This is a genomic window from Microbispora corallina (genome assembly GCF_016863035.1).
GTDB classification, from domain to species: Bacteria; Actinomycetota; Actinomycetes; order Streptosporangiales; family Streptosporangiaceae; genus Microbispora; species Microbispora corallina.
This window is the reverse complement of sequence record NZ_BOOC01000011.1, coordinates 283549-338454: the sequence shown is the minus strand read 5'-3', so window position 1 is coordinate 338454 and position 54906 is coordinate 283549. Positions and strand designations below refer to the sequence as shown.

60 protein-coding genes (2 of these 60 cut by a window edge) are annotated in these 54906 nt (G+C 73.7%); 32 read left to right on the top strand and 28 right to left on the bottom strand.

The features are described 5' to 3' along the window. The 6 genes from Mco01_RS15200 to Mco01_RS15175 all read right to left on the bottom strand — a co-directional run. Nucleotides 1-1069, bottom strand: the 5' portion of a protein-coding gene (locus tag Mco01_RS15200; RefSeq protein ID WP_204057536.1) for an NtaA/DmoA family FMN-dependent monooxygenase. Its footprint begins 263 nt before the window's first position; 1069 of the gene's 1332 nt are visible here — the first part of the coding sequence; it begins with the start codon at nt 1067-1069; its stop codon lies off the left edge, out of view. Then, nucleotides 1066-2877, bottom strand: a complete 1812-nt coding sequence (locus tag Mco01_RS15195) for a dipeptide ABC transporter ATP-binding protein (RefSeq protein ID WP_204057535.1) — start codon at nt 2875-2877, stop codon at nt 1066-1068. Before Mco01_RS15195 ends, Mco01_RS15200 begins: the two co-directional genes overlap by 4 nt. Next, entirely contained in the window at nt 2874-3707 is an 834-nt protein-coding gene (locus Mco01_RS15190; RefSeq protein WP_204057534.1) for an ABC transporter permease, read from the bottom strand. Before Mco01_RS15190 ends, Mco01_RS15195 begins: the two co-directional genes overlap by 4 nt. Beyond that, nucleotides 3704-4630: an ABC transporter permease gene (locus Mco01_RS15185; RefSeq protein WP_204057533.1), complete on the bottom strand. Its 927-nt coding sequence runs from the start codon at nt 4628-4630 to the stop codon at nt 3704-3706. The genes Mco01_RS15190 and Mco01_RS15185 overlap by 4 nt, the downstream gene beginning before the upstream one ends. Further along, nucleotides 4627-6270, bottom strand: a complete 1644-nt coding sequence (locus Mco01_RS15180; protein WP_239103615.1) for an ABC transporter substrate-binding protein — start codon at nt 6268-6270, stop codon at nt 4627-4629. The genes Mco01_RS15185 and Mco01_RS15180 overlap by 4 nt, the downstream gene beginning before the upstream one ends. A 170-nt stretch (nt 6271-6440) precedes the next feature. Then, nucleotides 6441-6755, bottom strand: a complete 315-nt coding sequence (locus Mco01_RS15175; protein WP_204057532.1) for a polysaccharide deacetylase family protein — start codon at nt 6753-6755, stop codon at nt 6441-6443. 1051 nt (nt 6756-7806) lie between these two features. Between Mco01_RS15175 and Mco01_RS15170 the strand changes: the two genes are divergently transcribed. Continuing rightward, nucleotides 7807-8334, top strand: a complete 528-nt coding sequence (locus Mco01_RS15170) for an HAD domain-containing protein (protein ID WP_239103614.1) — start codon at nt 7807-7809, stop codon at nt 8332-8334. 232 nt (nt 8335-8566) lie between these two features. Here Mco01_RS15170 and Mco01_RS15165 read toward each other — a convergent pair whose 3' ends face one another. The 5 genes from Mco01_RS15165 to Mco01_RS15150 all read right to left on the bottom strand — a co-directional run bounded on the left by Mco01_RS15165 (nt 8567) and on the right by Mco01_RS15150 (nt 11244). Then, nucleotides 8567-9181, bottom strand: a complete 615-nt coding sequence (locus tag Mco01_RS15165) for an XdhC family protein (RefSeq protein ID WP_204057531.1) — start codon at nt 9179-9181, stop codon at nt 8567-8569. A gap of 71 nt (nt 9182-9252) precedes the next feature. After that, complete coding sequence (locus Mco01_RS15160) at nt 9253-10008, bottom strand: peptidoglycan-binding protein (protein WP_204057530.1); 756 nt, start codon at nt 10006-10008, stop codon at nt 9253-9255. Then, nucleotides 9992-10123 (bottom strand): hypothetical protein, encoded by a 132-nt coding sequence (locus tag Mco01_RS39785; RefSeq protein WP_269750545.1) that lies wholly within the window; start codon nt 10121-10123, stop codon nt 9992-9994. Before Mco01_RS39785 ends, Mco01_RS15160 begins: the two co-directional genes overlap by 17 nt. A 112-nt stretch (nt 10124-10235) precedes the next feature. Continuing rightward, a complete protein-coding gene (locus Mco01_RS15155) occupies nt 10236-10451 on the bottom strand; it encodes a hypothetical protein (protein WP_036320219.1) in 216 nt (71 codons plus the stop codon). A gap of 118 nt (nt 10452-10569) precedes the next feature. Next, nucleotides 10570-11244 (bottom strand): hypothetical protein, encoded by a 675-nt coding sequence (locus tag Mco01_RS15150; RefSeq protein WP_239103613.1) that lies wholly within the window; start codon nt 11242-11244, stop codon nt 10570-10572. Between the two features lie 17 nt (nt 11245-11261). Here Mco01_RS15150 and Mco01_RS15145 point away from each other — a divergent pair, with 17 nt between their 5' ends. Then, nucleotides 11262-11444 carry a hypothetical protein gene (locus tag Mco01_RS15145; protein ID WP_204057529.1) on the top strand — a complete coding sequence of 61 codons (183 nt, stop codon included), beginning with the start codon at nt 11262-11264 and terminating at the stop codon, nt 11442-11444. Nucleotides 11445-11541: 97 nt separating this feature from the next. Here Mco01_RS15145 and Mco01_RS15140 read toward each other — a convergent pair whose 3' ends face one another. Beyond that, nucleotides 11542-12288 (bottom strand): sulfite exporter TauE/SafE family protein, encoded by a 747-nt coding sequence (locus Mco01_RS15140; RefSeq protein ID WP_239103612.1) that lies wholly within the window; start codon nt 12286-12288, stop codon nt 11542-11544. A 157-nt stretch (nt 12289-12445) separates the two neighbouring features. Here Mco01_RS15140 and Mco01_RS15135 point away from each other — a divergent pair, with 157 nt between their 5' ends. The 3 genes from Mco01_RS15135 to Mco01_RS15125 all read left to right on the top strand — a co-directional run bounded on the left by Mco01_RS15135 (nt 12446) and on the right by Mco01_RS15125 (nt 17404). Continuing rightward, nucleotides 12446-13480 (top strand): LacI family DNA-binding transcriptional regulator, encoded by a 1035-nt coding sequence (locus Mco01_RS15135; protein ID WP_204057528.1) that lies wholly within the window; start codon nt 12446-12448, stop codon nt 13478-13480. Between the two features lie 120 nt (nt 13481-13600). After that, nucleotides 13601-16195, top strand: coding sequence for a glycoside hydrolase family 3 C-terminal domain-containing protein (locus Mco01_RS15130; protein WP_204057527.1), 2595 nt, complete (start codon nt 13601-13603; stop codon nt 16193-16195). A 159-nt stretch (nt 16196-16354) separates the two neighbouring features. Continuing rightward, nucleotides 16355-17404 carry a LacI family DNA-binding transcriptional regulator gene (locus Mco01_RS15125; RefSeq protein ID WP_204057526.1) on the top strand — a complete coding sequence of 350 codons (1050 nt, stop codon included), beginning with the start codon at nt 16355-16357 and terminating at the stop codon, nt 17402-17404. A 20-nt stretch (nt 17405-17424) separates the two neighbouring features. On the opposite strand, the gene Mco01_RS15120 is transcribed toward Mco01_RS15125, so the two are convergent. The 4 genes from Mco01_RS15120 to Mco01_RS15105 all read right to left on the bottom strand — a co-directional run bounded on the left by Mco01_RS15120 (nt 17425) and on the right by Mco01_RS15105 (nt 22118). Then, nucleotides 17425-18795, bottom strand: coding sequence for a GH1 family beta-glucosidase (locus Mco01_RS15120; protein ID WP_204057525.1), 1371 nt, complete (start codon nt 18793-18795; stop codon nt 17425-17427). A gap of 83 nt (nt 18796-18878) precedes the next feature. Beyond that, entirely contained in the window at nt 18879-19718 is an 840-nt protein-coding gene (locus Mco01_RS15115) for a carbohydrate ABC transporter permease (protein WP_204057524.1), read from the bottom strand. After that, on the bottom strand, nt 19711-20721 hold the full coding sequence (locus tag Mco01_RS15110; protein WP_204057523.1) for a carbohydrate ABC transporter permease: 1011 nt from the start codon (nt 20719-20721) through the stop codon (nt 19711-19713). Before Mco01_RS15110 ends, Mco01_RS15115 begins: the two co-directional genes overlap by 8 nt. A gap of 80 nt (nt 20722-20801) precedes the next feature. After that, on the bottom strand, nt 20802-22118 hold the full coding sequence (locus Mco01_RS15105) for an extracellular solute-binding protein (protein ID WP_204057522.1): 1317 nt from the start codon (nt 22116-22118) through the stop codon (nt 20802-20804). Between the two features lie 799 nt (nt 22119-22917). Here Mco01_RS15105 and Mco01_RS15100 point away from each other — a divergent pair. From Mco01_RS15100 to Mco01_RS15065, 8 genes are all read left to right on the top strand, one after another. Continuing rightward, nucleotides 22918-23922 carry a hypothetical protein gene (locus Mco01_RS15100; protein WP_204057521.1) on the top strand — a complete coding sequence of 335 codons (1005 nt, stop codon included), beginning with the start codon at nt 22918-22920 and terminating at the stop codon, nt 23920-23922. Next, nucleotides 23919-24317 (top strand): phage holin family protein, encoded by a 399-nt coding sequence (locus Mco01_RS15095; RefSeq protein ID WP_204057520.1) that lies wholly within the window; start codon nt 23919-23921, stop codon nt 24315-24317. Before Mco01_RS15100 ends, Mco01_RS15095 begins: the two co-directional genes overlap by 4 nt. Then, nucleotides 24293-25009 carry a DUF3618 domain-containing protein gene (locus tag Mco01_RS15090; protein ID WP_204057519.1) on the top strand — a complete coding sequence of 239 codons (717 nt, stop codon included), beginning with the start codon at nt 24293-24295 and terminating at the stop codon, nt 25007-25009. Before Mco01_RS15095 ends, Mco01_RS15090 begins: the two co-directional genes overlap by 25 nt. Nucleotides 25010-25399: 390 nt before the next feature. Further along, nucleotides 25400-26470 (top strand): zinc-binding dehydrogenase, encoded by a 1071-nt coding sequence (locus Mco01_RS15085; protein ID WP_204057518.1) that lies wholly within the window; start codon nt 25400-25402, stop codon nt 26468-26470. A 61-nt stretch (nt 26471-26531) separates the two neighbouring features. Continuing rightward, nucleotides 26532-26783 carry a GntR family transcriptional regulator gene (locus Mco01_RS15080; RefSeq protein ID WP_204057517.1) on the top strand — a complete coding sequence of 84 codons (252 nt, stop codon included), beginning with the start codon at nt 26532-26534 and terminating at the stop codon, nt 26781-26783. A gap of 134 nt (nt 26784-26917) precedes the next feature. Further along, nucleotides 26918-27496 (top strand): hemerythrin domain-containing protein, encoded by a 579-nt coding sequence (locus Mco01_RS15075; protein WP_204057516.1) that lies wholly within the window; start codon nt 26918-26920, stop codon nt 27494-27496. A 132-nt stretch (nt 27497-27628) separates the two neighbouring features. Continuing rightward, a complete protein-coding gene (locus Mco01_RS15070) occupies nt 27629-28168 on the top strand; it encodes a hypothetical protein (RefSeq protein WP_204057515.1) in 540 nt (179 codons plus the stop codon). Between the two features lie 69 nt (nt 28169-28237). Beyond that, nucleotides 28238-28441, top strand: a complete 204-nt coding sequence (locus tag Mco01_RS15065; protein WP_204057514.1) for a DUF3072 domain-containing protein — start codon at nt 28238-28240, stop codon at nt 28439-28441. A 194-nt stretch (nt 28442-28635) separates the two neighbouring features. On the opposite strand, the gene Mco01_RS15060 is transcribed toward Mco01_RS15065, so the two are convergent. Both Mco01_RS15060 and Mco01_RS15055 read right to left on the bottom strand, forming a co-directional pair. After that, entirely contained in the window at nt 28636-29499 is an 864-nt protein-coding gene (locus Mco01_RS15060) for an SDR family oxidoreductase (RefSeq protein WP_204057513.1), read from the bottom strand. 195 nt (nt 29500-29694) lie between these two features. After that, a complete protein-coding gene (locus Mco01_RS15055; RefSeq protein ID WP_204057512.1) occupies nt 29695-30123 on the bottom strand; it encodes an SPW repeat protein in 429 nt (142 codons plus the stop codon). A gap of 247 nt (nt 30124-30370) precedes the next feature. Between Mco01_RS15055 and Mco01_RS15050 the strand changes: the two genes are divergently transcribed. Beyond that, entirely contained in the window at nt 30371-31267 is an 897-nt protein-coding gene (locus tag Mco01_RS15050) for a DMT family transporter (protein WP_204057511.1), read from the top strand. Here Mco01_RS15050 and Mco01_RS15045 read toward each other — a convergent pair. After that, nucleotides 31221-32384 carry an MGDG synthase family glycosyltransferase gene (locus Mco01_RS15045; RefSeq protein ID WP_204057566.1) on the bottom strand — a complete coding sequence of 388 codons (1164 nt, stop codon included), beginning with the start codon at nt 32382-32384 and terminating at the stop codon, nt 31221-31223. The two genes, Mco01_RS15050 and Mco01_RS15045, sit on opposite strands and share 47 nt — an antisense overlap. Nucleotides 32385-32531: 147 nt before the next feature. Between Mco01_RS15045 and Mco01_RS15040 the strand changes: the two genes are divergently transcribed. The 7 genes from Mco01_RS15040 (at nt 32532) to hpnH (ending at nt 40345) form a co-directional block, all read left to right on the top strand. Further along, nucleotides 32532-33242 carry a polysaccharide deacetylase family protein gene (locus tag Mco01_RS15040; RefSeq protein WP_204057510.1) on the top strand — a complete coding sequence of 237 codons (711 nt, stop codon included), beginning with the start codon at nt 32532-32534 and terminating at the stop codon, nt 33240-33242. A gap of 398 nt (nt 33243-33640) precedes the next feature. Next, nucleotides 33641-34483 carry a squalene synthase HpnC gene (gene hpnC / locus Mco01_RS15035; protein ID WP_204057509.1) on the top strand — a complete coding sequence of 281 codons (843 nt, stop codon included), beginning with the start codon at nt 33641-33643 and terminating at the stop codon, nt 34481-34483. A gap of 4 nt (nt 34484-34487) precedes the next feature. Then, nucleotides 34488-35351 carry a presqualene diphosphate synthase HpnD gene (hpnD, locus tag Mco01_RS15030; protein ID WP_204057508.1) on the top strand — a complete coding sequence of 288 codons (864 nt, stop codon included), beginning with the start codon at nt 34488-34490 and terminating at the stop codon, nt 35349-35351. Continuing rightward, entirely contained in the window at nt 35348-36724 is a 1377-nt protein-coding gene (hpnE, locus tag Mco01_RS15025) for a hydroxysqualene dehydroxylase HpnE (protein ID WP_204057507.1), read from the top strand. The genes hpnD and hpnE overlap by 4 nt, the downstream gene beginning before the upstream one ends. Further along, nucleotides 36721-38604: a squalene--hopene cyclase gene (gene shc / locus Mco01_RS15020; protein ID WP_204057506.1), complete on the top strand. Its 1884-nt coding sequence runs from the start codon at nt 36721-36723 to the stop codon at nt 38602-38604. Before hpnE ends, shc begins: the two co-directional genes overlap by 4 nt. Continuing rightward, the gene (locus Mco01_RS15015) at nt 38601-39341 is read left to right on the top strand and encodes a phosphorylase family protein (RefSeq protein WP_204057505.1); all 741 of its coding nucleotides are present in this window, start codon (nt 38601-38603) and stop codon (nt 39339-39341) included. Before shc ends, Mco01_RS15015 begins: the two co-directional genes overlap by 4 nt. Further along, nucleotides 39341-40345, top strand: coding sequence for an adenosyl-hopene transferase HpnH (gene hpnH, locus Mco01_RS15010; protein ID WP_204057504.1), 1005 nt, complete (start codon nt 39341-39343; stop codon nt 40343-40345). Before Mco01_RS15015 ends, hpnH begins: the two co-directional genes overlap by 1 nt. Nucleotides 40346-40369: 24 nt before the next feature. Here hpnH and Mco01_RS15005 read toward each other — a convergent pair whose 3' ends face one another. Both Mco01_RS15005 and Mco01_RS15000 read right to left on the bottom strand, forming a co-directional pair. Beyond that, complete coding sequence (locus Mco01_RS15005; protein WP_204057503.1) at nt 40370-41104, bottom strand: SDR family NAD(P)-dependent oxidoreductase; 735 nt, start codon at nt 41102-41104, stop codon at nt 40370-40372. A 160-nt stretch (nt 41105-41264) separates the two neighbouring features. Continuing rightward, on the bottom strand, nt 41265-42212 hold the full coding sequence (locus tag Mco01_RS15000; RefSeq protein WP_204057502.1) for an AraC family transcriptional regulator: 948 nt from the start codon (nt 42210-42212) through the stop codon (nt 41265-41267). A gap of 145 nt (nt 42213-42357) precedes the next feature. Here Mco01_RS15000 and Mco01_RS14995 point away from each other — a divergent pair, with 145 nt between their 5' ends. The 5 genes from Mco01_RS14995 to Mco01_RS14975 all read left to right on the top strand — a co-directional run bounded on the left by Mco01_RS14995 (nt 42358) and on the right by Mco01_RS14975 (nt 45883). Further along, nucleotides 42358-42843, top strand: a complete 486-nt coding sequence (locus Mco01_RS14995) for an anthrone oxygenase family protein (protein ID WP_204057501.1) — start codon at nt 42358-42360, stop codon at nt 42841-42843. A 192-nt stretch (nt 42844-43035) separates the two neighbouring features. After that, nucleotides 43036-43626, top strand: coding sequence for a hypothetical protein (locus Mco01_RS14990; RefSeq protein WP_204057500.1), 591 nt, complete (start codon nt 43036-43038; stop codon nt 43624-43626). Continuing rightward, the gene (locus Mco01_RS14985) at nt 43626-44132 is read left to right on the top strand and encodes a hypothetical protein (RefSeq protein WP_204057499.1); all 507 of its coding nucleotides are present in this window, start codon (nt 43626-43628) and stop codon (nt 44130-44132) included. Before Mco01_RS14990 ends, Mco01_RS14985 begins: the two co-directional genes overlap by 1 nt. 123 nt (nt 44133-44255) lie before the next feature. After that, nucleotides 44256-45305 carry a GDSL-type esterase/lipase family protein gene (locus Mco01_RS14980; protein WP_204057498.1) on the top strand — a complete coding sequence of 350 codons (1050 nt, stop codon included), beginning with the start codon at nt 44256-44258 and terminating at the stop codon, nt 45303-45305. A gap of 89 nt (nt 45306-45394) precedes the next feature. After that, nucleotides 45395-45883 carry an SRPBCC family protein gene (locus tag Mco01_RS14975; protein ID WP_204057497.1) on the top strand — a complete coding sequence of 163 codons (489 nt, stop codon included), beginning with the start codon at nt 45395-45397 and terminating at the stop codon, nt 45881-45883. A gap of 60 nt (nt 45884-45943) precedes the next feature. Here Mco01_RS14975 and Mco01_RS14970 read toward each other — a convergent pair whose 3' ends face one another. From Mco01_RS14970 to Mco01_RS14955, 4 genes are all read right to left on the bottom strand, one after another. Beyond that, a complete protein-coding gene (locus Mco01_RS14970) occupies nt 45944-46666 on the bottom strand; it encodes an alpha/beta fold hydrolase (RefSeq protein ID WP_204057496.1) in 723 nt (240 codons plus the stop codon). Nucleotides 46667-46810: 144 nt separating this feature from the next. Then, nucleotides 46811-47572, bottom strand: coding sequence for a 4'-phosphopantetheinyl transferase family protein (locus Mco01_RS14965; RefSeq protein WP_204057495.1), 762 nt, complete (start codon nt 47570-47572; stop codon nt 46811-46813). After that, on the bottom strand, nt 47569-47976 hold the full coding sequence (locus Mco01_RS14960; RefSeq protein WP_204057494.1) for a hypothetical protein: 408 nt from the start codon (nt 47974-47976) through the stop codon (nt 47569-47571). Before Mco01_RS14960 ends, Mco01_RS14965 begins: the two co-directional genes overlap by 4 nt. Nucleotides 47977-47994: 18 nt before the next feature. Next, complete coding sequence (locus Mco01_RS14955; protein ID WP_239103611.1) at nt 47995-48282, bottom strand: hypothetical protein; 288 nt, start codon at nt 48280-48282, stop codon at nt 47995-47997. A 421-nt stretch (nt 48283-48703) separates the two neighbouring features. Between Mco01_RS14955 and Mco01_RS14950 the strand changes: the two genes are divergently transcribed. Further along, nucleotides 48704-49249: a GNAT family N-acetyltransferase gene (locus Mco01_RS14950; RefSeq protein WP_204057492.1), complete on the top strand. Its 546-nt coding sequence runs from the start codon at nt 48704-48706 to the stop codon at nt 49247-49249. Between the two features lie 135 nt (nt 49250-49384). Beyond that, complete coding sequence (locus tag Mco01_RS14945) at nt 49385-49960, top strand: dihydrofolate reductase family protein (RefSeq protein WP_204057491.1); 576 nt, start codon at nt 49385-49387, stop codon at nt 49958-49960. A 63-nt stretch (nt 49961-50023) separates the two neighbouring features. On the opposite strand, the gene Mco01_RS14940 is transcribed toward Mco01_RS14945, so the two are convergent. Then, nucleotides 50024-51061 (bottom strand): glycosyltransferase family 39 protein, encoded by a 1038-nt coding sequence (locus Mco01_RS14940; RefSeq protein WP_344056869.1) that lies wholly within the window; start codon nt 51059-51061, stop codon nt 50024-50026. A 9-nt stretch (nt 51062-51070) separates the two neighbouring features. After that, nucleotides 51071-51478 carry a glycosyltransferase family protein gene (locus tag Mco01_RS40205; protein ID WP_204057489.1) on the bottom strand — a complete coding sequence of 136 codons (408 nt, stop codon included), beginning with the start codon at nt 51476-51478 and terminating at the stop codon, nt 51071-51073. Between the two features lie 576 nt (nt 51479-52054). Between Mco01_RS40205 and Mco01_RS14930 the strand changes: the two genes are divergently transcribed. The 4 genes from Mco01_RS14930 to Mco01_RS14915 all read left to right on the top strand — a co-directional run bounded on the left by Mco01_RS14930 (nt 52055) and on the right by Mco01_RS14915 (nt 54655). Continuing rightward, nucleotides 52055-52276 (top strand): hypothetical protein, encoded by a 222-nt coding sequence (locus tag Mco01_RS14930; protein WP_204057488.1) that lies wholly within the window; start codon nt 52055-52057, stop codon nt 52274-52276. A gap of 4 nt (nt 52277-52280) precedes the next feature. Next, nucleotides 52281-53081, top strand: a complete 801-nt coding sequence (locus Mco01_RS14925) for a hypothetical protein (protein ID WP_204057487.1) — start codon at nt 52281-52283, stop codon at nt 53079-53081. A 421-nt stretch (nt 53082-53502) separates the two neighbouring features. Continuing rightward, nucleotides 53503-53985 carry a hypothetical protein gene (locus Mco01_RS14920; RefSeq protein WP_204057486.1) on the top strand — a complete coding sequence of 161 codons (483 nt, stop codon included), beginning with the start codon at nt 53503-53505 and terminating at the stop codon, nt 53983-53985. Nucleotides 53986-54163: 178 nt separating this feature from the next. Continuing rightward, on the top strand, nt 54164-54655 hold the full coding sequence (locus Mco01_RS14915) for a GNAT family N-acetyltransferase (RefSeq protein WP_372444840.1): 492 nt from the start codon (nt 54164-54166) through the stop codon (nt 54653-54655). 138 nt (nt 54656-54793) lie between these two features. Here the strand turns inward: Mco01_RS14915 and Mco01_RS14910 are convergent, their stop codons facing one another. Next, nucleotides 54794-54906 carry the end of an acyl-CoA carboxylase subunit beta gene (locus Mco01_RS14910; protein ID WP_204057564.1) on the bottom strand. It continues 1429 nt past the right edge of the window, so the window shows 113 of its 1542 coding nt (coding positions 1430-1542); its start codon lies beyond the right edge, outside the window; the stop codon is at nt 54794-54796.

The window sequence follows — 54906 nt, the reverse complement described above, 5'->3', positions numbered from 1 at the left end:
GCCGCTTCTCCTCCGCCAGCGCACGCCACTTGGCGGCGAGGGCGGTCCGGTCGCCCAGCGGCACCCGGCCTCCCCACACGCCGTCGGACAGGTCGGGGTCCACGTCCGGCAGCGGCCCGTCGGGGTCGTAGGCCGACATGTCCCGTCCCCACACCTGCTCCAGGAACGCGATCGCGGTCTGCGGCCCGACCTGCTGCCTGCGGATCGCCGCGGCCCGCTCGGCCGCCTCCTCCTCGGTGTCGCCGAGCGCGAACGTGGCGGCCGGGAGGATCTTGAGCTGGTGCGGCAGCCTGCCGTACCGGGCGAGCCTGCCCTTGACGTCGGCGTAGAAGGCCTTGCCGTCGTCAAGGGTGCCGTGCCGGCTGAAGATGACGTCGGCGGTCCTCGCGGCGAACTCGCGTCCCTCGTCGCTGTCGCCCGCCTGGATGACGACCGGACGGCCCTGGGGGCTGCGGGGCACGGTGAAGTGGCCGGCGACGTCGAAGTGGCGGCCCTGGAAGGAGAACGGCCGGATCGCCTCAGGCCGGACGAACCCGTCGCCGGCACCGGTCAGCGCGTCCGGCTCCCACGAGTCCCACAGCTCCCGGGCCAGCCGGACGAACTCCTCGGCCCGCGTGTAGCGGTCGGCCCGGTCGAGGTACCCGCCGCGGCGGAAGTTCTCTCCCGTGAAGGCGTCCGAGGTGGTCACCACGTTCCACGCGGCCCGGCCCTCGCTGAGGTGGTCGAGCGTGGCCAGCCTCCGGGCCACCTCGTACGGCTCGTTGAAGGTGGCGTTGATGGTCGCGGCCAGGCCGAGCCGCTCGGTCACGGCCGCGAGCGCGGCGAGGACGGTCAGCGACTCGGGGCGGCCCACCACGTCGAGGTCGTGGATGCGGCCCTTCAGCTCGCGCAGCCGCAGCCCCTCGGCGAGGAAGAAGAAGTCGAACTTCCCCCGCTCCGCGGTCCGCGCCAGGTGGCGGAACGAGGAGAAGTCGATCTGGCTCTTCGACTCCGGGTCCGCCCAGACGGTGGTGTTGTTGACTCCGGGGAAGTGCGCGGCCAGGTGGACCTGCTTGCGCGGCCTGCTCATCGGGACGGCTCCTGTTCATATGCGCGATCGTGCGCGCGTGCGGGCGCACGGTGGTCGGGTGCGCGGTGGTCGGATGCGCGGTCGTCCGCGCTGTGCGGTGAGCTGCCGTGCGCGTGCTCCAGCCGCGGCACCGCGGCCAGCAGCTCCTTCGTGTACGGGTCTTGGGGGGCGGTGAACACGCGCCGGACGTCGCCCGACTCGACGATCCGGCCGTCCTTCATCACGAGGACCCGGTCGCTCACGTGGTGGATCACCCCGAGGTGGTGGGAGATGAACAGGTAGGCCACGCCCAGCGACGCCTGGAGGTCGGCCAGCAGGTCGAGCACCTGCGCCTGGATCGACACGTCGAGCGCCGAGACCGGCTCGTCGCAGACGATGACCCGGGGACGCGGGGCCAGCGCGCGGGCGACCGCCACGCGCTGCCGCTGGCCCCCGGACAGGTGCCGGGGACGGCGCTCCAGGAACCCGGCGTCCAGGCCGACCTGCTCCAGCAGCTCGACCGCCCGGTCCCGCCGGGCGGCCCGGGGCTCGCCGCCCACGGCGAGGGCCTCGTCGAGGACGCGGCGGACGGTGAAGCGGGGGTCGAACGAGCTGAGCGGGTCCTGGTAGACCACCTGGATGTGGCGGCGCAGCTCCCGGCGCTCGGCCGCCCCGAGTCCCCGCCACGGCCGCCCGTCGATCTCGACCTCGCCCGCGTCGGGCTCCAGCAGGCCGAGCACGAGCCGGGCCGTGGTCGTCTTGCCCGACCCCGACTCGCCGACGACGCCCAGGGTCTCCCCCGCTCGCAGCTCGAACGACACCCCGGCGACCGCCGGTCTGCCGCCGAACGCCTTCGCCAGGTCGCGGGCCCGGATCACCACCTCGCCGGGTAAGGCGGACGCGCCGGTCCCGGAGCCAGCGTGAGCGCGACCCGGCGTCACCCCCGGCGGCACACGCGGCGGCGACTCTGACGCGCCGTCCACGCCACCCGCCGTGCTCTCCGGACGCGCCGCCCCGTTCCCGGCAGCGGTGCGCGACAGGCGGGTGCCCTTGGCGTGCTCGGCCGGGATGGCGTCGAGCAGCGCCCGCGTGTACGGGTGGGCGGGCGCGCGGAGGACCCCGGCCACGGGCCCCTCCTCCACGACCTCGCCCTCCTTCATCACGAGCACGCGGTCGGCCAGCTCGGCCACCACGGCGAGGTCGTGGCTGATCAGCAGCACGGCCGTGCCGGCCCGTTTCCGCTCGGCCAGCAGCCGCAGGATCTGCGCCTGCACGGTGACGTCGAGCGCGGTCGTCGGCTCGTCGGCGATCAGCAGCCGCGGGCCGCAGGCGATGGCCGAGGCGATCAGGGCCCGCTGGCGCAGGCCGCCGGACAGCTCATGGGGGTACTGCGCGGCCCGCACCTCGGGCTCGGGCACGCCGACCTCGCGCAGCAGGGCGACCACGCGCTCGGCCACGGTCCCCCGGGGGACGGCCCGGTGCAGGCGCAGGGTCTCGGCGATCTCCTTGCCGACCGGGCGCAGCGGGTCGAGGGACACCAGGGCGTCCTGGAGGACGTACCCGATCCCGGTCCCCCGGATTGTGCGCCAGCGCCGCTCGCCGAACCGCGTCGCGTCCTCGCCCTCGATCGCCAGCGAGGCGGCGCGCACCTCGGCGCCGTCGCCGGTCAGGCCGATCAGCGTCCGCGCGGTGACGCTCTTGCCGGAGCCCGACTCGCCGACGAGCGCCACGCACTCCCCCGGCCGTACGGCGAGGGACACCCCCCGCACGGCGCGGACCGGGCCGAACGCCACGTGCAGGTCCGTGACCTCGACGATGGGCGCGCTCATGCGAGCCTTCCTTCCACCCGGCGCTGGAGGTGCCGCCCGACGACCGTGACCGACAGGACCGTGAGCGTGATCGCCAGGCCGGGGAAGATCGCCATCCACCAGGCCACGGAGAAGTAGTCGCGCCCCTGGGAGAGCATCGCCCCCCACTCGGGCGCGGGGGGCCGTGGGCCGAGGCCGAGGAAGCTGAGCGACGCCGCGGCCACCAGCGCGGTGCCGACCTCGATCGTGGCCACAACCAGCAGCGGCGCGAACGCGTTGGGCAGGACGTGCCGCAGGACGATCCGGCCCCGGGTCAGGCCGAGCGAGGTGGCCGCCTCGACGTACCCGGAGCGGCGGATGACCAGCGTCTGCGCGCGCACCAGGCGGGCGTAGCTCGGCAGCGTGTAGGCGGCGATGGCGAGGATCGCGTTGAACGTCCCCGGTCCGACGACCGCGATGACGAGCAGGGCCAGCAGCAGGCCGGGCAGCGCGAGCAGCACGTCGACCAGGCGCATCGTCACCTCGTCGAGCACCCGCCCGCCGAGCGCGGCCAGCAGGCCGAGAACGGTGCCCGCGGCGACGGCCAGCGCCGTCGCGCCGAGGCCGGCGAGCACCGACGGCCGGGCGCCGTACACGATCCGGGTGAGGACGTCCCGCCCGTTGGCGTCGGTGCCGAGCAGATGTGCGGCCCCCGGCGGGCGGAGCGCGGCGACCGCGTCCACGTCGCTCGGCGAGCCGTGCGCCAGCACGGCCGGGAGCAGGGCGGCGAGCGCCACCACGGCGACGAAGAGGGACGCCGCCCAGACCCCCGCCCGCGGGATCCGGCGGGGCCGGATCGCGACGGCGGTCACGACGCGCTCCTCAGCCGGGGGTCGATGACGACGTACAGGACGTCGAGCAGGATGTTGACGACCACGTAGAGGGCGGCCGACACGAGGACCACGCCCATGACGACCGGGAGGTCCTTGCCGGCGACCGCGGCCAGAGTGAGCCGTCCGATGCCCGGCCGCGAGAAGACCTGCTCGACGATGACGGCGCCGCCGAACAGCACCCCGACCAGCCAGCCGGCCAAGGTGACGGTCGGGAGCAGCGCGTGCCGCAGGGCGTGCCGCACCCGTACGGCGAGGTCGCCCATGCCGCGCGAGCGGGCCGTCAGCACGAACGGCTCGTCGAGCGCGATCTCCAGCCCCTCGCGCAGCACCTGCGTCAGCACGGCGATGACCGGGACGGCCAGGGCGACCGCCGGCAGCGCCAGCCCCCCAGTAACCGGGAAGAGCCCAAGCGTGAACGAGAACAGCGTGAGCAGCAGGATCCCCGCCCAGAACGACGGGACCGAAACCCCGACGAGTTCGAGCCCGGAGAACAGCCCGCGCACCCAGCGGCGGCGCTTGGCCGTCAGCGTGGCCACGGTCACCGACACGGTCGCCGCCAGCGCGAACGCGGTGAGCGCGAGCTGGATCGACGGGCCGATCTGCGAGCCGATGGCCTCCCCGACCGACTCGTGGAGCTGGTAGGACCTGCCGAGGTCGCCGTGCAGCACCCGGCCGAGGTAGGTGAGGTACTGGACGGGGACCGGGCGGTCGAGCCCGTACTCCCGGACGATCTGCGCCCGGACCTCCGGCGTGACGGTCGAGTCGCCGATCAGGACGTCGGCCACGTCGCCGGGCGTCAGGTGCAGCGCCGCGAACGCGACCGTCACCGCCCCCCACAGCACCAGGAGCGAGGTGCCCAGCCGGGCGGCGATCCGCCCGGCCACCGTGCGGCGTGCCGTCATCCCTGCACGACCCAGGCGTCGTAGAAGGTCGGGTACGCCTGCGGCTCCCAGCCGATCCCGTGGACCCTCTTCGACTCGCCCAGCAGGTAGTTGAACACGTACACCGGGAAGACCGCGGCCTCGTCGGTCACCTTGTGCTGCACCTTGGCGTACAGCTCGGCGCGCCGGCCGAGGTCGGTGGTGTCCAGCGCGTCGCTCAGCCAGCCGTCGACCTCCTTGTCGGAGTAGCGGGCCGCGTTCTGGCCGAACCTGGTCGGCGTGGAGATGCTCGCGCTCGAGAACAGGTTCCGCAGGGCGTCGCCGTCCGCCCGCTGCCAGCTGAAGTCGACCAGGTCGTAGTCGCCCTTCGTGAAGGCGGTGACGAAGTCGCCGATGCTGGGCGGGTTGGTGACGTCGACGTCGACGCCGATCTTCTTGGCCTCCGCCTGCACCTGTTCGGTCAGCGTGTCGCGGTTCTCCCGGGCCGCGGCCTTGTAGAACGGCCAGCGCACGGTCAGCCGCCTGCCGTCCTTGGTGCGGTAGCCCTCGGAGTCGCGTCCCGTCCAGCCGGCCTCGTCGAGCAGCCGGCCCGCCTCGGCGGGGTCGTACCTCCACTGGGTCTCGGTGCCCTTGTCGTACCCGGTCGTCGACGGCGAGACGGGACTGGAGGCGGGCTGGTAGGCCCCGAAGTACAGGTTCTTCACGATGGTGGCGAAGTCGATGCCGTCCCGGAACGCCTGCCGCACGCGCCGGTCGGTGAAGACGCCCGAGGCGGTGTTCGGGTAGTAGTTGTAGTTGCCGCCCGGGGCCTGGCGGACGTCGACGGCCAGGCCGGGGTCGGCCTTCACCTGTCTGACGTTCACCGGCGGGACGCTGGCGATGGCGTCCACCTGGCCGCTGGTGAGGGCGCCGAGCCGGACCGAGTTCTCGGTGATCACCTTGATCACCAGCTTGTCGGCGTACGCCTCGCCGTTGTGCGCCGCGTTCGCCGGAGCCCAGTTGTAGCCGCGGTTGCGGTGGAAGGTGATGCCCTGCTTGGGAGTCCAGGCGTCGATGACGAACGGCCCCGACCCGACCACCTGCTTGCACAGCGCGTCCTGCGGCTGCTTGAGCGACGCCGGCGACTCCATGCCGAAGTACGCGGTCGCGAGCGCGCTGAGGAACGGCGAGTACGGGCGGGAGAAGTTCACCCGCACGGTGTGGTCGTCGATCACGTCGCTGCCGGTGTACGGCTCGATGTACGAGGCGGCGAGCTGCGACTTCGTCGCCGGGGCGACGATGTGGTCGAGGTTCGCCTTGACGGCGGCGGCGTCGAAGGGCGTCCCGTCGCTGAACTTCACGCCCTGCCGCAGCGTGAACGTGTAGCTCTTCTGGTCGCCGGACACCTTCCAGGAGGTCGCCAGCCAGGGGTGGATGGTCCCCTTCGCGTCGAGTGCGACGAGCGAGTCGAGCGCGGGGCGGGTGAACAGGCCGGTCACGTCCTGAGGGCTCTGGTGGGGATCGAGACAGGTGGGCTCGGTGTTCACCGCGAACGTGAGGGTGCCGCCCTTCACGGGGGCGCCGCCCTGCGGCGCGCGTGCGGCCTGCGTGCCGCCGCACGCCGACAACGCCAGCAGCCCGGCCACGGGGATGACGAGGCCGAGGGGAGATCTGTTGTGCACGGGGATGCGCCCTTCCTGTGCCGCCGATCCAGAAATACCTACATTCAAAGTAGGAAAAACGGGTTATGGTGTCAATGCACGATCAGGGCGGGATCGAAAGGCATGCGGCATGGCGCCGAGGCGGCCCGGCGCGCGGGCGGGACGGTCCCCCCGGCCCGGCACCGACCGGCTCAGAGCGTGGGAGGCGGACCGCCGGCGCGTTCGTGAGTCGTGAGCCCGGGGACGGCCTCGACCTCGTTCGCGCTGTCGAAGATCCCCTCACGGCGAATCGTGTGCCGGCGCAACCGCGCCCCCAGCACGGCGGCGGCCACCGACTGGATGACGTCGAGATCGACGAACGCCGGCAGGTATCCGTCGGCGCCGAGCACCCGCATCGCCGCCAACCGCCCGTCGCCGACCGCCGCCGGCGAGGACGAGTACGGCATGCGGGCTGGGCGGGTGTGGATCCCCGTCGCTCCGGCCAGCACCCTCTGGGTGAGGGACATCTCCAGTCCCGTTCGCCAGGCCGGCGTGGCCGTCAGTCGGCGTGAGTGTAGTCCACGTACCCGTTCAGGAGCAGCGCGCCCGTCACGAGGAGCGGGCACATCGCGACGAGGAACCAGTGGCCTCAAGGGTCGGCCGGCCGCCGCTGTCGTCCCATCAGCTCGCTCCGGACGTCTTCCCCACGCGTCCGGGAGGTGTGCCGCCGTGACCGGGATTCGGCGCCGGCGTGCGCGTGGCCGTGGGTTGGGTGACCTCGGGTGACGGTTTCCCGGAAGAGGGAGAGGGCTGCCCGGTCGGATGTCCGGACGGCGAGGACGTCACGTGCGGCCTCGGCGACGGAGAGGCGGAGCTCTCCGGGCTGGGAGAGGATGTGGCGCGGCGCGTCGGGGACGCCGTCCCGCTCGGCCGCGGATGGGCGGCCGGGCTGGTCCGGCCACGGGGCGGGGTGGACGAGGGGGCGGACGGCGAGGGTGACGGCGACCGGGAGTACCCCAAGGCCGGCCGCCCCTTCGCCTCGCCCGGCCAGCCCAGCGACGGCAGTTTCGTCCCGGCCAGGACTCCGCTGACGAGTGTGAGGACGAGCGCCATGACGACGACCGCCAAGGCGATGGCCGCCATGGTCAAAAACCTTGCCCGGCGCCCGCTCTGGTCCACGAAAACGGCGGTGTTCTCCGGGCTGGCGTTTTTCACGAGCCGAAATGGTAGCGGGCCGCATGTCACAATCGAGAAGCTTGTGAGCCTTTGTGCCCCAACCGTCGAGGTTCCGCGTCGCTTCGGCAGCCCTGCTGCGCCCGAAACGCGGGTCCAGCGGAGCAACGGAAGCCCAGCCGGGTCAGGCGGCCGAGGCCGAAATCGATCCGGCCTGGGTGCAGCGCGCCGTCAGCGCCCCGGGTACCCTCCGCTCCCGCGGCCCGGCCAGTCATCGCACGGCTCTGCAGCCGGGGTGAGAACGCCTGTAGAACGATGCCGCCACTTGGCGTGACCATGGCGGCAGGACGTCCTCGTCCGCGTCGGGCTCGAGGTCGCGCGCCCGGGGTCAATTTCGAAGGAGGCGTGCTCATCGGACGTGACGAGGTCAGCGGCATGACCGATCATGCCGAACGTGCGCTGCTCTTCCTCGACGTCGACGGACCACTTCTTCCCTTCGGCGAGGACCCGCAACGCGGACCGGGGGCTGCTGCACCGGACTCGCGCTTGGCGCGGCTCACCTCCGAGATGGGAAGTCGACTGGCAGCGCTGCCCTGCCAACTCGTCTGGGCGACGACCTGGGAAGAGGAGGCGAATGGCGAGGTAGCGCCCCGGATCGGGCTGCCGCGACTGCCTGTCGTGAGCTGGCCGGAGCCAGCCGACCACCACAAACGTGAGGACCAATGGTTCGGGCTCTGCTGGAAGACCCGGACCCTGGTGAACTGGGCGGCCGGACGCCCGTTCGCCTGGGTCGACGACGAGATCACCGACGCCGACAGGGAGTGGGTCTCCGCGCACCACAGCGGTCGGGCCCTCCTTCACCACGTGGAGTCATACAGGGGACTCACCGACGAAGACTTCGTAGCCCTCGATCAATGGCTTCGAGCCTTGTGAACCACCCGCGATCCACAGAATTCGACAGTCCTCAACCGCAGGAGACGGACGGCGACGGTCGTCTCAGTCGGCACGAGGCCGGAGGGACTCCCCGGTCGGTTCAGCGACATCCCGGGATGCCGCATGGCCCCCACTCCCCGGCGGCCGCCTGCGTGGCGGCGCCCTGATGACCACGCTAGGACCGCAGGCGGGTACGCGTCGTGACCTCGGAGCCACAGGCCCCTACCGGGGTTCAGAAGGCGAAGCCGCCAGGACGGTCGTTCCGGTCGGCGATCAGACCGGCGAGCGTGGCCAGGGCGATCTCCGGAGGCGTACGGGAGCCGATGTTGAGCCCGATCGGGCGGTGCACGCGCGCGATCTCCTCGGGTGGGACGCCCAGGTCGGTGAGCGCCTGGACGTGCGGGCCGACGTGACGGGGGCTGCCCATGATGCCGACCCAGCGGGCCGGGCGGGCCAGGACGTCCCGCAGGATCGGCCCGATCTCCGGGCGGTGGTGGTCGGTCAGCACCACGTCGGCGGTGTCGTCCAGGTAGTCGCCGGGCTCGGAGACGACCGTGACCGAGCCAGGGGGCAGGCCGTCGACCGTACGGGCCCGGTCGGGCTCCAACAGGATCGGGCGGAAGCCCAGCTCCACGCCGAAGCGCAGCAGGTGGCCGGCGATCGGTGACGCGAAGACCGCTACCAGCGTGCGCCGCGTCTCCTCCCCCGCCGCGCCGCCGTGGGCCACCGCGCAGGCCGGATCCTCCACCGCCGTCTCGCCGTGGGCCACCGCGCACGCGGAATCCTTATCGGCCGCTCCACCGTGGGAGAGCTCGCGGGCGGGTTCCCCGGTGTGGCTGTGCGTCATGACCGCCAGTCTTTCAGGCGGTGTCCGGCCCCGCGCCCCCCGCTCTCCCCAGGCACCTCCGCCCCCGCCCGTCAGGGCGTGAGGGGGGCCTCCCATAGGGCCCGCCAGGTCTCCTCGTCGACGACTCCGGTGGCGTCCAGCCCGTTGCGCGCCTGGAAGGCGGTGACCGCGACCGCGGTGGCCGGGCCGAAGTCGCCGTCCACGCCGGACGGGCCGAGGCCGAACATACGGCGGCGCAGCTTCTCCTGCACCCGCTGGACGTCCGCGCCCCTCTGGCCGGAGCGTACGGCGCCGGGGAAGCGCGGCGCGTCCCCGAGCTCGGCCAGGGCGGACACGAGCGCGAGATCCGGGACGGACGGGGAGTCGTCGTAGGCAGGTCGTCCGTACCCGGCGATCAGGGAGCTCCTGCGGCGGCGGCGCCCGCACATGTCGCCGACGTTGCCGTCGATCGTCTGGATGTCGTCCGGGGAGTGGACCTTCTCGACGGTGGCGACGTGGTCGATGGAGTCGCCGCCCGGCCAGTTGAAGAAGACGATGTCGCCGGGCCGGATCCCGTCCGTGCCCCGGTGCCACCGGCCCTGGCGGCGGAACCAGTCCGCATGGCTCGTCGTCAGGGCGAAGTCGCCGACGACGCCCAGCATGTCCTTCCCGCCCGCGGCGAGCGAGCACTGGGCGATGAACATGTCGCACCACGGGGCCGCGTCGAAGGCCCGCTCCAGGTTCTTGCGCTCGCGGTAGGAGACGCCGAAGACCGTCCTCCCACTGGAGGACTCCCGGTAGTCGAGGTACCGGGTCATCTCCTTCAGGAGCTCACTGGCCTTCGGCATCGCGTGCCACCTCCCGATCGACCTCGTCGTAATCGGGCTCGTCGAACACCTGAGGCGGATCGCCCGCGGTGAGCTCGGGCTCCGGCCTCGGCTGAGGGGGGATCTGCTCGGTCATGCCTCGATGGGACCGCACGTCCGCCGGCCCGGGCATGAGTAGTCCCCTACTCACTTTTGGGGCGGATCCCCCGCTCACGCCGGGGGCGTCGGGCCGGTGAGGTGGGGCCGGGTCAGCGAGACTGGCGGAGACGGGCCAGGTCGCTCTCCATCTTGGCCATCACCCGCTGGTAGCCCTCCCAGCCGTACAGCCGGACGAACTCGGCCTTCATGCGGAGCGTCTCCTCCTGCACCGCCTCGGGGCCCTGGCGGCGTAAGGCGTCGAGCGCCCGGCGCGCGCGCTCACTCGTGCCCAGGAGACCTTCGTTTCCGATCTCAGGAGTAGGCATGCAACCCTGCCCTCCGCGTCTCGACGAATGGTGCCTACACCTGACGCGCCACCTCGACGGCCGGTTGACGGGTGCCGCGAAATCGTCTCCGCGGCGTTACCGTACGCGGGTGGTCCGGTCATCCACCTGCGGATTCACCGGTTCGAGGGGTCAGCTCGCCCTCCGGGATCTCCACGAAGATCTCCCCGCCCAGGCGGGCGCCGCCGTTCAGGATCAGGTTGTCGCCGCTCCAGAAGCGGCCCGGGTCGTACCAGTTCGGACGGCGGCGCGGCGGCAGCAGGCCCATGGCCTCGTACGTGACGGCCATGACCTCGGCGCAGTACGCCGTCTCCAGGGCCGTGTCCCGCGCCCCGCGCCGCAGGGCCGGGAGGCGCCCGCGCAGCCAGCGTCCGGCGAGCCTGGCCGTGGACGGGAACGGCGTGCCGTCGAGACGGGCGATCGTGCGCAGGACCGCGTCCTCCATCGCGCGCGTCGCGGACGGCTCCAGCTGGCGCAGCCAGGCCCGCTGACCGTACTTGCGGGCCCACACGCGCACGGCGTCGCGCAGGTCGTGGAGCTGGACGCCGCGCTGGTGGGTGCCGGACCACATGTCCGGCAGCGACCGGCCCAGCTCGGCGTGCCACATCAGCGGCGGCAGGTCGTCGAGCACGACCGCCATCCCCACGTGGTTGACCGGGCTGTTGGTGGTCATCTGGATGGCCCGGTCCGGGACTGAGCGTCCGCGGAACACCCAGACGTCACCGGTCCGGCTGACTTCGAGAGCCGTGTCGAGACTTATCCGCGTATCGGGCACGGCAGTAGCCTAGGCACATGCGCTGGTGGAAGGTACTCGGTCTGGCGGCCTTCGCGGGCGTCGCGGCGACCGGGGTGGTCATCGCCCGGGCCGAGCGCCGGAGGCGGGGGTACGGCCCGGAGGAGATCAGGGCGCGCCTGCGCGCCCGGCACGCCGAGGCCGTGCGATCGGCCGAGACCACCCGGGGCCCCGGCCGGTAGGCGTCTCTCATCGCACCCGGCCGGCCCCACCGGTCAGCCGGCCCGGTACGGTCCCGCGCCCGGCCCACGCCCTCCTCGCGTGGCCGCCCCCCGCCGGTCAGCCGCCCCGGTAGGCGTCCACGCCGAGCTTGACGGCGACCGCGAGCCCGCAGACCGCCGCGACGATCCGCAGCGACTGGCCGGGGAGGCGACGGGCGACGCCCGGCCCGAGCCAGCCCCCCACGAGGAACCCGGCGGCGAGCGGCAGCGCGGCCGACCACCGCACCGGGCCGAACAGCGCGAAGCCGAGCGCGGCCACGCCGTTCGCGAGCGCGGACACCATGTTCTTGACCGCGTTGACCCGGGCCGGCGCCTGGTCGAGCGCCGTCGCCAGGACGGCGAACATGAGGATGCCGCCGGCGGCGCCGAAGTACCCGACGTAGACGGCCACGCAGAACAGGGCCGCTCGCAGGGCCCTGCCGTCCGGGCCGCCGAGACCGACGTGCCCCGGACGGGGCGGGCGCAGCAGGAGCAGCGAGGCCCCGCCGATGAGCCAGGGGGCGACGGTCTCGAACGTGTGCGGCGGCGTGGCCAGCAGCAGCGCGGCTCCGGCGGCGCCACCCAGGGCCGTGACCAGCCCGAGCCGCCCGACCAGCCGGGTCTGGCCCGCCAGTTCCGGCCGGGAGCCCGCGGCCGCGCCCATGCCGGTGAACAGCAGCGCGACGGTGTTGGTGACGTTCGCGCTCAGCGGGGGCAGCCCGAACGCCAGCAGCGCCGGATAGGACACGACCGAGGCCAGGCTCACGACGGTGCTGACCACCCCCGCCACGACTCCGACCACGACCAGGCCGAGCAGCTCACCCACCACCCGACGACCCAACCACACCGGCCCGGGTCTTCCCCGGCCGGGGTCCCCCGCCCCGGGCGGATCGCCACGGGACGACCTGTTGACAAGAAGGCGGCCGACGCCCAAGGTTCCTTAGTGGAGAGCGCTCTCCAACGATCGCGAACGGGGAGGTCCCATGAGCGCGTCGCCGACCGGAAGCCGCAGGGACGGGCGGGGGAGGCGGCCGACGCTGGACGCGGTCGCGACCCGCGCCGGCGTGTCGAGGGCCACCGCGTCCCGTGTGGTGAACGGCGACGGGAGCGTGACGCCCGGCCTGCGCGAGGCCGTGCTGCGGGCGGTCGGCGAGCTGGGGTACGTGCCGAACGCGGCGGCCCGCCGGCTCGTCACGCGGCGCACCGACGCGGTCGGCCTCGTCTTCTCCGCGCCGCCCGAGGGGCTGATCACCGACGACCCGATGCTGTCGACCGTGCTGCGGGCGGCCAGCCACGAGCTCGATCTGGCGGGCAGGCAGGTGGTGCTGCTGCTCGCGCACGCGCCGCAGAGCCGCCTGCGGGTGGAGGCCTACGTCGCGGCCGGACGGGTGGACGCCGTCATCACGGTGCCGATCCGCGCCTCCGACCCGTTGCCCGGACGACTGCAGGCCCTCGGCGTTCCCGTCGTGTCGCTGGGCAGGCCTGCCGCGCGCCCCGGCCTGCCGTACGTGGACAACGACAACGTGGGCGGCGCCGCGATGGCGGTCCGCCACCTGCTGGAGCGGGGACGCCGCAGGATCGGCACCATCTGCGGCCCGCTCGACCTGCCGGCCGCGCAGGACCGGCTGGCCGGATACCGCGACACGCTGCGTGAGGCGGGACGCCGGACGATGGTCGCGCTGGGCGACTTCACCCGCGACTCGGGCGCCACGGCCATGCGGCAGCTTCTCCAGGACGACCCCGGCCTCGACGCCGTGTTCGCGGCGAGCGACCTGATGGCGGTCGGCGCGCTCCAGGCGCTGCGCCAGGCGGGCCGCCGGGTGCCCGAAGACGTGGCGGTGGTCGGCTTCGACGACATCGAGGCCGCCCAGTACGCCGACCCGCCGCTCACCACCGTCCGCAACCCCATGGGCGAGCAGGCGGCGGCCGGGGTGCGGCTGCTGCTGCGCCTGCTGGAGAACGGCCCGGCGGGTCCGGTCGTCCTGCCGGCCGAGCTCGTCGTCCGCCGGTCGGCCTGAGCATCCGGCCGTGCCCGCCGTCCCCGTACGACGGGCGCCACCATTGACAGGACGACGACGGGACGCCGAGGCTGTGTGATCAGAGAGCGCTCTCCACCTGACCTTCGAGAGGACGCCCACGTGAACGACGACGAGCTCGACCACCTCGTGGAGAAGCTGGACCTGGACCGGAAGGTGCGCCTGCTCGACGGCGCGACCGTGTGGCGCCTCCATGCCGAGCCCGCCGTCGGACTGCGGCCCATCGTGACGTCGGACGGGCCCGCGGGCGTGCGCGGCGAGGGCTGGGACGAGCGCAGGACGTCGGTGCTGCTGCCCTCCCCCACGGCGCTCGCCGCGACCTGGGACGAGGATCTCCTGACCCGTCTCGGCGGCCTGCTCGCCGCCGAGGCGCGGCGCAAGGGCGTCGACGTCGTGCTCGCTCCCGCGCTCAATCTGCAGCGCTCCGCGTTCGGCGGACGGCACTTCGAGTGCTATTCGGAGGACCCCGTCCTGACCGCCCGCGTCGGCGCCGCCCTCATCCGCGGCGTGCAGGCCGGAGGCGTCGCCGCGACCGCCAAGCACTACGTGGCCAACGACTCCGAGACCGAGCGGCTCACGCTCGACGCCCGGGTGGACGAGCGGACCCTGCGCGAGCTGTACCTGGTGCCGTTCGAGGCCGCCGTCGAGGCCGGGGTGTGGGTGGTGATGTCGGCCTACAACCAGGTGAACGGTCACACGATGAGCGAGAGCCCGCTGCTCGCCCAGCCGCTGAAGGGCGAGTGGGGCTTCGACGGTGTGGTCGTCTCCGACTGGGGGGCCGTGCGGTCGACCGCCGCCTCGGGCCGCGCCGCCCAGGATCTCGCCATGCCCGGCCCCAACGAGCACTGGGGCGAGGCCCTGGCCCGGGCCGTCCGCGCGGGCGAGGTGCCCGAGGCCGCGGTCGACGACAAGGTCAGGCGTCTGCTCCGGCTGGCCGCCCGGGTCGGCGCCCTGTCCGCTGCCCCCGCTGCCCCCGCCGGCACCGCCCAGGACGCCGACTCCGCCGACTCCGCTGACTCGGCCGACTCGGCGACGGGCGGCGGGCACGGAGACGAGGACGCGCGGGCCCTGGTGCGGCGCACGGCGGCGGCGGGCAGTGTGCTGCTGCGCAACGAGGGCGGCCTGCTGCCGCTCGACCCGGCGCGGCTGCGCCGCGTCGCGGTGCTCGGCCCGAACGCCGCGACGGCGCGCGCGCAGGGCGGCGGCAGCGCCGGGGTCTATCCCGAGGTGGTCGTCTCCCCGCTGGAGGGAGTCCGGGCGGCGCTCGCCGGACGGGCCGAGGTGGTCCACACCCCCGGTGCGCACATCGACGACCGTCCGACGCCGCTCGGGCTCACCGACGTGTGCGACCCGCGCGACGGCCGTCCCGGCGTGCTGGTCCGCCTGCTCGACGGGCACGGCGAGGAGATCCACGCCGAGCACCGGCTGAGCGGCCGCATCCTGGAGCCCGCCCTGGTCCGCGGGGCCCGCGCGGTCGAGATCGCGGCCCGGCTGCGGCCGGCGACGGGCGGGACGTGGCGGCTCTCCGTGGCCGGATGGGGGCACGTCCGCCTCACGGTCGACGGCCGTACGGTCCTCGACGAGGAGGTGGTGCGGGACACCGACGACCCGGCGACGGTGCACCTCCACCCGCCGTACCGCACGGCGGAGGTGGACCTGGAGGCGGGCCGCGAGGTCGAGGTGGTCGCCTGGCGGCGGCTCGACCGCGACTCCGGACGGGCGTCGGCGCTCGCCGCCGACCCGCCGCGCGGACGCGACGAGGACGCGGAGACGGCGGCGGCCGTGGCGCTGGCCCGCGAGTGCGACGCGGCGATCGTGGTCGTGGGCACCACCGAGGAGATCGAGAGCGAGGGCGTCGACCGCGACTCGCTGGCGCTGCCCGGCCGGCAGGACGACCTCGTCCGCGCCGTCGCGGCGGCCAACCCGTCCACCGTCGTCGTCGTGAACGCCGGCGGGCCCGTCGCGCTGCCCTGGCGGGACGAGGTGGCGGCGATCCTGCTCGGGTGGTTCCCCGGTCAGGAGGCCGGGCACGCGCTGGCCGACGTGCTGTTCGGCCGGGCCGAGCCCGGCGGCCGGCTGCCCACCACGTGGGCCGGCACCGCGATCGCGGGGACGACCCCCGTGGACGGCGTGCTGGAGTACGCGGAGGGCCTGCACATCGGCTACCGCGCGTGGCTGCGGCGCGACGACGCCCCGGCCTACTGGTTCGGCCACGGCCTCGGCTACACCGAATGGGCGTACGAGTCGGTGGACGTGCCCGGCCACGCCGAGCCGGGCCGCCCGTTCACGGCCACCGTACGGGTGCGGAACGCGGGCGCCCGCCGCGGCGGGGAGGTCGTGCAGGTGTATCTGTCCCGGCCGGAGTCGGCCCTCGACCGCCCGGAGCGCTGGCTGGCCGGATTCGCCAGGATCGAGGCGGATCCGGGCGAGACCGTGGAGGTGGCCGTGACCGTCCCGGCCCGGGCGACGCGGCACTGGTCAGTCGAGGAGCGGGGGTGGCGGACCGAGCCGGGGACGTTCGAGGTGCACGCCGGCCGGTCGGCCGCCGACCTCCCCCTCCGCGCCGCCGTCCTCGTCACGCCCGGAGCGCCGGGAGCGCCGGGAGCGCCGGGAGCGCCCGCAACGTCCGGCACCACCCCCGGCGCCACACCCAGAACCACCCCCGGCACCGCGCCCGGCGCGCCCGGCAGGGGGTGACGGCGACGCCACTCCTGTCTTGCACGGCCCGGCGCCCGAACCCGTGCGCGCCGCCGTCCGCGACACGCCGATTCCCGCGGGTACGCGAGGAGGCCAAAACAGAAGAACGGCCAGCTCATGGCCGGAGAGCGCTCTCCTTGCCATGCTATAAATGGCTGCATGAGCACTGATCTCCCGCCATCGTCGGGAGTCCCCACGCTGGAGGACGTGGCCCGGGTGGCGGGGGTCTCCCGGGCCACCGTCTCCCGGGTGATCAACGGCATCCGCAACGTCGCCCCCGAGATCCAGGAGGCGGTGAACAGGGCCATCGCGACCACCGGTTACGTCCCCAACCGGGCCGCCCGGTCGCTCGTCACGCGCCGGACCGGCGCCATCGCCCTGGTCGTGTCGGGCGCGGGCGACTACTCGGGTGACGAGCCGTTCGAGTCGCGGGTGTTCGCCGACCCGTTCTTCGGCCGCGTCGCGGGCGGCGTGGTCGGGTTCCTCCGCCCCCGCGGGGTGCATCCAGTCCTGATGCTGGCCGAGACCCCCGAGGCCCGCAACGAGGTCATCGCGTACCTGCGGCAGGGCAGCGCGGACGGCGCGCTCATCGTCTCCACGCACGGCGAGGACCCGCTGCCGCGGCTGCTGGTGGACGCCGGGCTGCCCGCGGTGCTGTGGGCCCGGCCCGCCCGGCCGACCCCGATCAGCTACGTCGACCTGGCCCACCGGGCGGGGGCGGCGCTGGCGGCCGACCGCCTCGTGGAGCGCGGCTGCCGCCGGGTGGCGACGATCTCCGGGCCGTTCGACGTGCCCGCCAGCCAGGACCGGCTGTCGGGCTTCCAGGAGGCCATGGCCGGGCACGGGCACCCGTACGTCCCGGGTGTGGAGGGGGACTTCAGGCAGAACAGCGGCGAGGCGGGCATGCACCGCCTGATCAAGGAGCACCCCGACATCGACGGCGTGTTCGTGGCGAACGACCTGATGGCGCAGGGAGCCGTGCTCGCGCTGCGCGACCACGGCCGGCGGGTGCCGGAGGACGTGGCGGTCATCGGGTTCGACGACAGCACGGCGGCCGCCTGCCGTCCGCCGCTGACGACCGTGCGCCAGCCGATGGAGGACATGGCGGCCGAGATGGCGCGGCTGCTGCTCGCCCACATCGAGGACCCGAGCCTGCCGGTGACCTCGCGCATCTTCCAGCCGGCGCTCGTGGTCCGCCAGTCGGCCTGACGGACCACGAGGTCGCCGGGTCACGCGACGCGCAGCCGCCTGCTGGCGTCGATCAGCTCGGCGTAGCGGCGGCCGCTGGCCTTGACGGTCCTGGCCTGCGTCTCGTAGTCCACGTGGACGAGGCCGAACCGCTTGTCGTAGCCGTACGCCCACTCGAAGTTGTCGAGCAGCGACCAGGCGAAGTATCCGGCCACGGGCGCGCCCTGCCGCATGGCGGCGGCGCAGGCGGCGATGTGGTCCTCCAGGTACGCCGACCGCTCCCGATCGTCGACGGTCCCGTCGGGGCCCACCGTGTCCTGCCAGGCGGAGCCGCTCTCGGTGACGTAGATGCGCTCCGCGCCGTAGTCGCGGGTGAGGCGGAGCAGGAGGCGCTCCAGGCCGTTCGCGTCGACCTCCCACCCCATCGCGGTCGTGGTGGCGCCGGGGACCTCGACCTGCCGCGCGTACGGCACGGGCCCGTCGGGGTCGGCGGTCACGACCTGCTTGAAGTAGTAGTTCAGCCCGAGGTAGTCGAGCGGCTGCGCGATGGTCTCCAGGTCGCCGTCCTGGATGGGCAGGTCGACGCCGTACAGCCTGACCATGTCCTCGGGGTAGCCGCGGCCGGTGACGGGGTCGAGCCACCAGCGGTTGACGTGGCCGTCGAGGCGCAGCGCGGCCGCGCGGTCCTCGTCGCTGTCGGTCGCCGGGTCGCACGGGCTGAGGTTGTTGACGATGCCCACCGACGGCGTGATCCGGGCGGCGGCGCGGATGGCCTGCGCGCTCAGGCCGTGGGCGAGGTGCAGGTGGTACGACGTCCGGACGGCGGCCTCCAGGTCCTTCCAGCCCGGCGCCATGGTGCCTTCGAGGTGGCCGATCCACGAGGAGCACAGCGGCTCGTTGAGCGTCGTCCAGTCGGCGACCCGGTCGCCCAGCGCCTCGACGACGGCGGTGGTGTAGTCGGCGAACCGGTACGCCGTGTCCCGCGACGGCCAGCCGCCCCGGTCCTGCAGCGCCTGCGGCAGGTCCCAGTGGTAGAGGGTGACGAACGGGCGGACGCCGGCCTCGAGCAGGGCGTCCACGAGGCGGTCGTAGAAGGCGATTCCCTTGGCGTTCACCTCCCCCGATCCGGTGGGGACGACCCTGGGCCAGGCGACCGAGAACCGGTAGGCGTCGACGCCGAGCAGCCGGATCAGGCCGACGTCCTCCTGCCAGCGGTGGTAGTGGTCGCAGGCGACGTCGCCGGTGTCGCCTCCGTCGATCGCGCCGGGCACCCGGCTGAAGGTGTCCCAGATCGACGGCAGGCGGCCGTCCTCCGCGACGGCGCCCTCGATCTGGTAGGCCGAGGTGGCCACGCCCCAGACGAAGTCCTCGAAGGCGGTCAGGTCCGGGCCGTCGCCGCGCAGCGGCTCCATTCGTGTGTTCTCCTTACGGTGGGGTGAGGGAGAGGTCGGGGTGTCCGGGTCGTCGGGGGCTCCGGTCGCTCGGGCTCCGCGGGTCACTTCACCGCGCCCGCTGTGAGGCCCTGGACAAGGTATCGCTGGAGCAGCAGGAAGCCGGCCACGACGGGGACGCTGACCACGAGCGAGGCGGCCATGATCTGGTTCCAGTAGACGTCGTTCTCGGTGGCGTAGCCCTGCAGGCCGACGGCGAGCGTGCGGCTGTTCTCGTCGGTCATGACGGAGGCGAACAGCACCTCGCCCCAGGCCGTCATGAACGCGTAGATGGCGACGGCGACGATGCCGGGGATCGCGGCGGGGATGACGACCCGCAGCAGCGCCCCGATCGGGCCGCTCCCGTCGACCTGGGCGGCCTCGTCCAGCGCCGTGGGGATGGAGTCGAAGTACCCGACCAGCATCCAGATCGAGAACGGCAGCGAGAACGTCAGGTACGTGATGATCAGGCCGAGGCGGCTGGCGTACAGCTCGACCCCGATGGCGGTGCCGAGGTTCACGTAGATCATGAACAGCGGCAGCAGGAACAGGATGCCGGGGAACATCTGCGTCGACAGCACGGTGATCGAGAAGACCCTGCGGCCCGGGAAGCGGAAACGGCTGATCGCGTACGCCGCGAACACCGCGACCGTCACCGAGATGAGCGCGGCCACCGACGACACCACCAGGCTGTTGCCGAAGTACTTCGCCAGCGGCACCGTGCTCCACATGTCGGCGAACGGCGCCAGGCTGATCCTGGTCGGGATCCAGTTGAAGTCGCCCTGCACGTCCTGGAGCGGCTTGATGGCCGTGGTCGCCATGACGTACAGCGGCGTCACCGTGAACAGGGTCAGCAGGCCGAGGCCCACCCAGCGCGCCCACGGCAGCCAGCGGGGCTCACGCATCGCTCCTCCTCCGCGAGGTGATCACAAGGTACACGGCCGTGACCAGCAGCAGGAACAGCAGGAGCAGCACCGACATGGCCGAGCCCGAGCCGAAGTTCCAGGTGACGAACGAGCTCTGGTAGATGTGCACCGAGATCAGGTCCGCGTCCCGCGGCGCCGTCTTCCCGAACAGCACGTACGGCGTGTTGAAGTCGTTGAACGTCCACAGGAACAGCACCAGGACCAGCACCTGGTTGACCGGGCGGAGCAGCGGCAGGGTGACCGAGCGCAGCTGCCGCCCCCATCCGGCGCCGTCGATGGCCGACGCCTCGTACAGGTCGGACGGGATGTTCTGCAGCCCGGCCATCAGCACGAGGAACGCGAACGGCCACCACCGCCACACGGACACGACCACGACCGAGATGAAGCTGTTCTCCCCGATCAGCCAGAACGGCCGCTCGCCGAACAGGTGGAGCTGGTCCACCAGGACGTGGTTCACCAGGCCGGAGTCCCGCTGGAGGAGGAAGCTCCAGGTGATCACGCCGGCGTACACGGGCAGCGCGTACGGCACGAGGAACAGCGCGCGCAGCACGCCGCGGCCGCGGAACGAGCCCTGCATGAGCACGGCGCCCGCGATGCCGAGCAGCCACGCCAGCGCGACCGTGATCAGGGTGAAGGCGATCGTCACCAGGAACGAGTGGAACAGCGACCGCCCGACGGCCGAGTTGACGTCCACCGCGACCCGGTAGTTCGACAGCCCGGCGAACGGCGCCGCCGACCAGTTCCGCAGGAAGAACTGGGTGAGCTGGAGGAAGCTCATGCCGATCCCGATGACCATCGGCACCAGGTGGACCAGGAGCTCCAGCAGCAGTGCGGGAAGGATCAGCAGGTACGGCAGGCCGAGGCGGCGCAGCCGCACCGGCAGGAGGCCGTTCCGCCGCCGGCCTCCGGCGGACGGCGGGGCCCCTCCGCGGGCCCCCTGTTCCCGTCCCCCGCCGGGCCGGGACGTGGTGGACACGACCATGGACGTCCTCTCGATCGCTGGTCAAACAGGGGTGCCGGGCGGTCGGTCGCACCGCCCGGCACCGGGGAAGGCGGGTGGGATCAGCCGCCCATCTGCTGGTTGGCCTCGGTGAGCTTGCCCTTCACGTAGTCCTCGGTGATCGGCTTGCCGCTCGCGGCGTCCGCGAACATCTGGTTCATCGCGTTGCCGACCAGCGTCTCGAACTGGCTCTCCTGGGCGACCTGGGGCAGCGGCGCCGCCGTGGTGCCCAGGATCTGCTGGAAGGTCTTGATCGTTTCGGAGCTGAACGCGGGGTCGTCGTACGCGTCCTTGACCGTCGGCAGCGACCCGTACGCCTTGTTGAGGTTCTGCTCGGTCTCCTTCGAGGTCATGAACTTGACGAACTTGAGCGCGCCGTCCTGGTTCTTGGCCGACTTGAACACGGCGAGGTTGATGCCGGCGACCATCGCGTTGACCTGCTTGCCGCCGGACGAGGCGTCCGGCAGCGGGATCGGGGCGAGGCCGTAGTCGTCCTCGGTCCACCCGGCCTGCTTCAGCTGTGTGGCGATCGACTGCCACATGAGCATGCCGGCCTTGCCGGACACGAAGTCCTGCACGGCCTCGGTGCCGTTGGCGTACTCCGCGTTGCTCGGGTTGACGATCTTCGCGTCGGCCATCAGGTCGAGGTACTGCTTGATCGCCGCGACCTCCTGCGGGGAGTCGAAGTGCGCCTTCCCCGCGCTGTCGAACAGGTCGGCGCCGTGCTGCTGGCCGAAGATGAACGCGTGGTGGGAGTTCTCGCTGACGCTGGCGCCCTCGACCGCCAGGCCCCACTTGCCGTCCTTGGTCAGCTTCTTGCCGTCCGCGATCAGCTCGTCCCAGGTCGCCGGCGGCTTGTCGATGCCGGCCTCCTTGAACATCTTCTTGTTGTAGAAGAGGCCGTACGTCATGCCGTAGATCGGCACGGCCGTCGGGGGCTGCCCGGGGGCGCCGGTCGCCGCGAGGCTCGGCCCGAGGAAGCGGTCCTTGCCGCCGAGCGCGGCCAGCTGGTTGTCGTCGAACGGGACGAAGGCGCCGGTCGCCTGCAGCGAGGCCGACCAGGTGTTGCCGATGTTCACGACATCCGGGCCCTTACCGGAGGTGGTCGCCGCGAGGATGCGGTTCAGCAGGTCGGACCAGGGCACGACCTCGAGGTTGACCTTGATGCCGGTCTCCTTGGTGAACCGGTCGAGCTCCGGCTTCAGGACCTCTTTGTCGTTCTCCAGGCTCGTTCCCTGGTTGGAGGCCCAGTAGGTGATCGTCTGCTCGGCGGCGCCGGTGGATCCTCCGCCCTTGGACGAGTTGTCGCCACCGCAGGCCGAGGCGGCGAGGACCAGCGCCCCGGCGGCGGCGAGAAGGTACGGCTTGCGAATGCGCACGGTTGTTCCTCACTGGTAGCGGACAGGCGCCGCCGACTGCGGCGGCAGCGGGGTCGGGGGGTGTGTCGCGGGACGGCGGCGAGGCGTGCCCGGGCCCGGGTGCACGGACACCCCGGAGGCGGACGACGCCGGATGGGCGGACACCGGAGACACGGGTTCCGTGTGGACGGCACCCTGACGAGCGGTTGTCGCGCGGACGGGCCCCGGATGGACGGGTCCCGCCGACGCGGGCCCGGGGCAGGCGGGATCCGGCCGGCGCCGGCCAGGTCCACCGCGGCCTGCTCCACCCGGTGCCGTCACACCGAGGTTGCGGGACGGAAGCACGACCTCTCCTCACTGCGAACCTTGTCCCCCGCCGCCCATGGCGGCGGGGAAAGCGGGAGAGCGCTCTCCACTGTGGGAAGCGTGTCGCGGCAGGCGAGGCACTGTCAAGGGCTGACGGCCTCCGCCGGGCCGGAACGGGCCCGCAGGCCAAGGTTGAGATGTCCCCGAGACCCAGCTGTTACCCGATGGTAAACGGAGGATTTCGACCGTGTTGTGCGGCAGGCCGTGACACCCCTTCCACTGCGCGATCGCTCCTCCATGGAGAGCGCTCTCCACTTGTGGCTCAGGAGCCCCAAGGGCAACGGACCTGGGCTTCCGCACGACGGACCGCCGTCACCGCGCCCGGCTGGCCCGCTTTACGATCGATTTGCGAAGTGGATACGCATTTTTAACCCTTTTTGCTATTCCTCGTGTCCTGCTGGACATCCGGGGTAGCCGCCGCCCAGGGACGGACACGACCCAAGGGAGGCACCCAGTGAGCGACATCCATCCCGAGACCAGGCCCTCCACCGGGCCCCAGGGGACGGCGCAGCAGGCCAGGGCCGCCGCGGGCGAGGTGGCCGAGACCGCGAGGGACCAGGCCCGCCTGGTGGCCCGCGAGGCCGGCGACCAGACGCGCCGGCTCGCCCACCAGCTTCGTCGCCGTACGGCCGAGCAGGCGCAGCAGCAGAGCAGGCGGGCGGCCGACGCCGTCCGGCAGTGGAGCGACGAGCTGTCCGCGGTGGGCGACGGCGTCAAGCCCGACTCCCCCGTCCACGGCGTGGTGCAGCAGGTGGCGGACCGGGGCACCCGGGTCGCCGACTATCTGGAGACCGAGGGGCTGAACGGCGTCGTCCGCGACGTGCAGGCGTTCGCCCGCCGCCGGCCCGGCCTGTTCCTGGCGGGCGCGCTGGCCGCGGGCTTCCTCGTCGGGCGGGCCGCCAAGGCCGTCTCCGGCGCCGACGACGCCGCGGGTGCGACCGGCGACGGCTCTCGGGCGTACGGAGGCGGCCAGGCCGGCGGATATGGCGGCCGCGGGCCGGGCGGTGCCACCTACGGCACCGGCACTCCGGAGTACACGTCCAGGCCGGAGACCTACGAGGCCCCGTACGACACTCCGTACGACACCCGGTCGAGGACCGGAGGCGGCTACGAGGCCGCGCCGGGCTCCGCGGCAGGCGGCGTGACGAGCCCGGGCGGATCCGGGTACGGCACCGAGTTCGAGACCGCCGCCGGGACGACGACCGGCACCGGCACGGCGGGCACCGGCACGACGGGCACCGGGACGACCGGTTACGGATCGGGCCCGGGGACGGCCGGTTACGGATCGGCCCCCACGACCGGCACGACCGGCACGACGGGGACGGCGCCCTATGGCGCGGCCGCCGGCTCGTACGGAACGGGCACCACCGGCGCCACCGCGGGACGCTCGGAGGACGAGGCGGGGTTCGAGGACGACCGCGACGACCGCACTCCGGGGACGGGAGGTGACCTGCGGTGAGCCACCCCGCCCAGGATCCTGAGCCCTCGCTCGGGAAGCTCGTCGGGGAGATCGGCGAGGACCTGTCCACGCTGTTGCGCCAGGAGGTGGAACTGGCCAAGGCGGAGATCCGCGAGGAGGCCGGCAAGGCGGGCAGGGCGGCCGGGCTCCTCGGCGGGGCGGGCTTCGCCGGGTACATGGCCGCGCTGCTGGCGACCCTGGCCGTGATGTTCGGCCTGGGCGCCTGGATGAGCCTCGGCTGGGCGGCGCTGATCGTCGCCGCCGTCTGGGGCGTCGTCGCCGCCGTGCTGTTCGCCAAGGGGCGGGAGCGCATTCGAGAGGTCGACCCGGTGCCCCAGCAGACCGTCGAGACCCTGAAGGAGGACGTGCGATGGGCGCGCGCCCAGAAGAGATAAGAGCGGAGATCGCGGCGACGCGGGCCGAGCTGGCCGCGGACGTCGACAGGCTGGCCGACAGGACAAGCCCGGCGCGCATCGTGCGGCGCCGTACGGATCGGATGCGAGAGGCGGCGCGGACCATGCGCGAGAAGGTGATGGGTGCCCCGGCGTACGCGGGCCAGGGAGTGCGGGAGCAGGCGGGCGACGCGGCCGGGACGGTCCACGACGCGGCGACCGGAGCGGCCGGCACGGTGCGCGACGCCGCCGCCGACGCGGCGGGCACCGTCCGCCACGCGACCGCCGAGGCGACCGACACGGTGCGGCACGCGACCGCGGAGGCCGCGGACACCGTGCGGCACGGCACGCGGCAGGCGGCCGAGACCGTCAGGTCTGCCCCGCGGCAGGCACTCCAGGGCACGCAGGGCAACCCGCTCGCGGCCGGGCTCATCGCCTTCGGCGCCGGCCTGCTCGCCGCGACCCTCATCCCCCGCACGCCGGCGGAGGAGCGGGCGGCCGTGCAGCTGAAGGAGCGCGCGGGCGACGTGGTGGAGCCGGTCCGGCAGGTCGTGCAGGAGACGGCGCGACAGGTGGGCCAGGACGCCAAGGAGGCCGTGCAGGAGGTCAAGGAGACAGCCGCGGACGCCACCAGGACCACCGGCGAGGAGGCCCGCGACCAGGCACGCCAGGTGACCGAGCAGGCGCGCCCGTAGAGGTCGCGCCGCCGATCGGAGGCCCGGATCCCTCGGCAGAGGGCCGGGCCTTCGCCGCGTTCACCCGTGAAGTCGCCGCCTCGCCCCCTCGCAGGGCAGCGGGAGGCAGTCCCGGATCCCTCGGGACAGAGGGCCCGGCCTTCGCGGCGAATTCACCTGGCCTGATGGCCGGGGCTTCGCCGCGGATCCACCGCCTTGGCCTCCCCGGAAGGCACGGGCCGAGGCGGCAGGCCGCCGGGATCCCTTGCTCGACGGGCCGGGAGGCCGCCACCCCCCTGCCTCGGGCCCCGATCTTGGCGGGGTTAGCATCGTGGGCGCACCGCCCGGAATCCCGGCCTTTTGGACACTAAACGGGTTCCGCCGCGTATCGGACAGGGAACAGGAGGCTGCGTGAGCATCACTGGCGACGTCCCCGCCGGCGTCTTCGCGAGCGTCGCGGACGACGGGCCGATGACCGCCGCCCGACTCCACGGCGTGCAGGACCTGCGGCTCCACCGCGAGCCCGCGCCCGTACCCGGTCCCGGGGAGAGCCTGGTCCGGGTGACGGCGGTCGGGCTCTGCGGATCCGACCTGCACTGGTACACCGAGGGCGGGATCGGCGACGCGACGCTGCGCCGCCCGCTGGTGGTGGGACACGAGTTCGCCGGCGTGATCGAGAGCGGTCCCCGAGCGGGCACCCGGGTGGCCGTCGACCCGGCCATCCCCTGCGACGTCTGCGCGACCTGCCGGACCGGCTGGGGCAACCTCTGCCCGGACGTGCGTTTCGCCGGGCACGGGACGCTCGACGGCGCGCTGCGCGAGCTGATGGCGTGGCCGGACGACCTGCTGCACCCGCTGTCCGACGCGCTCTCCGACGCGGACGGGGCGATGCTGGAACCTCTGGGCGTGGCGCTGCACGCGGCCGACCTCGGGCATGTGAAGCTCGGCGCCCCGGTGGCCGTGGTCGGGTGCGGGCCGATCGGGCTGCTGCTGGTCCAGCTCGCGCGGCTGGCCGGCGCCTCGACCGTCGTCGCGGTCGATCCCCTCCCCCATCGCCGGGAGGCCGCCCTCCGGCTCGGCGCCGACCACGCGCTCACACCCGGGGACGCGACCCCGGAGGCGTGGGAGGAACTCGCCGGTCCTGGGGCGGAGGTGGCGTTCGAGGCTGCGGGCAACGACGACGCGGTCCTGACGTCCCTCGCGGCCGCCCGGCCGGGCGGCCGCGTGGTGCTCGCCGGCATCCCGGACGACGACCGGACGTCCTTCCCGGCGTCCCTGGCCCGGCGGAAGGGGCTCACGCTGGCGCTCGTCCGCCGGATGAACGCGACCTACCCCCGTGCCGCACGTCTCGTCGAGAGCGGGCGGATCGACGTGTCCTCGCTGGTCACCGAGCGGTTCCCGCTGGCGCGGGCGGAGCAGGCGTTCGCCGCCGCCGTGTCCCGCCGCGGCCTCAAGGTCGTCGTCGAACCCGGCCGCTCCTGACCGCGGCGGGCTCGTCCCGGCCGGGTTAGGACGGCGCGCCGGGGGGAGTGTCCGGGCTGTGGTGAACGAACCCGAGGAACCCGACCCCGCGTACCGGCGGCTCGCGGCGGCCCTGCGGCAGGAGATCCTGCACGGGCGGATCGAACCCGACTGCCCGCTCCCGCCGGAGGAGACCCTCGTCGAGGAGCACGGCGTGCGGCCCGAGGACGTCCGGCGCGCGGTCGACGTGCTGAGCGGGGAGGGCCTGGTCTACCTGGGCGACGACGGCCGCGCCCACGTCTCGACACGCGCCGAGGAGACCGGCGGCGGCTGAGCCGGCGCCCGCTCGCGGGGCGGCGACCCGACCGCGATGGCCGGCCAGCGGGGGCCCCACGTGGCGCCGTCCCCGCCGTTTCAGGCGACGGGCCAGGGTAGCTGGGGCGGGACGTCCACACGGAGGAGACCCCCATGAGCGACCACCGGCCCACGACGGAGACGACGGACGAGGCGGACGTCGTCGATCTTCTGCTGCTCCAGCACGCCCTGATCCGCGACCTGTTCGACGAGGTCGAGACGGGCGGCGACAGGGCCGGGGCGTTCCGCCGCCTGGTCCGCGTGCTCGCCGTGCACGAGACGGCGGAGGAGGAGATCGTGCACCCCGTCGCCCGGCGCGTGCTCGACGGCGGCGAGGCCGTGGTCGACGAGCGGCTGGCCGAGGAGCACGAGGCGAAGGAGATGCTGGACAGGCTCGACAAGATGGGCCCGGACGACCCGGAGTTCGACAAGAACCTCCGGGTGCTGCGGGCCGCCGTCCTCGCCCACGCCCGCAGCGAGGAACGGTACGAGTTCACCCCGCTCCGGGCCCTGACGAGCGAGGCCGAGCGCCGGTCGATGACCCTCGGCGTCAAGGCGGCGGAGGCGATGGCCCCCACGCGTCCGCACCCGGGTGTGGAGTCGGCGACGGCGAGCGTGCTGCTCGGCCCGCCGGTCGCCATCATGGACCGGACCCGCGACCTCATCCGCGAGGCCATGGGCACGGACGGCTGAGCCCGAGGCGGGAGCGCGACCGGCCGGTGGTGCGGAACCCTTACGTCGCGAGGGGTGCGGGCGTGCGCGGGCCGGTTTCGTGGACGGCGGAAAGCGTGGTTTGTCGGATTCGGCCCCGGGCATCGACGGCCTATGGACATCCAGGACGGCAGGGGTGCGGCGGCTCTCGCCCGCGCCCACGGGCTCTTCAACATCGCGGGCGGGATGTGGCCGCTGCTGCACGTGGAGAGCTTCGAGAAGGTGTTCGGCCCGAAGACCGACCGGTGGCTGGAACGCACGGTCGCCGGCCTCCTCGTGGGCATCGGCTGGACCCAGCTCCGGGGGGCGTCCACACCGGAGGGGGTCGAGCAGGCCCGGCGGATCGGCATGGCCACGGCCGGGACGCTGCTCGCGATCGACCTGACCTACGTCCCGATCGGCCGGATCCGTCCCACGTACCTGCTCGACGCGGCGGCCGAGGCCCTGTGGCTCAAGGCGTGGCGCCGGCCCGCCGTACGGGAGGCGGCGGCGCCGGCCGGAGGCGCCGGGATCGTCGCCACGACGGCGGCGCTGCTCGCGGGGTGCGCGGCCGGAGCGGTCCTCGCGGCGCGCGCCCTCGACAGGCGCGCCGGCCGGGAGCCGCAGGCCCGCTCCACCCAGGCGCAGTACGTGCGGCACGTGCCGGCCGGCTGACCTCGGCTCCCTCCTGTTATCGGCGCCGCCGCGCGGGTAGGCGAACGGAGGTTCGATACTGGAGGAGTCATGGATCGAGGACCTGTCGAGAAGGACCCGGAGGACTGGGCGACCGGCGACGAGCCGATGACCGCGCCGCAGGAGTCCTACCTGCGCACGCTCGCCCGGGAGGCGGGGCGGGACGTCCCGGAGGGGCTCAGCAAGGCCGAGGCGTCCAAGCTGATCGACGAGTTGCAGGAGCACAGCCGGCGCCTGAACGAGGACGGCGCATGAGCGGGACCGGCGCGTAACGGCGGCGGCGGAACGGGCCCGAGAAGGGCCGGCGCGCATGGCGAGGCCCCGGGAGCGATGTCCGCCCCGGGGCCTCGCCATGCTGCGGCCCTGCCGTCCGGTGATCTCCGAACGCCGATCATGACGCCCGCCGGTCCCGTCCTGCGCGGGCCGGGGCCGCGGGGGACGCGGCGTCGTCAGCCGGGCAGGGTCTCGCCGCCGATGGGGGCGAGCACCTCGCCCGTGTAGTACGACGAGAGGCGGTCGGCGGCGAAGAAGACGTACGACGGCGCGATCTCGTCGGGGTGGGCGGCCCGCTTCATGGGCACCTGCTCCCCGAACGACGCGACCTTCTCCTCCGGGAACGTCGAGGGGATGAGCGGCGTCCAGACGGGCCCGGGCGCGACGGCGTTGACCCGGATCCTCCGGTCGACGAGCACCTGCGCCATCGAGTACGTGAACGCGTTGACGGCGCCCTTGGTCGCCGAGTAGTCGATCAGGGTCTTGTTGCCGCGCAGGCCGTTGATCGACGAGGTGTTGACGATGGCCCCGCCCTCGCCCATGTGCCGGAGGGCGGCCCTGGTCACCCGGAAGTAGCTGTGGATGTTGACCGCGAAGGTCCGCTCCCACTGCTCGTCGGACAGTTCCTCCAGCGACTGGACGGGCGACTGCGTGGCGATGTTGTTGACGAGCACGTCGATCCCGCCCAGCTCGCGGACGGTCCGCTCGACGACCTCGTCGCAGTGGCGGGCGTCGGCGAGGTCGCCGGGGATGGTCACGCAGCGGCGGCCCTCCCGTTCGACGAGCTCCTGGGTGTGCTGGGCGTCCTTGTGCTCGGTGAGGTACGCGACGGCGACGTCGGCGCCCTCCTTGGCGAACGCGACGGCCACGGCCCGTCCGATGCCGGAGTCGCCGCCCGTGACCAGGGCGCGTTTGCCTTCCAGGAGGCCGCGGCCCACGTAGTCGCGCATCTCGTCCCGGGGCTCGGGCGTCATCTGCCCGCTCTCGCCCGGGTACTGCTGTGTCTGCGGTGGCGGTGTGCTGTTCGGCTGCTCGGACATGCACCTCGGGTACCCCCGGCCTTCGGGGGCAAACCGGTCGTCCCGGCGGCTCACCCCCCGTACAAGGGCCGTCCGTCGTTAAAGGTCCGCCGTGAAAGATCCGCCGGGGAAGATCGTGCCGTGAAAAGAGACGAGGGCCGCGCTGGGCCGCCGACGACGGGCGTCGGGCGGCCCGGATGCGGCCCACGCGCGTGGCTACCAGTTGCCGAGCCGGCGGCCCGTCGTCTCACCGTGCCGCTGCCTGCGGAACGCCAGCGCCGTAGCGAGGGCGCCCGCGCCGAACACGAAGATGAGGATGCCGGTCACCACGTTGTTCCAGATCGTCCCGGTGGTCGCGGGGCGTCCGCTGACGATCCAGGGCGCGACGATCGTCCAGATCCCGAACAGCGGCGTCATCCAGCTCACGCCGTAGGTGCGGCCGAACGCTGACGCGAAGCCGAGGGCGAGGGCGGCGACGGCCAGACCGATGATCAGGTTGTTCACCGCCAGGCTCCTGGCGCCGGAGAACCCGACGACCCACGGCGATATCGCGAGGTAGAGCCCCGCCAGGAACGTGAGACCGTCCATGATCTGCGCGGGGGCCGTGGAGCCCGCCCGGTCGAATGTCTGCCGTAGCTCCGCCACGTCGGTTTGGCCCGCTAGGCCGGTCGGTCGGACCATGTCCGTTCCGCCTTTCCGGATGAATTGCGTTGGACAACGCGCCCGTACCCGACCCCACGCCGCTATTCTCCCGAAAGATTAATAAGTCGGTATTTAATTGGCTTTACTCCCTTAAACACGCATTGGATATGCAGCGTCGCGTGACATGACCCGTGGCCACAGGGGGACGGATACCGGAGAGTCCGGCCGGGACGACGGATCGGGGCGCGCGGTGCACATCGCCATCCTCCTCGCGGTGCTGGCGGCGGCGGCGAACGCCGTCGCGTCGGTGCTGCAGCGCCGCGCCGCGCGGGCGGCGCCCCCCGAGGAGGCGTTCCGGGTCGGGCTGATCTGGGATCTGCTCCGGCGCCCTCTGTGGCTGGGCGGCATCGGCGCCCTCATCGGCGGGTTCCTGTTCCAGGCGGCCGCGCTGACCACGGGCGGCCTCGCGCTCGTGCAGCCCATCCTCGTGGCGGAGCTGCCGTTCACGATGCTGCTCGCGGGCCGGGTGTTCCGCGTCCGGATCGAGTCGGCCTCATGGGTGGCCATCGGGGCGCTGACGGCGGGTCTCGGCGGCTTCCTCGCGGCCGCGTCCCCCGAGCCGGGCGACCGCATCCCCGGCGTGGCCGGATGGGCCGTCTCGGCAGGGGCGACGGCGGGCGCCATCGCGTGCTGCGTCGCGCTCGCGCTTGCCGCGGGCGGGGCGCCGCGCGCCGTCCTCCTGGGGGTCGCCGCGGGGCTCGGCTTCGCCTACACCGCGGTGCTGATGAAGCGCACGACCACCCTGGCCACCGGCGGGCTCGCCGACCTGCCCCGCGCCTGGTCGCTCTACGCCATGGTCGCCGCCGGGCTGGCCAGCCTGTACCTGCTGCAGAACGCCCTGCAGAGCGGGCCGCTCGTCGCCGTCCAGCCGGCCCTCACCGTGACCGATCCCGTGGCCAGCACGGCGTACGGCGTGGCCCTGTTCGGAGAGGACATCCGCACCGGCCCCTGGGTCGTGCCGGAGCTCGCCGGCATCGCCCTGATCCTGTACGGCAGCCTGCTGCTGTCGCGCTCGGCCACCCTGGAGGGCGAGGCGCCGTTCACTCCGGCGGAAGGGCGACAAGCGACTCGGCGGGCGCCGCGCTGAACAGGGCCGCCGCCCGTGCCACCAGCGCCTCCCGCTCCGCCGTGCCGTCGAGCCGGTCCAGGGCGGCGACCAGCTGGGCCGCGTCGCGGGCGTAGAGGGCGAGCCCGGACCGCGCCATCGCGGCGGCGCCGTCCCCACCGTGTCCCGGGATGGGCCGGTAGGACACCACGGGCACGCCTGCGGCGAACGCCTCCTTGCAGGTCAGGCCGGCGGCGTTGTCCACGAGGGCGTACGCGGCGGCGAGCAGGGCGGGCACGTCGTCGCGCCAGCCGAGGGCGAGCCCGGCACCCGCGCGCTCGATCCGGCGGCGCAGCCGGTCGTTGGCGCCGCACAGCACGACGGGCAGGTGGCGCCCGGTCGCGGCCAGGACGCGGGCCGTCTCCTCCACCCGCCCGACGCCCCAGGAACCGGCGGAGACCAGCACCAGCCGGTCGCCCGGGCGCGCCCCCAACTGTTCGCGGACCCCGTCCGAGCGGGCACCGTCCAAGCGGGCACCGTCCGAGCGGGCACCGTCCGAGCGGACCCGGGCGACGTCCGAGCGGGCACCGTCCGAGCGGACCCGGGCGACGTCCGGCCGCACGAGCGGCGCGTGGCGGTACGCGGGGCGGCCGGTGGCGGCGCACACCGCGGCGGCCGTGGCGGGGTCGGGGCACAGGTACCGGTCGTTGCCCGGATGCAGCCACAGCCGGTGGGCCGCGAAGTCGGTGACCACCACCGTGCTGGGGACCGCGAGCCGGCCCGCCGCCCGCAGGTGCCCGGCGGCCTGCGCGGCCACGTGGAACGTGGAGACCACAGCCACCGGCCGCAGGCGCCGTACGACCTCCTCCAGGCGGCGCGCCAGCAGCCACGTCAGCGGCGAGGCCGGAGGCGTCCGGCCGGAGACGAAGAAGACCCGGTAGGTCAGCGCGTACAGCCAGGGCGCCGAGCCGACGGCCCATCGGTAACCGCCGCGCAGCGCGGCCCCGAGCCTCAGCGGCAGCAGGTCGAGCACGTCGAGCACCCGCGCCCCGGCGCCCCCCGCCGCGAGCCGGGACGCCAGCTCCGCGGCGACCCGGTCATGCCCCGCGCCCATGCCGGCGCTGAGGATCAGTACCGTCCTGTCCCGCTCCGCGGTCATCGACCCCACCGCCTTCACCTACACCGTCGCCGTCGACCGTCCGCGCCGCCGTCGCCCCGGAACCCCGTCGCCATGGCCGCCCCCCTCCCCGCCGTCGTCACGCGGGCACTCCGGACGGTCGCGGGGGCGGTCGCGCACACTGGAGGGGTGACGCGTGCCGCGCTGGCGTTCGGGCTGGCCGGGGGCGCCCTGCTCCACGCCGGGCCCGCCGCGACCTGGCTGCCCGCCGTACGCCGGTGGGTGCCCGGGCTGTCGGGGGACGGCGCGCCCGGCCACGTCGCGCTGACGTTCGACGACGGCCCGGATCCCGCCTCCACGCCGCGGTTCCTCGACGAGCTGGACCGGCTCGGCTGCCGGGCGACCTTCTTCGTCCTGGGCGAGATGCTGGAACGCCATCCCGGCACGGGCCGCCGGATCGCCGAGGCCGGTCACGAGATGGCGGTCCACGGCTGGCGTCACGACCCCACCCTGCTCCGCCGTCCGGGCCGGGTCACCGCCGAGATGGGCCGGGCCGCGCGCCTCGTCACCGAGGTCACGGGGACGCGCCCGGCCTGGTACCGGCCGCCCTACGGGGTGCTGAGCGCGGAGGCCCTGATCGCGGCGCGCCGGCATGGGCTCCGCCCCGTCCTCTGGACGGCCTGGGGCCGCGACTGGACGGCGGGCGCCACCCCCGCCTCGGTCGAGGCGTCCCTCACGCCCGGCCTGCGCGGCGGCGCGACCCTGCTGCTCCATGACTGCGACCACACCTCCGCACCCGGTTCCTGGCGCTCGGCGCTGGGGGCCCTCGCGCCGGTGGTGGACCGCTGCCGGGCGGCCGGTCTCCAGGTCGGCCCGCTGGCGGAGCACGCCGTCCACTGACCGCGCCCGCCGCGGGGCGGCAGACCGTCCACTGAGCTGCATCGACGTGGCCTCCCCTGCGCAGGCCGTCCGCCGACCCGCGCCGGCTGCGTGCCCGGCCGCCGGGTACGGCGCCCCCTGCCCGCGGGTCGTGCTCACGCCCCACAGCAGGTCGTACCCCGGGGGACGGGAGGACACCGCGACGCGGGACGGCGGCAAGCTTTTACCCCCCGCCGGTACGGCCAAAGCGGCGGGAAAGGACACCATCCCCAGCATCCGAAGAGGACGACCGGCCTTTTGCCCTCCCCGGACGAACCCGCCCCCGTTGCGGCCGTCGCCGTTCCGGACCCTTACCCAGGCAAAGCCGTACGTCCCTTATGCGGTGTTTTGTAGCGACATGCGTAGGAGATCCTCCCCTCATGTCCTCCGAGGCCGCGCTCCACCACCTCGACGCGGCACCCCCGCGCCGGGAGAACTTTCCGGTGGCCTCCCTCCTGCTCCCCCGTTCCGTCCGCCGGCACCTCCTCGCGGTCTACGGCTTCGCCCGGCGGGTGGACGACATCGGCGACGAGGCCCCACCGGGCGAGCGGCGGGAGCTGCTCGACGCGGTCGACGCCGACCTGCGCCGCCTGTACGCGGGACGACCACCCCACCTCGGGGTGGTGCGCGTCCTCGCCCCCACCGTCCGGGCCTGCGCCGTCCCCGCCGAGCCGTTCCACCACCTGGTGGAGGCGAACCGCCGCGACCAGGAGGTGAGCCGGTACGAGACCTTCGCCGACCTGCTCGGCTACTGCGCCCTGTCGGCCAACCCGGTCGGGCGGATCGTCCTCCACGTCTTCGGCGCCGCGACCCCGGACCGGATCGCGCTGTCCGACCGGATCTGCTCGGCGCTCCAGATCCTCGAGCACTGCCAGGACGTCGGCGAGGACCTCGCACGCGGCCGGGTCTACCTGCCCGCGGAGGACCTGCGGCGCCTCGGCTGCGCCGAGGCGGACCTGACTGCCGTGCAAAACACCGAGCCGCTGCGCGACGTGGTCGCGCTCCAGACGCGGCGCGCCGCGCACCTGCTCGACGAGGGCGCGCCGCTGGTCGGCACGCTGCCCGGCGTCGCGCGCACGGCGGTGGCCGGATACGTCGCGGGCGGCCGGGCCGTGGTCGCGGCCCTGGAACGACACGGCCACGACGTTCTCGGGCGCGCGGTCCGGCCCCGCCGGACCGTTCTGCTGCGCGCCTGGCTGCGGATCCTCGCGAGGGGAAGGTGAGCGGGTGACGGCGACCGAGGCCTACCGGCACTGCGAGCGGATCGTCCGCCTCCGTGCGCGGAACTTCGCGTACGGCATCCGGCTGCTGCCGCCGCCGAAGCGGCGGGCGCTCAGCGCGGTCTACGCGTTCGCCCGGCGCGTCGACGACATCGGGGACGGCACGGGACCGGCGGATCGGCGGCTGGCGGCGCTGTCCGCGGCCCGCGCGCAGATCCGCGCGGCGGAGCCCGACCCCGGCGACCCGGTCCTCGTCGCGCTGCACGACGCGGCGGCCCGCTTCCCCATCCCGCTCCCCGCGTTCGAGGAGCTCATCGACGGATGCACGGCCGACGTCACCGGGGCGTCCTACGAGACCTACGACGACCTCGTGGCCTACTGCCGCGACGTCGCCGGATCGATCGGGCGGCTGTCGCTCGGCGTGTTCGGCTGCGCCGAGGAGTGCGGCGGGCGGGCCGAGCGGCTGGCGGACGCCCTCGGGGTGGCGCTCCAGCTCACCAACATCCTGCGCGACCTCGGCGAGGACCGGCTGGCCGGGCGCGTCTACCTCCCGGGCGAGGACCTGCGCCGGTTCGGGTGCATGCTCGGCCTCGACGCGGAGGGGCGCTTCACCGACCCGCCCGAGCGCCTGACGCGGCTCATCCGGTTCGAGGCCGAACGGGCGCTGACCTGGTACGCCGAGGGCATGCGGCTCATCGGCCTGCTCGACAGGCGCAGCGCCGCCTGCACCGCGGCGATGGCCGGCATCTACCGGCGACTGCTCGGCCGCATCGCCTCCGACCCGGCGGACGTGCTCGGGGGACGCCTGTCGCTCGCGCCCTGGGTCAAGGCGATGGTGGCCGCCCGCGCCGTGGCGGGAGCCGGCCGATGACGCGGCGCGACGCCTGCCCGCCGCCGGTCGCCGTCGTCGGCGGTGGGCTCGCCGGCATCGCGGCGGCCCTCGCGCTCACCGAGGCGGGCCTGCCGGTGACCGTGTACGAGGCGCGGCCACGGCTGGGCGGCGCCACGCACTCCTTCGATCGCGGCGGCCTGGTGGCCGACAACGGCCAGCACGTCTTCCTGCGCTGCTGCACGGCGTACCGCGGGCTGCTCGACCGGCTCGGCGTGTCCGGCCGGGTGCGCCTGCAGGACCGCTTCGACGTGCGGGTCCTCACGCCCGGCGGGCGGCGGGGACGGCTGCGCCGCGGACGCCTGCCCGGGCCGCTCCACCTGCTCCCCGCCCTCACGGCGTACGGGCTGCTCTCGCCGGCCGACCGGCTGCGGGCGGTCCGCGGGGCGCTCGCGCTGCGCGGGCTCGACCCGGCCGACCCGCGGCTCGACGGCATCGGGCTCGGCGCCTGGCTGGCCGAGCACGGGCAGGGACGGGCGGCCAGGGACGCCCTCTGGGACCTGTTCGCGGTGGCCGCCCTCAACATCGGCGCCGACGAGGCCGCGCTCGGCCCGGCCGCCATGGTCTTCACCACGGCCCTGCTCGGGCGGGCCGGCGCCGCAGACATCGGGGTGCCCGCCGTCCCCCTCGGCGAGCTCCACGGGACGGCCGCCCTCGCGGCGATCGAGAGGCGGGGCGGCCGGGTCCGGTTGTCGGCCAAGGTCCAGGCCGTCGGCCCGGGGCCGTGGATCGTCGTGGACGGCGCCAGGATCGCGGCGTCCGCCGTGGTCCTGGCGACGCCCCACCAGCAGGCGGCGCGGCTGGTGCCCGCGGGTGCGGCCCCCGGCCGGGACCGGTGGCGCGGGCTCGGAGCCAGCCCCATCGTCAACGTGCACGTCGTGTACGACCGGCCGGTCACGACGCTGCCGTTCGCCGCCGCGGTGGGCTCGCCGGTGCAGTGGATCTTCGACAAGACCGTGGCAGGAGGGGTGACCGGCGGGCAGTACCTCGCGGTCTCGGTGTCGGCCGCGCGGCGCTGGATCGAGGTGCCGACGTCGGAGATGCGGGAGTCGTTCGTCCCCGAGCTCGTACGGCTGCTCCCGGCCGCGCGGCGGGCCGCGGTGCGCGACTTCTTCGTCACCCGGGAGCGGCGGGCGACCTTCCGCCAGTCCCCCGGCAGCGGCGCGCTGCGGCCCGGCGCGGCCACCCGCTGGCCCGGGCTGTACCTCGCCGGCGCGTGGACCGACACGGGCTGGCCCGACACGATGGAGGGAGCCGTGCGCAGCGGCCTGGAGGCGGCCCGCCTGGCGAGGCGGCATCTGGAGCAGGCGGCGGCCGGGGAGGTCCCCGGCGCGGCCGAGGGGTGGCCGGCATGACGATCGCCAGGGACGCCGCTCCCGGCGTGCGCGAGGCGGAGGCGGCGCTGAGCGCGGCCCGCGACCACCTGCTCGGCCTCCAGTCGCCCGAAGGGTGGTGGAAGGGCGAGCTGCAGACCAACGTGACGATGGACGCCGAGGACCTGCTCCTGCGCGAGTTCCTCGGCGTGCGGACCGCGGAGGACACGGACGGGGCGGCCCGCTGGATCCGCTCCCAGCAGCGCGCCGACGGCACCTGGGCCACCTTCCACGGCGGCCCCGGTGACCTGTCCACCACGGTCGAGGCGTACGTGGCGCTGCGGCTCGCGGGCGACCCGCCGGAGGCGCCGCACATGCGCGCGGCCGCCGCCTTCGCCCGGGAGGCCGGGGGCGTCGAGGCGACGAGGGTCTTCACCCGGATCTGGCTCGCCCTGTTCGGCCAGTGGCCCTGGGACGACCTCCCGGTGCTGCCCCCGGAGATGATCCTCCTGCCGCCGTGGGTCCCGCTGAACGTGTACGACTGGGCCTGCTGGGCCCGGCAGACGATCGTGCCGCTGACCATCGTGAGCGCGCACCGGCCCGTGCGGCCGCTGCCGTTCGGCATCGCGGAGCTGCGCACCGGCCGCCGTCCCGGCCACGGCCGGCGGACGGGCTGGGACGCGGCCTTCGAGGCGCTCGACCGGGCGCTGCACCGGTACGGGCGGCGGCCGGTCCCGTGGCTGCGCCGGGCCGCGCTGCGCCGGGCGGCGGAGTGGGTCGTCGCCCGGCAGGAGGCCGACGGCTCCTGGGGCGGGATCCAGCCGCCGTGGGTCTACTCGCTCATCGCGCTCCACCTGGAGGGCCGCGGCCTGGACGACCCGGTCGTCCGCAGGGGCCTGGAGGGGCTGGAGCGCTTCACCATCCGCGACGGGAACGGCCGCAGGCTGGAGGCCTGCCAGTCCCCGGTGTGGGACACGGCCCTCGCGGTGGGGGCGCTGCTCGACGCGGGCGTGCCCGCCCGTCACCCCGCCGTCGACCGCGCCGCCACCTGGCTGCTGGGCGAGGAGATCACGGTCACCGGCGACTGGGCGGTCCGGCGGCCGGCGCTGCCTCCCGGCGGGTGGGCGTTCGAGTTCGACAACGACGGCTACCCCGACACCGACGACACGGCCGAGGTGATCCTCGCCCTCCGCCGTACGGGCCGGGCCGACGCGCGGCCGGCGATCGCCCGCGGGCTGCGGTGGATGGCGGGGATGGCGTCGCGCGACGGCGGCTTCGCCGCGTTCGACGCCGACAACACCCGCGCGCTGTGCACCCGGCTGCCGTTCTGCGACTTCGGCGCGGTCATCGACCCGCCGTCGGCCGACGTCACCGCGCACGTCGTCGAGGCGCTGGCCGCCGAGGGGCACGCCCGCTCCCCCGTCGTACGGCGGGCCGTGCTGTGGCTGCTGCGGGCCCAGGAGCAGGACGGATCGTGGTTCGGCCGGTGGGGGGCCAACCACGTGTACGGGACGGGGGCCGTGCTGCCCGCCCTCCTGGCGGCGGGGGTGCGCCCGGGGGCGGCGTGCGTGCGGCGGGGGGCGGCGTGGCTGAGGGCCCACCAGAACCCCGACGGCGGCTGGGGCGAGGACCTGCGCTCCTACCGGGACCGCCGCTGGATCGGCCAGGGCGCCTCGACCGCCTCCCAGACCGCGTGGGCGCTCATCGGGCTGCTGGCCGCCGACGGGCGGTCGCCGGCGGTGGAGCGGGGGGTGCGCTGGCTGACCGGGCACCAGCGGCCGGACGGCACCTGGGACGAGCCCCACTTCACGGGCACCGGCTTCCCGGGCGACTTCTACATCAACTACCACCTCTACCGGCTCGTCTTCCCGGTCGGCGCGCTCGGCCGGTACCTGCGCGCGGGCGAGGACGCGCCACCGTGACCGGCCTCGTCGTCTGCGTCGCGCTGGCTCTGGAGTCGCGCGCGATCCGGCGCGGCCTCGATGACGGGCCGCGGCGCTCCCCTCTGATGAGCGGGCCGCGACGCTCTCCTTCGGTGAGCGGGCCGGGGCGCTCCCCTCTGGTGGTGCGCGTGGGAATGGGACCCGTGCGGGCGGCGCGCGCGGCGGCGGCGCTGCCGCCGTTCGACGCGCTCGCCGTCGCCGGGCTCGGCGGCGCCCTCGACGACGGCCTCCGCCCGGGGGACGTCCTCGTGGCGACCGAGGTCCGCTGGGACGGCGCCGTCCTCCCCTGCCCGTACGGACCCGCGCTGGCGGCCGACCTCGCGCGGGCGGGGCTGCCCGTGCGGACCGGCCCCCTCGTGACGTCCCCGCGCGTGGTCCACGGGGCCGGGCGGCGCCGCCTCGCGGCGGAGGGCGCCCGGGCGGCCGACATGGAGAGCGGCCCGCTCGCGGCCGCCGCCGAGGGCCGTCCGTTCGCCGCCGTCCGGGTCGTGGTCGACACCCCCGCCGTCCCCCTGCTCAGCCCGGCGACCGTCCCCGGCGCGCTCGCGGCCCTGCGCGCGCTGCGCCGGATCGGTCCCGCCCTGGTCCGATGGGACGAGGCCACCAGGTCCCCGCCCGCCGAACCCGGCTCCGGCCCGGCCGGCCCGCGGCGGGCGTCCGGCGCCGGACGGGACGGGCGGGACGGCCGGGCGCGCGCGAGCGAAGGAGGACCCTGATGCCCATGCCGATCCGCCAGGCCCTACGCGTCGGCGGCTACATCCTCGGCCAGAGGATCCGCGGGCGCTCCAAGTTCCCGCTGCTCGTGGAGCTCGAGCCGCTGTTCGCCTGCAACCTGCGCTGCGCGGGCTGCGGCAAGATCCAGCACCCGGCCGACGTGCTGCGGCGGCGCATGCCGGTCGAGCAGGCCGTCGCCGCGATCGAGGAGTGCGGCGCGCCGATGGTCTCCATCGCCGGCGGCGAGCCGCTCATGCACCCGCAGATCGCCGAGCTGGTCGGGGAGCTGGTCCGGCGCAGGAAGTACGTGTTCCTGTGCACCAACGCCCTGCTCATCCCGAAGAAGATCGACCAGTTCACCCCGTCGCGCTACTTCGCGTGGACGGTGCACATCGACGGGCTGCGCGAGCGGCACGACGCCTCGGTGTGCAAGGAGGGGGTGTTCGACGAGGCGGTCGCCGCCGTGCGGGAGTGCCGGCGCCGCGGGTTCCGGGTGACGACGAACACCACCTTCTACACGACCGACAGCCCGCAGACCGTCATCGAGGTGCTCGACTACCTCAACGACGACCTGCGCGTGGACGAGATGATGATCTCTCCGGGGTACGCCTACGAGAAGGCGCCCGACCAGGACTGCTTCCTCGGCGTGCGGGAGACCCGGGAGCTGTTCCGCAAGGCCTTCGCGAACGGGAACCGCCGCCGGTGGCGGTTCAACCACTCCCCGCTCTTCCTCGACTTCCTGGAGGGGCGCGTGGACTTCCCGTGCACCGCCTGGGCCATCCCGTCGTACTCGCTGTTCGGCTGGCAGCGGCCCTGCTACCTGATGGCCGACGGCTACGCGCCGACGTACCGGGAGCTGGTCGAGGAGACCGACTGGAGCGCGTACGGCCGGGGGCGCGACCCGCGCTGCGCGAACTGCATGGCCCACTGCGGCTACGAGCCGACGGCGGTGTTCGCCACCCTGGGCTCGCTGCGCGAGTCCCTCCGGGCCCTGCGCGGCTCCTGACGGCAGGCGTATGAGGTCGCGGACTCAGGGACGGCCGAAGCGGCGCGCGAGGGCGCGGAACGTCCCGGGCGCGGCGCCCCTCAGGCGTGCGGGGACCCGCAGCCACCCGGGGACGTACACCTCGGCCCGGCCGCGCTCCACGGCGGCGACCACCGCGGCCGCCACCCTCTCGGGCGGGACGGGGGCCGGACGGCTCCGCGTGTACGGACGGCCGCGCCGCTCGAAGAACGGCGTGTCCACGACGCCGGGCAGCACGACCGTCACGCCGACGCCGCGCGCCTCGTAGCGCAGGCTCTCGGCGAAGGCGAGCAGCCCGGCCTTGGTCGCCGCGTACACCGCCTCCTCCCGCACCCCGAGCGCGCCCGCGATCGACGCGACGTACACGAGATGGCCCCGGCCGCGTTCGGCCATGGCGGGCAGCAGCAGCCGGGTGAGCCGCATCGGGGCCGTGAGGTTCACCGCGACGAGCCGCTCCAGCGTGCCGTCCGGCATGACCGTGAGCGGCCCGCTCCACCCCTCCCCCGCGTTCGCCACCAGCACGTCCACCGGCCCGGCCCGTGCGGCGAGGTCGGCGGCGTCGGCCGTCAGGTCCCCGGGGAGGGCGCGCCCGCCGGTCCGCTCGGCCACGCCGGCCAGCCGGGCGGCGTCGCGCCCCGCGAGCGCCAGGCGCGCGCCCCTGCGGGCCATCGCCTCGGCCGTGGCGGCCCCGATGCCCGACGACGCGCCCGTGACGAGCACCCGCGCCCCGGCCAGGTCCATGCCGTCCTCCTCCCCTGTCCGGCCTTACCCGGCGACGGGGGCGCCCAGAGGCGTCCGGGGCCGTTCATGGGGATCCGCGGACGCGCTCCTTGTCACACTCCGGCGGGACGAGCCCAGCCGCATGCCCCGGCAACGGACATCCCGCGCCGTCGCCCCGGGGTCACACTCGGGCGCGGCCGCCGGCGCGGCGGTGGTCGCGGGGGCTGACGCCGCGCTCCCGCTTGAAGGCGGCGCTGAGCGCGAAGGCGGTGCCGTACCCCACCTGCCGCGCCACCGCCCCGATCGTGGCGTCGGTCTCGCGGAGCAGGTCGGCCGCGAGCGCGAGCCGCCACGAGGTCAGGTACGCCATGGGCGGCTCGCCCACGAGGCCGGTGAAACGCCGGGCCAGCGCGGCGCGGGAGACGCCCGCCTCCGCCGCCAGCGCGGCCACCGTCCACGGCCGGGCGGGGTCGCGGTGCACGGCCCGCAGGGCGCGCCCCACGACGGGGTCGGCGTGCGCCCGGTACCAGGACGGCGCCTCCGCCTCCGGCCGCGCGAACCAGGCGCGGAGCACCGCGATCAGCAGCAGGTCGAGGAGCCGGTCGAGAACGGCCTCCTGGCCCGGCTCGTCCTTGACGATCTCGTCCGCCAGCAGCCCGACCAGCGGACCGTCCCACGCCTCGGCGGGCAGCACGAGCAGCGCGGGCAGCGCGCCGAGCAGGCGGCGGCTGATCTCCCCGCGCATCTGGTAGGTGCCGGTCAGCATCGTCACCGGCCCGCCGGGGTCGTTGCCCCAGGTCCGCACGCCCAGCCGCATCACGTCGCCGAGAGGCTCGCCCTCCGGCGTCGTGCAGTGCTGCCCCGGGTGGATGACCACCTGCGGCGGCGTGCCCGGGTCGTCGGCGACCGTGTACGCGTCCGGGCCGCGCAGGATCGCCACGTCCCCCGGGCCGAGCGGCACCGGCTCCGCGTCGTCCGGCAGGATCCAGGCGCCTCCGCGGACGAGGGCGACCAGCGTGAGCGGCGCCCGGTCCTCGATGCGCAGCGACCAGGGCGGGGCGAGGAGCGAGCGGAGCAGGAAGGCCCCCTCGGCCCTCGGGCCGTCCAGGAGCCGCGCGAGGGCGTCCACACACCCACCGTAGACGCTCGCGTATGTCAGCGCGATCCTCGGCCATTTCCCGTCTCGACGGCCGCCGCTTTACTGGGGACCACCGAACCACCGACGCCACGCGGACGGCGTACCACGGCCCCGCAACGCCACGAGGAGGACGAACGTGCCGGACACCCTGCGAACGGTCGCGCTGCTGGCCGCCGTGTTCACGTCGGGACTGCTAGCCGGGCTGTTCTACGCGTTCGCCTGCGCGGTCATGCCGGGGCTGCGGCGCGCGGCCGACCGGACCCTCGTGGACGCGATGCAGCGGATCAACGTCGCGATCCTGAACGGCTGGTTCGCGCTCACGTTCGCCGGGGCGCCCATCCTGACCGCCGTGACGGCGGCGCTGCACCTGGGCGGGGACGCGCGGCGGGTACTGCCGTGGGCCGGGGCCGCCCTGCTCTTCCACTGCGCCGCGCTCGCGGTGACCTTCGCGATCAACATTCCGCTCAACAACGCGCTCGACGCCGCCGGAGAGCCGGACCGCCTCGCCGATCCGCGCCTCGTCCGGGACCGGTTCGAGGCCCTCTGGGTGCGGTGGAACCTGGTGCGGGCGGCCGCCTCGGCCGCCGCGTTCGGGTGCCTCGCCTGGGCCCTTCTCGTCTGAGCCGGCGACTCGGCCGGGAGCCTGAGAAAGATCACACCCGAAAAGCGAAATAGAGCAAACCGGGAGAAACATCCTCTAGCCGATCAACGAATAATGAGGCGTGCCGCCCTTGGCCCGACAGACACCGGGCACCGGTGCACGCCCGGCCGGCCGCGGCGCGACGACTTGCATCCGTGGGATCGAGGTTCTCGCATGGCGACCGAAGCCGCATCGTCGACGCCCTCCCGGACGTGGATGTCCGCGCTCAACACCCGCTACCACCGCGCCGCGCTGGGCGTCTTCGCCTTCATCGTCGTGGCCCACTGGGCCGAGCACATCGCCCAGGCCATCCAGGTGTACGTCCTCGGCTGGCCGCTCCCGCAGGCGCGCGGCGTCCTGGGGCTTCCGTTCCCGTGGCTGGTCACGTCGGAGTGGATGCACTACGGCTACGCCCTGCTCATGCTGATCGGGCTTCTCACGCTGCGGCGCGGCTTCACCGGCAGGGCGCGGGTGTGGTGGAACGTGTCGCTCGGGATCCAGGTGTGGCACCACTTCGAGCACCTGCTCCTGCTCCTGCAGGCCATGACGGGCGACCACCTGCTCGGGCGGCCGGTGCCCACGAGCATCATCCAGCTCCTGGTGCCGCGGATGGAGCTGCACCTCTTCTACAACACCATCGTGACCATCCCCATGGTCGTCGCCATGATCCTGCACCGGCGGCCGAGCCGCGCCGAACGGGCGCTGATGGTGTGCACCTGCGCGGCCCCCGTCGCCGCCACCGCCGCCGCGGCCGCCGCCGCGTGATGGCGCAGGAACCGCCCGCCGGGCGCCGGCGCTCCCCGGGCTTCACCGCGGTGCTGACCCTCATCGGGCTGTTCCTTCTGTACCTGGCCGTGCCCAGCGTCGGGCCGGCGGTGCGGGCCGCCCGCGCGGACGGGATCCCCGGCACCTTCACCGCCACCCGGCTCGACTGCGTGGAGCACCCGGGGCACGAGGCCTGCACCTGGTCCGGCGACTTCCGCTCCGACGACGGCACGGTCCTCCGCGCCGGCGTCGCCCTGTACGGGGCCGACCGCGACTACCTGCGGACCGGGCAGCGCACCAGGGCCGTGGACGTCGGGCGGCCCAGCCGCGTCTACGGTCCCGGCGGCTCGATGGAGTGGGTGTTCACCGCCCTGCTGCTCCTCGCCGGGCTCGGCCTCCTGGCCTTCCTGTACGTCCGGCCGCTGCTGCGCCTGGCGGCCGCCCGGCCCCGGGCGAGCGCACCGGTCTCCGGTCCTCACCCGGGTGCGGAGGCCCGCTCGCGCTAGGCCGCCTCCCGGCAGGGCCGCGTTCCACCTCGCCGTACGCACCACGGCATCGCTCCCGCCTCCCGCCGAGGCCGGGGCGGCGCCGGGCGCGAGCGTGCGCGCACGCCGTCCGAGAGGCCCGCCATGCTGCCACCGACCATCATGATCGTGGGCGACTCGATCAGCCAGGGGCTGGAGGGCGACTACACCTGGCGCTACCGGCTGGCCCGGCACTTCGACGCCCACGGGGTGGCGGCGCGCTTCGTCGGCCCCTGGACGGGCACCGCGACGCTGCCCGTCCGCCAGCCGCCCGGCTACCCGGCGCGGGCCGCGGAACCGGGCTGCGAGGGCCGCTACCGTCCCGGGATCAGCTTCCCCGGGAGCAGGCACTACGCCCGCTGGGGACGGCTGCTCGCCGAGGCCAAGGACGGCATCGGGGCCGCCGTCGCCGCCCACCGGCCCGAGTACCTGATGGTCGGGCTCGGCTTCAACGACCTCGCCTGGGGGGTGTCCGGCCCCGACCGCCTCCTCGCCGACGTCGGGACGTTCGTCCGGGAGGCGCGGGCGGCCGACCCCCGTCTGCGGTTCCTCGTCGCCGACGTCGTCCACCGCACCCCGCTCGGCCACAGCCCGGACCTGCCGCGCGTCACCGCGTCGTACAACGAGCGCCTGCCCGACCTCCTTGACCGGCTGTCCACGGCCTCCTCCCCGATCATGCCCGTCGGCCTGGCGGGGGTGTACGACCCCCGGCACGACGCCTACGACGGGCTCCACCCCAACAGCGTCGGGGAGTTCAGGATCGCCAGGGCGTTCGCCGGCGCGTTCTCGGCGGCGTTCGCCGGCGGCCGGCTGGACTTCGCCGCCCCGATCCCCCGGACGCCCGACCCGCTGCCGATCCGGCCGGCCCGGGGCCTCACCGTCCGTCCGTACGGCCGGGGCGTGCGGATCTCCTGGACACCGGTGTTCGGCGCGAGCGGGTACTGGCTCCACCTGCGCGACACGGGGTCCGGGGAGCCGTTCCGGCGCTCCGAGCTGCCCGTCGCCGCCACGAGCTGCGATCTGAGCCCGGAACCCGGGCGCGCCTACGAGGTGGCCGTCAGCGCCGCCAGGGGGCCGCAGGAGACGGCCCCCACGGGTCCCGTGGCGTTCACCCTCGGCGCGCCGCTCCTGGCCTCCGGCCTCCCCTCGTCGTGAGTTCCGATTGACATGCAGCCGTTTGGCTGCCTATCGTTTCAGGCAGCCAAACGGCTGCATATTCGGACCACGGACAGGGAGCAACGGAGATGGCCGACGACGCCTTCGTCTACACGACCTACATCGGCACCAGCCCGGAGCGGCTGTGGCGGGCCCTCACCGATCCGGCGTTCACCCGCCGCTACTGGGGGGCGACGTTCGACACCGACTGGGCGCCCGGCTCGCCGATGGTCTGGCACTACGCCGGCGCGACGGCGACGGGCCCGGAGCAGGTGGTCCTGGAGAGCTACCCCTACCGGCGGCTCGCCTACACCTGGCACACGTTCACCCCCGAGATGGGGGCCGCCACCGGCATGGACGAGGAGACCCTGGCCCGGCTGACCGCGGAGCCGCGGTCGAAGGTGACGTTCGACATCGAGCCCGTCGAGGAAGGGGTCAGGCTCACCGTCGTCCACGACGGCTTCGAGCCCGGCGGCGCCCTGCTGGCCGGCATCGGCGAGGGCTGGCCGCGGATCCTCTCCGCACTGAAGACCCTCCTGGAGACCGGCGACGAGGCCCTCGAAGCCGCCGCGCGCTGACGCCCCCGATTCGACGGCCCGATCCCGTGTCGCCGGTCCCCCCGGCGGGACGACGCGGGGTCAGTCCGCGGCGGCGATGCCGGCGAGCAGGTCGACCAGCCGCCCGGGGGCCGACACCATCGGCCAGTGGCCGGCGTCGATCGTGTGGAAGGTCCAGGAGGGGGCGGCGCGCAGCGCCGTGACGTCGGCCGAGACCCGGCCGCCGAAGTGCTCCCTCTCGCAGATGACGTACGTGGCCCGCTGCTGGGCCAGCGGACGGGTGAGGACGGCGGGCTCGGCGATCGTACGTCCCGGGTGGCCCACGAAGCGCTCGGCGAGCCAGCGGGCCTGCCGCGGGGAGAGGTCCTGGCCGTCGGCCACCACCGACGGGTCGGGGGCCGGCCAGCGGCCCCGGTTGTCCTCGATGAGCCGGAGCTCGTCGGCCCGCAGCCGCTCCGGGAAGGCGTGCAGCATCGACCTGCCGTCGTGGGGCAGGAAGCCCTCGACGAAGACGGTGTGGGCCACCCGCTCGGGGGTCCGGTCGGCCACCTGGCCGGCGACGATGCCGGAGTAGCTGTGCGCGACGAGGACGGCGCCGGTCAGGTCCTCGGCGGCGAGGAAGTCCAGCACGTCGTCGACGTGCGTGCCGAGGCCGACGGCGGACACGTCCCCGTCAGCGCTGCCGAGGCCCGACAGCGTGACCGGCAGCGCGCGGTGGCCGAGCCGGCGAAGGCCGCGGGTGACGGGCTCCCAGATCCACGCGCCCGTCCAGGGGCCGGGGATCAGGACGATGGGCTTGTTCACGGAAGGTCATTCCTCTCCTTCACGGCTCGGACGACCCCGGAGGGGGTCGCGCCGGGCCGCCTTGTGCCCGAGGCGGACGACGAGGCTTCCCGCGCGGCTCCCACAGCCATTCAGCCGTCCCGCGCGGGGGCTCGTCAACGTGCGTCACGCGGCGGCGGGCAGCGTGTACGCGTGGGAGACCTCGACGAGGTCGGGGGCGTGCGACTCCGAGAGGGTGATCACCTGTGCGCCGGAGACCACGGCCACGGCGCCGACGTACCCGGGGCCGGGGTCGAGCGTGCGCAGCCGGACGCTCTCGGGCGGGACGTCCAGCGGCCAGCCGAGCAGCGCGGGCGCCTCGTCCGGGCCGCTGACCAGGACCTCGTCCGGCGGGATCCGCAGCCCGTGACCGGTGGCCTTGAGCACGGCCTCCTTGCGGACCCACACGCGCGCGAAGGCGGCGTGCCGGTCGTACGCGGGGACCGCGTCGAGGAGCTCCAGCTCGGACGGCGACAGCGCGCACTCGGCCAGCTCGTCGACCGGGGCGGCCGGCACCTCCTCCACGTCGACCCCGAGGGGTCCGGCGGTCGTGACGCCCACGACCACCCGGTTCCCCGAGTGGGACACCGAAACGTGCAGGGGGACGCCGCCCGTCCGCACGTACGGCTTGCCGTGGGGCTTGGGGCAGTCCGGGCACCGGCGTTCGATCTGGACGTCCTCGGGGGACGTGCCCAGCTGCGTGGCTGCCACGGTGCGCAGGAGCCACGAGCCGGTGAGGAACCGTCTTCGGTCCTGCTCCCGGTGGAAGCGGGCCGCCCGGTCGAGCTCGGGCTCGCTGAGGACGCTGGTCAGCGTCTCGACGGTCTGCTGCCACGGGTCGGCCCACCACACGCGGCACTCCGCCGTCTTCAGGATGGTGGCGATCATCGGTGCTCCTCCTTCTCGTGCGGGACGGGCGGCTTTCTGTCGGGGGGTTTGGTATCGAGGGGGTCGGCGTCGGGGCGTCTGTCGGCGGGGGTCTCGTCGGGGGGCCTTGTGTCAGGAGGCCTCGCGTCGGGGGGCCTCGTGTCGGGGGGGCCGGTGAGCGTGCGGCAGGCCGCCAGCCGCCAGTGGCTGACCTCCGGATTGGTGAGGATCTCGGCCATCTCGGCGCCGATCTCGGCACCGGTGACGTCCTCGTCGGTCTGGACGCGGATGATGATGTCCCCGGTGGCCTGCGTGAGGTCGGCGCGCCATCTCCGGGGCAGCAGCGCCATGATCCGGATTCCGTCGATCGGCGAGTTGGGCGGCGCGTGGCCGGCCGTGCGGCGCATCGTCAACTGAACAAGCATCGGTCGTCGCCTTCGGACTCAGTCCCAGGTGGTGCCGTCGGTGTGAGCGACGGAGTCCCAGGTCGTGCCGTCCGTGGTCCCAGCCGAGTCCCACGTCGTGCCGTCGTCCGTGGCGGGCGCCGCGTCCCAGGTCGTCCCGTCGGCCGTGGCCGGGGCCGAGTCCCATGTCGTGCCGGCGGCCACCGCCCGCGGGGAGTCCCATGTGGTGCCGCCCGCGGCGACCTCGTAGCCGGCCAGCCCTGCGGCGCAGGCGAGGGCGCCGGAGACAATCGCGAGCGACCACTTGGCGAAACGGGGGGAATTCACGGGGGAGGCAATCCGGCTGTTCATTTCATTTACTCTTTTCGGTGAGCGGTGGATTTGTTCTCGCACAACCAACTCTGCGCTTTCCACAGCTCGACAACCAGGCGAAACGGCGGCAGCAAGTTGCCTCGCCGCGACAGCTTCCTGCCATGCCCTCCAGGAGTGCCCGGCCCGCGTCCGCATCCTGTCATGCTCGCTGACCTGGCACTTTGCTATTTGCAGCCACTACGGGCCGGGGACGACACCATCCGGCCACCCGGAGAAATGACACCAAGAATGGCGCCGGCGAATAAGAGGAAAAGAAACATAACAATTGCGCGGCGCAGCGGACGTCAAGAGGCCCGACGTCGTGTCAATTGGCCATGCGAAAGGGCCGGAGGCGTCCCGGGTGGTGGCGCGGGGCGCCGGATGGCAGACTTCTTGGGTGTTTCCTCGGCGCCCGTTCGTCCTTTCCGGCCCGCGTGTCCGTCTGGAGCCGCTGTCCCCCGACCACGCGGAGGGACTGTGGGCCGCGGCGGACGACGAGGTCTTCGCCACCTTGCCGTACGACCGGCCGCCGACCGTGCAGGCCATGGGCGAGTGGATCCGTGCGGCGCTGAGCCGCGAGGCGGTGCGGCTGCCGTTCGCGGTGGTGGCCGGCCGGGAGGTGGCCGGGACCACGTCGTACTGGTATCCGGACGACGTGCGCCGGCAGGTCGAGATCGGATCCACCTGGCTCGGACGGGCGTGGTGGGGTGCGGGAATCAACCGGGAGGCCAAGCGGCTCCTGCTGGAGCACGCCTTCACCGAGCTGGCCTGCGAGAAGGTGGTGTTCCGCACGGCCCCCGACAACGTCCGGTCCCAGCAGGCGCTGCACCGTCTGGGGGCGGTGCGGGACGGGCTGGTCCGCCGCGACTGGCCGCGCGGGGACGGCACCTGGCGCGACAGCGTCTACTACTCGATCCTGCGCAGCGAGTGGACCGCCGGCTGACACCGGGGAGGCGGCCCCACAGCCGGAAAGTTCTGGAAGAAATCCCGGAGGCGTGTCGGATCGGGGCGGTGGTGTTCGTAGCAGGGGTGAGGCCGCCACAAGGCGGGCGCGACCGGCTTCCCGCGAGGAGACACCATGACTGCCACCTACACCTTCGACATCTTCTCCACTCTCGACGGCTACGCCAACCACAAGGGCGACTGGGGCGGCTACTGGGGCAAGCAGGGCCCCGAATTCCTGGAGTACCGCGCCGCCGCCTACCGCGGCCCGCTGCGCATGGTGCTCGGGGCCACGACCTACTCGTCGAACGCGCCGTTCCTCGACGCGGGCCTCGACCGCGGCCTGTTCGACGCGTGGATCACGCGCATGTTCGACTCCCCGGTCACGGTGCTCTCCAGCCGGCTGACCGAGCCGCTCGCGTGGCCGGACACGACCATCGAGTCCGGAGACCCCGTCGAGGTGGTCACGCGCCTCAAGGCCGAGTCGGATGTGCCGCTGCGCTCCCACGGCAGCCTGACGCTCAACCGGGCGCTGCTGAACGCCGGCCTGATCGACATCATCGAGGTGACGGTATTCCCGGTCATCTCCGGGACGACCGGCGTGGACCGGATCTTCGACGGTGCCGACGACTTCGACCTGGAGCTGCTCGAGGCCCGGACCTTCGACGGCCACACGCAGGTGCTGACCTATCGGCCGACCCGGCGCAGGTGATCGGCGACGGCGGCGTCGAGCCCCGCCGGCCGCTCGGCACGGTGAGCGTTTCCGGTCACACCTCTAGCTGATGGTCCGGAGCCCGGACCACATCGAGGTCCACGGCGCCTTCAGACCGGTGCAGACCGAGACGGCCTTGCCTTGCTCCCCGTTCTGGATGCCCAGCCCGTTGTCGATTCTGGCCACGTCGTGGCAGCCGATGAAGAACCTGCTCCAGTCAGCCGGCCGCCAGTCGCCGACGTGCACGATGACGGTGCGCCGGGCCGGTGGCGGCCCCCACGCCCAGTACGCGTTGTGGCCGGAATAGACGGGCGGCAGCCCAGACCCAAGCAGGACGAGCGCGCTCGCCTCGCTGTAGTCGTAGTCAGGATCACCGCTCGGGCACGCTCGGCCTCCGGCAGGGCGGCCACCACCCCTGCGACCGTGGAGACATATGCCGGCCGCGGTGGGCAGCGAACTGGCGGCGTACGCGGTGAGGGGCAGGACCGGCAGCGTCAGGTACCCGATGAGCACACCGGACATCGCCGCCGCGACGGCGAAGCCCGCCCCCTTGAGACGGGCGTGTCCACGCGCGAGCCAGCGGTCGACGACGATCGAGCCTGCCGCCATGAACACGGCCACGCCGCCGATCGCGTAGTAGGCCTTTCCGCCGGTCACGGCGGCGAGCGCGAGCGCGAGCAGACCGGCGACGCCGATCGCCCGCCATCGGGCCGCGTCCCTCGAACGAAAGACCCAGGCCACACCGGCGGCGCTCACGACGAAGAGGAGCGGCCCGGTGAAGAGCCAGAGCAGCGGCACGATCTGGGCACGGTTGTCCGCCGCGTACCCGGCGATGCGTGAGGCCATGGTGAGCTGGGGCCAGCCGTTCGTCGCCTGCCAGGCGAGGTTCGGCGCCCACAGCAGCAGGGCGATCCCTGTCGCCGCCCAGGGCCACGGCGAGCGGACGACGTCCCACCGTCGCGTGAGGACGAGTCCCATCGCCAGCCCCGCGGCCAGGAACAACAGCGTGTCCTTGTTCTCGAGTCCTGTCCCGGCGGCCAGGCCCACCACCAGCCACAGGCGCCGGTCGGCACCGGCGAGAAGCCGCACGATCAGCCACAGGATGAGCGCCTAGGCGAGCAGGTCGGCCGTGGTGGTGGTGTCGAGGTGGCCGGCGGCGAGGTACCCGGACACGGCGGCCGTGACGGCCGCCAGGATCTGGGCCCGGCGGGATCCGCCAAGGTCGCGAGCGATGAGGGCGACGAGGACGACGAGGACGACGACGAGCGTTGTCTCCAGGGCCGGCAGCACCCGGACCGCGGTCGGCGAGACTCCCAGCAGGCCGACCGAGGCGGCGGACAGGAGCGGGGTCAGCGGCGGCTGGTCGACGTAGCCGAAGGCGGGATGCCGGCCCGCCACCACGTAGTACATCTCGTCGCCATGGAGACCGTAGGCGGCCGAGAGCGTCAGGAGCAGGGTGAGCACCAGGCCGGCCACCAGGACCACCGGCCAGGGAGGGCACGGGATCGGGTGCGCCATGGGCCGACGGCTCCCGCGCCCTGCTCGGCTATCTCGAGGAGGCCGACCGTTGGACCGACAACCCCGTGGTCGGGCTGTAGGGCCCATGGGGGCGCTCAGATACGAAAAGGGTTCACGTCCGCCCGTCGGGGCGGCCGTGAACCCTTCGGCCCGCCGTTGCCGCAGCGAACCCCTCGCTTGCTCTGGTGCGGTTCCACGTGTCAGTTCGGAAGTCTCACCAGCTCATCGACGCTGTCAGCACGTACCCCTGGTACATGCATTTAGCGTCGCTTCTCATTGAACAGGAACAAATCGGACACTGGCGACAGCCGAGTCAGATTTGAACGCCGAGGGACCGTCATGGACGACACCATACGGATGGGAACAGCTGTGAACACCTGGGAACGCCGCCGAGCGAAGAGGGCGGAGTGGCCGAAAGCGAAGACCACCATCCGGACGAGGGAACAGGTCATCATGGTTTCAGCGGATCACGTCCGCCACGCCCTCAATGCCGGTAGTTGCCGCTGCCGGGAGGGGTGGTGACGTTCTGGGCCGCATGTCAGGTTCCGCGTGTCACGTTCGAAAGGCGGAGCGCTCTTGCCCTCCATCAAGATCAACCCCTCCATCGAGATCGACGTTCCCTCGCTGGACAACCGTGTCGTTGTCCCGCTGCTCGTCCTGGTCATCATCTTCGTGTTCCTCTTCGTGCTCCTCCAGTACGGCTACACCCCGAAGGATGTCCTGCTTCTGGCGGGTGGGGGATGCGCGGTCGCCGCCACCACCGCCGAGCGGCTCCTGCCACGCGCCTCGGGGGCGTGACAGGATGGCCGACGACTCTTTTCCAGAGCCGCTCCCTCATAAGAGGGCGATTCTTCGCCAGGTTCGCGACATCCAGAAGTACGTGCGCCCTATGCCCATGGCGTGGCAGGACTTCTACCAGGCTCTGATCAACGCCATCCTCGTGAACCTGAACCACTCGGGACACGAGGATGCAACGAGAAACATGCTCGACTATCTCGCGGACGTCGTGCGGTACCGCCGGCAGCCCGTGTCCGGTTTCGTCAAGGACGTCATGCTGCTGCCAGGAGCCGATCGCAACCTGCTCCAGAACCTCTGGAGGCGGGCGTCGGCGGAGCCGATCGCCGGTTCGCCGAGTGTCGCGTCCGCCCTCGAGGAGGTCGTTGCAGCCCGTCCTGCTGGGACGGCGGAGTCCTCGCCAACGAAGCCGGCCCTGCGGCGTCGTCGGGTGCAGATTCCCAGGCAGGTCGAGGATGTGGACGGGTACGGGCTCAAGCCTGACCCGCTGACCGCGCAGACGCCCGGCGAGCTGGTCGACCGGATGCGGCGCTACCGGATCTGGGCGGGAGATCTCGCGCTGCGGGAACTGGTCCGCCGGGCGAACGGCGCGTTCGCGCTCAGCACGCTGAGCAAGACCCTGAGGGAGGACAAGCTGCCGCCGCTGGAGCTGCTGCTTTCATTCATTAGGGCCTGCGGCGGAAGTGACGACGACGTTCAGCGGTGGGGCACCGCCTGGCGGCAGATCCGCATGCCGCAGCCGTGCGCTGAGCTGGCCCGGCCGCTATCACCGGTCACCCGGCTGCCCCGCGCTCGCACCGCGGGCTGACGCCGAACACGGGCCGTACGCCTCTTGTCCGAGCGCGAGAGGCGTGCGGCCCTCATCGCCCTCCGGCTCCCGCCGCCCGCATGGCCCGCAGCGCGTCCGCGAGACCAAAGGAGCAGGACCCGCTTCTCATCACGATTGCTCATCGCCGCCCGCGACCGTCTGGCAGAGGAAGAACGGACGGATCACGGTGGAGGGCGTTCAGATCCGGCTCGCTGGGAAGGAAGGGAGCCCATCTGTGCCAGGACCTCGTGCCTATACGAACGCAACCAGGGCAGCGCTGATCCACCTCAGTGGGGGTCTTTGCTACTGGCCCGGTTGCCCTGAACCCGTCCTGCACTTCCGTGAAGGGCGCTTTTTTCTCGCCGTCGAGTACGCCCATATTCGGGCTGCTGAGTCTGGCGGCCCTCGCTACGACCCCACGATGACGGATGACAAGAGGCGCGCAGTCGAGAATCTGATCCTGTTCTGCGATGAGCACCACGAACTCGTTGATGAGTCCCCCAAGGTCTACACCGTGCAGACTCTTCTGCGGTGGAAGGCGCAGCGGGAGGCCAAGCCTCGCGAGGCGCTTGAACGGCTACGCGAGGTCACTCCTGCAAGCCTCAAACGTGTTGTCGCCGACAGCCTCGAAGAACACGACGCCAAGATGCTTCAGGCCATCGACAGACTTACAGAGACAGACCAGGAAGCGGCCGCGCTCATGCGAAGCCTGATAGACGAGCTCACTGAGGCCTACAGCCGCCTCAACCGTCGGGTCGATGTGGACACGATCAACGAGTTCACCATTGCAACCCGCAGGCTGGATCGGATGGAAGGCACCCTGCACGCCTTCATCGAGGCCACTTACCGGCTCCGATGGCGCGACCGCTTCAAGGGCAGCTATGAAGATGAGCCGGACTACTGAGCCGCCTGTCGGGCGCTGTCCGTCATCGTCACGTTGTGATCGCCGCGGAGGCGCGGTGCCAGTGCGGCGATCGCCGTCCGGCCGGGGCCGGGAGGCGGCCGCCGCCTCCCACAGCGGCGGCATGGGGAAAGGCGGGGGCCGGGGCCGCGTTGCCGGTCCGGCCTGGTTGGATACGGCCGTGATCGTACGTGAGGCACGGCCGGACGAGATGGACCAGGTCGGGCGGCTGCGGGTGGCGGCCTACGAGGCGGAGGACCTGCTCGCGGCCAACCCGGCCTACGCCGAGACCCTGCGGCTGCTCGGCACGCGGGGCGACGGGGAGGTGCTCGTCGCGGTCGAGGACGGCCGGGCGGTGGGCACGGCGATGCTGCAGCTGTGGGGGCCCGGCTGCGAGGTCGCCCGTGAGGCCGGCGAGGCGGAGATGCGCGCGCTGGCGGTCGATCCGGCGGCGCGCGGCCGGGGCGTGGGCGGGGCGCTGGTCGAGGCGGTCGCCGGCCTGGCGGCGTCCCGGGGCGCACGACGGCTCGTCCTGTCCACCCAGCCCAGGATGACATCCGCCCAGCGCCTCTACCTGGCGAAGGGGTTCGACCGCCTGCCGGAGCGCGACTGGACCCCCGTCCCCGGGCTCACGCTGCTCGCCTTCGGCAAAGCGGTGACCGCCGGTCGCTGAGCCCCCGCGCCGTGGACCAGGCGACCCCGTCAGCCCGCCCCGTGGAGCCAGGGCGGGCCGGGCGCTTCGACGGCGCGGCCACGACCACCGGCCGCGACAGCGCCGCCGGCGGGAACGCCGCGCACGTACGGGGACGCCCTACAGCGGGACGTTGCCGTGCTTGCGCTGCACGGCCGGGCGGCGCTTGTCACGGAGCATGGCGAGGCCACGGGCGAGCGCCGATCGCGTGTGGGCGGGGTCGATGACGTCGT

Coding starts and splice junctions, on each gene's coding strand:
- Mco01_RS15195 (WP_204057535.1), bottom strand. CDS start 2,877: ATGAGCGCGCCCATCGTCGAGGTCACGGACCTGCACGTGGCGTTCGGC.
- Mco01_RS15185 (WP_204057533.1), bottom strand. CDS start 4,630: ATGACGGCACGCCGCACGGTGGCCGGGCGGATCGCCGCCCGGCTGGGC.
- Mco01_RS15175 (WP_204057532.1), bottom strand. CDS start 6,755: ATGTCCCTCACCCAGAGGGTGCTGGCCGGAGCGACGGGGATCCACACC.
- Mco01_RS15165 (WP_204057531.1), bottom strand. CDS start 9,181: ATGACGCACAGCCACACCGGGGAACCCGCCCGCGAGCTCTCCCACGGT.
- Mco01_RS15160 (WP_204057530.1), bottom strand. CDS start 10,008: ATGCCGAAGGCCAGTGAGCTCCTGAAGGAGATGACCCGGTACCTCGAC.
- Mco01_RS39785 (WP_269750545.1), bottom strand. CDS start 10,123: ATGACCGAGCAGATCCCCCCTCAGCCGAGGCCGGAGCCCGAGCTCACC.
- Mco01_RS15155 (WP_036320219.1), bottom strand. CDS start 10,451: ATGCCTACTCCTGAGATCGGAAACGAAGGTCTCCTGGGCACGAGTGAG.
- Mco01_RS15145 (WP_204057529.1), top strand. CDS start 11,262: ATGCGCTGGTGGAAGGTACTCGGTCTGGCGGCCTTCGCGGGCGTCGCG.
- Mco01_RS15135 (WP_204057528.1), top strand. CDS start 12,446: ATGAGCGCGTCGCCGACCGGAAGCCGCAGGGACGGGCGGGGGAGGCGG.
- Mco01_RS15125 (WP_204057526.1), top strand. CDS start 16,355: ATGAGCACTGATCTCCCGCCATCGTCGGGAGTCCCCACGCTGGAGGAC.
- Mco01_RS15120 (WP_204057525.1), bottom strand. CDS start 18,795: ATGGAGCCGCTGCGCGGCGACGGCCCGGACCTGACCGCCTTCGAGGAC.
- Mco01_RS15115 (WP_204057524.1), bottom strand. CDS start 19,718: ATGCGTGAGCCCCGCTGGCTGCCGTGGGCGCGCTGGGTGGGCCTCGGC.
- Mco01_RS15110 (WP_204057523.1), bottom strand. CDS start 20,721: ATGGTCGTGTCCACCACGTCCCGGCCCGGCGGGGGACGGGAACAGGGG.
- Mco01_RS15090 (WP_204057519.1), top strand. CDS start 24,293: ATGGGCGCGCGCCCAGAAGAGATAAGAGCGGAGATCGCGGCGACGCGG.
- Mco01_RS15075 (WP_204057516.1), top strand. CDS start 26,918: ATGAGCGACCACCGGCCCACGACGGAGACGACGGACGAGGCGGACGTC.
- Mco01_RS15070 (WP_204057515.1), top strand. CDS start 27,629: ATGGACATCCAGGACGGCAGGGGTGCGGCGGCTCTCGCCCGCGCCCAC.
- Mco01_RS15065 (WP_204057514.1), top strand. CDS start 28,238: ATGGATCGAGGACCTGTCGAGAAGGACCCGGAGGACTGGGCGACCGGC.
- Mco01_RS15060 (WP_204057513.1), bottom strand. CDS start 29,499: ATGTCCGAGCAGCCGAACAGCACACCGCCACCGCAGACACAGCAGTAC.
- Mco01_RS15045 (WP_204057566.1), bottom strand. CDS start 32,384: ATGACCGCGGAGCGGGACAGGACGGTACTGATCCTCAGCGCCGGCATG.
- hpnC (WP_204057509.1), top strand. CDS start 33,641: ATGTCCTCCGAGGCCGCGCTCCACCACCTCGACGCGGCACCCCCGCGC.
- hpnE (WP_204057507.1), top strand. CDS start 35,348: ATGACGCGGCGCGACGCCTGCCCGCCGCCGGTCGCCGTCGTCGGCGGT.
- shc (WP_204057506.1), top strand. CDS start 36,721: ATGACGATCGCCAGGGACGCCGCTCCCGGCGTGCGCGAGGCGGAGGCG.
- hpnH (WP_204057504.1), top strand. CDS start 39,341: ATGCCCATGCCGATCCGCCAGGCCCTACGCGTCGGCGGCTACATCCTC.
- Mco01_RS15005 (WP_204057503.1), bottom strand. CDS start 41,104: ATGGACCTGGCCGGGGCGCGGGTGCTCGTCACGGGCGCGTCGTCGGGC.
- Mco01_RS14990 (WP_204057500.1), top strand. CDS start 43,036: ATGGCGACCGAAGCCGCATCGTCGACGCCCTCCCGGACGTGGATGTCC.
- Mco01_RS14985 (WP_204057499.1), top strand. CDS start 43,626: ATGGCGCAGGAACCGCCCGCCGGGCGCCGGCGCTCCCCGGGCTTCACC.
- Mco01_RS14980 (WP_204057498.1), top strand. CDS start 44,256: ATGCTGCCACCGACCATCATGATCGTGGGCGACTCGATCAGCCAGGGG.
- Mco01_RS14975 (WP_204057497.1), top strand. CDS start 45,395: ATGGCCGACGACGCCTTCGTCTACACGACCTACATCGGCACCAGCCCG.
- Mco01_RS14965 (WP_204057495.1), bottom strand. CDS start 47,572: ATGATCGCCACCATCCTGAAGACGGCGGAGTGCCGCGTGTGGTGGGCC.
- Mco01_RS14960 (WP_204057494.1), bottom strand. CDS start 47,976: ATGCTTGTTCAGTTGACGATGCGCCGCACGGCCGGCCACGCGCCGCCC.
- Mco01_RS14945 (WP_204057491.1), top strand. CDS start 49,385: ATGACTGCCACCTACACCTTCGACATCTTCTCCACTCTCGACGGCTAC.
- Mco01_RS40205 (WP_204057489.1), bottom strand. CDS start 51,478: ATGGCGCACCCGATCCCGTGCCCTCCCTGGCCGGTGGTCCTGGTGGCC.
- Mco01_RS14925 (WP_204057487.1), top strand. CDS start 52,281: ATGGCCGACGACTCTTTTCCAGAGCCGCTCCCTCATAAGAGGGCGATT.
- Mco01_RS14920 (WP_204057486.1), top strand. CDS start 53,503: ATGACGGATGACAAGAGGCGCGCAGTCGAGAATCTGATCCTGTTCTGC.